Source organism: Methylobacter sp., assembly GCF_030680395.1.
Lineage (GTDB): Bacteria > Pseudomonadota > Gammaproteobacteria > Methylococcales > Methylomonadaceae > Methylobacter_A.
Window position 1 is genome coordinate 398,345 of sequence record NZ_JAUXVR010000007.1, and the last position, 54,436, is coordinate 452,780.

Genomic DNA, 54,436 nt, shown 5'->3' on the forward strand with positions numbered 1-54,436 from the left:
CTTGCAAAGCGATGCTCATGATCGGCGTGTTTCAACGTATTCCAAGGGCATGCGCCAGAAAGTCGGTTTGGCTATCGCCTCGGCAAAACAGGCCAAAGTCATGCTGCTGGATGAACCGACCTCCGGGCTTGATCCCAGCGCGGCCAATGATTTTGCCCAGCGGATAAGGGCCGCAGCCGATCTGGGCATGGCGGTGCTGATGGCGACCCATGATCTGTTTAATGCCAAACAGGTTGCCGACCGTATCGGTATCATGAAAGCCGGTCGTCTGGTTGAAGAGTTCGATGCTCACACCGTCGCGCATGATGAGCTGGAACACAAATATCTGGCGCATGCACGGGGCTTGCTTTGATTATTGCGATCATCCACAAGGAACTGTTGGCTGTATTGCGGGACGGAAGATTACTGGTGTTGGCATTTTCGGTTTTTGCCGTATTAAGCGGATTTTTTCTGGCTTCCGTCGCCGAACATCAACAAGTGCAGCAGGAAAAGCAAGCCGTGGGCGCAACCGCCAAGGAACAATGGGATACGCAAGGCGTCAAGAACCCGCATGCGGCGGCGCATTTTGGTATTTATGTATTCAAACCGGATTCGCCGCTGGCCTCGGTAGATCCCGGATTAAGACAATATACCGGCCAGACGCTCTGGCTGGAACCGCACAAACGCAACGGAGTCCGTTTCAGTCCGGCGGCCGATCAGGGTCTGGCCGGTCGCTTCGGGCAGGCCAGTGCCGGTTTTGTGTTGGTTGCGCTGCTTCCGTTGCTGGTCATTGCTCTGGCTTTCAACGCAGTAACCCAGGAACGGGAGCAGGGCACCTTGCGCATGCTGCACAGTCTGGGGGTATCGGCGACCAAGCTGCTGTTGGGCAAGTTTGTCGGCCTGTTGCTGGCTTTTATGGTGGTGTTGTTGCCGGCAACGGCGGTTGCGATCATTATTCTGTATCAAAATTTCGACCTCGCCGGTGACGATATACTCAGGCTGCTCGCATTGAGCGGGACTTTTTTTATGTATTATGCGGTATTCGCGGCCTTGGCAATGTCCACCTCGATCCATTTCAAAAGCAGCCGCCTGGCTTTATTTACCCTGCTGGCATTCTGGTCGGGCAGCGTGTTGATTGCGCCGCGCTTGGGCGCGGCAGCCGCAGAGATGATGGTGCCGATACCCTCGGCTACGGCGTTCTGGGCGGGGATCAAAAAAGACATTCAGCAAGGCTTGGATAACGATGGCGATCATCAGGCGCGAGAGGCCTTATTTAAGGTTCAGGTATTAAAGCAGTACGGCGTGACGAGGGTTGAAGACTTGCCGGTAGGCTATGCTGCACTCAACCGTAATTTTAATGACGGTTATTCCGAACGGGTGCATGCCCTGCATTTCGACAGGTTGAGAGATGCGTTCGAACGCCAGGGCCGGTTTATCCATATCGCTTCGCTGCTCGGTCCGAGCATCGCGATGCGTTCGGTGTCAATGACATTATCAGGCATGGATTTGGCGCATCAGCGACATTTTGAAGATGCGGCCGAAAATTACCGGCATTATTTTATCGGCCTGACCGATGACTGGGACCGTGAACGTAGCCACGGCACGAAGCGCGGCGCTCTGGGCCATGATTCCGACTGGGGCAGCGTCAAGGCATTCACTTATGCGTCGCCTTCGGTGGGCTTTGCGCTGCATCATGCGCTGGCCGATTTGCTGGTTTTGCTGGCTTGGCTGGTTGCCGCGCTGATGTGGCTGCTGTTTTCCGCGAAGAGGCTCAAGCCATGACGGGTTTGTTGCAAGCAGAGTGGCTGCGCTTCATCCGTAATCCGGTCAATCTGTGGGTGATTGCGGCATTCTTTATTCTGTTAGCGGGTAGCGCGCTTTGGTCGGGACTTGCCGCCAGTGAGTTTCGCGCCAACGCATCATGTGGGCCCGAATTTATTCGCGCTGCCGCTAAAGACGCGAATACCCTACAGGACGCAGGTAAGCTCACGCCCACAGAAATGCACGATGCGCCCGCTACCGGCAAAGGCGGCGACATGGCCAAGCCGGCTGATAGCACAACCGTGTGTCTTCCGGCGCTCGGCGGCTTGGCATTGAACGTGCGACAAATGGATCTGCTCGGTTCCGAACTGCGCCTCTCAACCCGCAGTCGCTATACTGATGGTCGCAACAGCGATCAGCTGTTTAATCCATTGCTGCGCGAACTGGGCTTGCTCGATTTTGCAAGCGTGCTCGCGTTACTGTTGCCATTGACCGTGATAGCCCTCACTTACGGCCTAGTGCAGGAAGATCGTGAGCGGGGCGTGTGGCGTTTGGTTTGTGCGCAAATGCCCCAGCCTTGGCTGTTGGTATTTGCTGCGCTCGTTGTGCGATTAGGTATGATATTGGTGTCTGCCCTCGTGGCATCATCGCTTGCATTTATGCTGGACTCCGGCTCCACCCTTTACGCGGCAACGCATTGGCTGGTTTTTGTCGGCGTGTTTGCCGGGGTGTGGATTATGGTTTCCGGTCTGTTTCTGTTGCTGCCTGTTTCATCGGGTGCGGCAGCGGTAGGATTATTAGGCGTGTGGTTGGTCACAACATTTGCGGTACCGGCGGGTTTGAGCTGGGCGGCCAACGATATGCAAACCATGCCCTCACGGCTCACGGCAATTGTCGATATTCGGCGTGTTCAGGCGCAAACGGCCAAACAACAAGCTGAACTGCTGTCAGCATGGTATCAGATGCATCCTGACATCAAGTCCTTGAAAGAGCCGCCCCGTGAGATTGCCGGTTTGCCTGCAAATCTGGAGCTTGATAGCAAGGTGCGACCGCTAATGTATCGCTTCGATGAAGTTCGAAAAGCTCATTTTGAGTTTATGGAACGTTGGTCCGCGCTTTCGCCCGCACTTGCGGCGGTATTGACGGCTGACCGTTTGGCGGGTATCGATGCGCCCCGTTATGCCGAATATATTCAAGCGGCCAATCAATTTGAAGACCGGTGGCGGGCGTTTTTTGTACCGGGAATTATGGGCAAGCAAGGCATGTCGCCGCCGGATTATGAGCAACTGCCTGTAGTGAAAGCTTTGCCGAGGGCTGACATGGTATGGACGGTCATATTGAGGCAGTCGCTGAACGGTATTTTGTTGCTACTGGTATTGATAGCTTTGCGCAAGCAATTCGGAAAGCCGTAAAATACGGTTTAAAACTGATTGATAATAAATAGTCGACTAGGCATGAAGCGTACTTTATGCTTGCTTGTTTTAACGATATAAGGACCTGGTTTATGGAAATTATTTACTTTTTATTGCACTTACTCAAAGATCCTCTGACGACGCTGCAAGATTTTCTGGCGCATTACGAGATGCTGACTTATGTGATTTTGGCGGCGATAATTTTTGTCGAAACCGGCTTGATCGTCATGCCGTTGCTCCCCGGAGACTCGTTGCTGTTTGCGGTCGGTCTATTGGCGTCATCGACCGGCAAACTGGATATTCTCATCATTATTCCGCTGCTGATTAGCGCGGCTTTGCTGGGCGACAATGTCAATCATTTCGTCGGCAAGCATTTTAGTAAGTTCGTTAAGTCACGGGAACAAATTTTGTTTTTTAAGCGGGAATACATTACCCAAACCGAAGCCTTCTACGAAGAACATGGAGGCAAAGCCGTTATTATGGCCCGTTTTGTCCCGATCATCCGCACCATTGCCCCTTTCGTAGCCGGTGCGGGCAGCATGAAATATTCGAAATACATTATTTTTTGCATTATCGGCGCGACCTTATGGGTTACGAGCATAACATTAACCGGATATTTCCTGGGCTCGAATGAATGGGTCAAACACAATTTCGAGAAAATTGTTTTGGGCATTGTTTTTGTGTCGTTCATGCCAATGGTTTGGCAGTTTGCGAGGGTTAAATTGCTGAAACAACCTGAATCTATTTAAAGTTTTCCATTTTCCGCAATTACTGCTGTGACCGTGCAGAGTAAAACACAGCTAAGGACCCTTTGTCCGGAATCTGAACATAACAAATGCACAATCGATGTTTAAAAAGGTAATATCCCCTATGTTTTTATTTAACAGCCATGAAGGCGGCTTGGCCGACCGGAATTTAAAGCCTTCGGGCGACGAGGCGAGTCCGTTAGTGCAAAAAAAACGATCGTTATTTGCAGCCTTGACCGGCGAAGAACACCCGCGTTTCATGGGTGGATTACTGTTGACTTTAGTGCTGCTGTTGCACATATGGGCGGGACTTTGGCTTTTAACGCCAACCGAGAAACCTAAAACGCCGTCGCTGATGGTCATGGAGGTCTCGCTGGTTTCTACGCCGAGTCAAAAAGCTGAAATTACGCCACCGGCGCCGCCAAAACCAGTGCCGCCAAAGCCTGAACCACCGAAAAAACAACCTGTTAAACAGCCGGTCAAGAAAAAAATGCCGGTTATTCCCAAGCATGCGGAGCTACCAAAACCGCAGGCTATTGCTGAAGAAAAATCCGCGCCTTCTAATTCTGCGCCGACACCTTCAGTTTCAGCGCCACAATCCGTCAGTCGCCCCGCTCCTGCTGTAGTCAGCAGTGAACCGAGAATCAGCACCGGCGTCATTCCATTGGAGCGCATTCCCCCCAAGTACCCTGCGCGGGCTGCTAACCGCCATATCGAGGGCTGGGTTAAAATCGAATTTACTATTACCAGGAGCGGTACCGTTGAAAATGCCGTAGTTGTTGAGGCTGAACCTGCCGAGATTTTTGACGAAGCTGCGTTGAAAGCGATTAATCAATGGACCTTCAAAGAAAAAATAGTTAATGGTGTAGCGGTTGAACAGCGCGCTGTTCAGACGCTGCAATTTAAATTGACAAGATAATCGGTTTGCGTTTTACCGACTTACATTGACCATACCAGGACTAATATCCAGCGGTTTTGGTATGAACTTAAAAAAGCGATCAGTTCGATAATTGCACCCAAATTAATTTTATTTGAATAACTAAAAAGGAGATCTTAATGCCCTATCATATTGCGCCAGAAGTTATCATCGACGGTACCTTATACACGTTGCTGGCTTTCTCGGTGGTCACCTGGACGGTGATTCTTTTCAAAATCTGGCAGTTCACCAAGAACAGTTTTTATAACAGGGCTTTTAATAAGGCGTTTTGGGATGCGGCCAATCTGGAGCAGGCAAAAACTTTACCGGCAGAGATAACCAGAGGGCCGCAAGCGCGGATTGCACAGCAAGGTTTTGCATGGATGAACGAAAGTCAGCAGTCTGAGGGTAAGAGCCTTAAATATCGTGGCGTTCCATCTGAATTACTCGAACATTCCCTGCTTGTTCAAATGCAGCAAGAGCAACATGCAATGGAAAGCGGCCTGACAATGCTTGCCAGTATCGGCAGCACCTCCCCGTTCGTCGGTTTATTCGGAACAGTGTTGGGCATCATGCACGCGATGCACGAGATCACTGCAAGCGGCTCGACCAGTCTTGATGTGGTGGCCGGTCCCATCGGCGACGCCTTGGTCGCCACTGCAATCGGTATCGCGGTCGCCGTACCGGCGGTACTGGCCTATAACTTTTTCTTGCGCCGGGTCAAACAGCAACGTGCCGGTTTGGAAAATTTTGTCGTCAGTTTTATGCATATCGCCTCAAGTGCGAACGTCAACGGTAAGGAATAGGCATGGCTTTTAAACCGCAATCGGAAGACGAAGGAGCAATGAGCGACATTAATGTCACTCCGCTAGTCGATGTAATGTTGGTGCTGGTGATTATTTTATTGGTGACCGCGCCGTTACTCACGCAATCCGTGCATGTTACTTTACCTAAAACCGCCGAGACTACAGCGGATATTAAAGAACAACCGTTACAGCTCGGTATCGATGCGCAGGGAGGCATAACACTGAATAAGCTGCCACTCGCAGATCTTGCAGCATTGGAAACGGCGTTGAAGGCTGAGCTTCTAAAAAACCCAGAAATCGGCTTGCATTTATACGCCGATCAAGATGTCGTTTATGCAAAAGTCGCCGAAGTCATGGCAACCGTGCAACACTCCGGGATCGCTAAAATAGCGTTCGTAACTGAAAAACAGTAATACACTTCCAACATAAACCACGAAGAAACATATGGAAGCATTCGTATGTTTCTTCGTGGTTTGTTAACAATTTATATACACTCTGTATACAGTTCACTCATTGATTAACGAAGGCTTTCAGTCTAATTTTAATCGATGTGCATGGGAACGGTAGTGTCGATTCCATAGACTAGGTGTATATTTAGATATTTACTTCTAAACTTTTGTTCCAAACTCCCATGCCTACTCCATCCTTCTTTTTTTGCCAGTTGAACTTATCGCCATGATGGCAGGCTTCTGCGGTAGCTTGACTGTGGTTGGATCATCGGCGGGGGCATGATGCCCATAGACAAAAGCTATATTTTCTCTACTCACTTACGTTTTTTGTCAGTAGCGCTGACGAACTTCCGTGGTTCTTTTGGTTTCTGATATCCCCGCAATCCGAAGTATTACACTGGGTATGATAGCCGGTTGATTCTTTACTTAATTCAATATTTACTATGTCGTCAAATTCACAGAGTCATTCCAAACAACAAGTAGCCGTTTTGGCGCTAAGCGCAATTGGCGTGGTATTCGGTGATATTGGCACCAGTCCCTTATATGCTGTCAAAGAGGTTTTCGGTAGTCATTTACCGATTGATAAATCCCATGTGCTAGGCGTTCTATCGCTGATTTTTTGGGCATTGGCTCTGGTTGTAACAACCAAATACACAATCTTTATTATGCGTGCTAATAATAAAGGCGAAGGCGGCATTATGGCGCTAATGGCTTTAGCCTTGCAAAGCGCTAAAAGCAACCCGCAAAAAACACGCTTTATTGTTACCATCGGTTTGCTCGGCGCCGCTTTGTTTTACGGTGACAGCATTATTACCCCGGCAATATCGGTATTAAGTGCAATCGAAGGCTTGCAAGTAATTACGCCGTCTTTAAGCCATTATGTTTTACCGGTTGCTATTACGGTACTTGCCGCTCTTTTTATTGTGCAGGCTAAAGGTACGGGAGCGGTCGGGAAAATGTTTTCGCCTATCATGTGTCTTTGGTTTATTACTTTGGGCATTCTTGGCTTAAATAATATTATCAACGCTCCTGCCGTATTGGCTGCAGTTAACCCTTATTACGCGATTCATTTATTGCTTGAATTAGGCTGGCAGGGTTTTTTAATTATGGGCGCAGTGGTTTTGGTCATAACCGGTGCTGAGGCGCTTTATGCCGACATGGGGCATTTCGGTTTGAAGCCCATCCGTTATGCCTGGTTCAGCTTTGTTTTTCCTGCCTTATTGCTCAACTATTTCGGACAGGGCGCGTTACTGCTTGAGCATCCTGAGGCGGTGAAAAATCCATTTTATTTAATGGCGCCGACATGGGCGATGTATCCGCTGTTAATTTTGGCGACATTGGCATCGGTTATTGCCTCTCAAGCGGTAATATCCGGTGCATTCTCGGTTACAAGACAAGCCATACAGCTTGGCTACTGCCCACGCATGAACATTTCACATACGTCGGGTCAAGAAGTAGGGCAAGTGTATATTCCTGCGATCAATTGGTTATTGATGGTCTCGGTATTTGTCGTGGTGTTGAGTTTCGAGTCTTCCTCGGCACTTGCTTCCGCTTACGGCATTGCCGTTACCGGGACTATGATTGTCGATACTCTTTTGGCGTTTATCGTCATCCAAGGAATTTGGCAATGGAAAAAATCGGCTAGTGTTGCTTTTTTGACAACTTTTCTAACGGTAGATTTTTTGTTTCTTTCTTCCAACAGTTTAAAAATACCGACCGGGGGCTGGTTGCCTCTGATCATCGGAGCTGTGCTGTTCTTAATGATGACCACCTGGATTAAAGGTCGTGCCTTGTTGGCGGAATATATCGACCAGAGGCGTGTGCTGTTTGAGGATTTAGAAGATAAGATATTAAGTCATCAGGCAGTCACCGTTAAAGGTTCAGCCATTTATCTGGCTAAAAGCCTGCATGGTGTACCGCAGGTGTTTTTACACAATTTTGAGCATAACCATGTATTGCACGAACAGATCATGGTGTTGACTGTTGTCACTAAAGATGAGCCCTACGTTGATGTGGCGCACCGGATCAAGATTCGCGCATTCGGCAAGGATAACAATTTTTATCGGGTTAAACTGTATTACGGTTTTAAGCAAAACCCTGACGTGAGACAAGCTTTAGAGTTGTGCGCTCAGGAAGGCTTAAACATCGATTTCAAGCAGACCTCGTTTTTTATCGGTAGTGAAAGGGTCTCTTTTCGGAAAAAAAGTCCTATGCCTACGTGGCGCAGACCCTTATTCAGGTTTTTATTCCACAATGCCACAAGCGCGATAGAATTTTTCAAAATTCCCGTTGAGCGCGTCATTGAGCTGGGTATCCGTGTCGAACTTTAGCGGGATGATTGAGGATGCTCTATCATTAACTCAATCGTTTATTGGGGTCTGTCTGGGATTTTGTTTTCACAAAAGTCTGTTGCAGACCTCTAACACGAACTCTTCGTTTACATTGCTACTGCGTTCAAATTCTCGTCTTCATACAAGCGTGTCTTCTTCCAGCCGGCAAATTTGCTGTCATAAAATTCAAGATCGTTATCAATTGAAAATTCATAACAACTTCTGAACAGCTTGGCGGTACGGAACGCATGCAATTCGTCATCTGCCGTTACTTTGTCGACATTACCAACCTGAAAGGTTTTATTCCTGGATTTGCAATTACTGACCCAAAAAACGGTATAGCAAAGATAGCTTTTATCTTTACGATGGTCGTACTTGATAGTTCTCGACACACCGGTGACACCGGTGGTGGTTTTATTCTTGGGCGGTTTAAGAAATCGTGTCTTGCTGCCTTTTAAAACGGTTAGCATCTGGTCACGCCAGGTAATTGCGGCTTTCAAGGATTTACCTTTGTTGCCCCACAATTTATGCGAAAAATAACGGCTGCTTTCTTTGCCGCGCCTTACGATGCGTACCTGAAAACCAAACACATCGGGTTCGGTAATATGTTTATTTTTTGCCATGATAGAATTCCATCAAACGAATGAACTAAATGAATTTAACAGCCAAGTTAGGGCGACAGGCTTTAAAAAGGCCTGAAGAGAGTAAATCCCTGACTTCATTGTAAGCTATTGATGACAAATTATGTATAAAATTAAAATTAAAGCAAGCTAAAAATAGCAACAATTTCGCAAATCCCTACTAATCTAGTGTACAATTTCAATAATCCACTGCTTCAGTGGCTAACACTAAAGTTAACAGTCTTTTGTTTTTTTACTATTTATTTGGAGATAATCAATGAGCGTATTAGTCGGTAAACAAGCACCTGATTTTACAGTTCCTGCCGTTCTTGGCGATGGTCAAATAGTTGATTCATTTAGTTTTTCTGAGGCCGCTGGCGGAAAATATGCAGTAGTATTTTTCTACCCGTTAGATTTCACATTTGTTTGTCCAAGTGAGTTGATCGCTTTAGATCACCGTATGGATGAATTCAAAAGCCGTAATGTTGAAGTGATTGCTGTGTCTATCGACTCGCATTTCACTCATAACGCATGGCGTAATACACCTGTTAATAAAGGCGGTATCGGTCCTGTTCGTTACACAATGGCTGCAGATATATCGCACTCTATTTGTAAAGATTATGATGTTGAAGCGAGTGCTGGCGTGGCTTACCGCGGTACTTTCCTGATTGACCGCGACGGCAAGGTTCGTCATCAGGTTGTTAACGATCTGCCTTTAGGTCGCGACATGGATGAATTGTTGCGCATGATTGATGCCTTACAATTCCACGAAGAGCATGGCGAAGTATGCCCAGCAGGCTGGCATAAAGGCGATTCAGGCATGAACGCAAATCCTGCCGGTGTTGCAGAATATCTGGATAAAAATGCCGACAAGCTGTAAGTAACAGCCGGTTATTGGGCCGGTCCAACAGGCCGACCCAATATAAAATAAAAAAGGCTTAGACAATCAATGTCTAAGCCTTTTTTATTGCGGCCGGAGAGGATAAGCAGGCGGATTAATTCTCGGTCAAAGCGATGTTGATATTCCTTGGCAGCATGAGGAGAGGGGTTAGGCTTGCTCGCTATTCCGGTTTGTTTTGTGCGACAGCCGGCGCTTCATCGAGAAATTTTCGATAATTAATTGAAACCTTAAGCCCTGCAAAGCGCCCAGCCATTCTAACCAACTCCTGGGTCCTTTTATCAAAGCTGATTTTAACCTCGTTTAAAGCGCGATCCTCATAACCTTCTTCTATATGATGAGTTTCCAGCAGAAAACGGTAAATATAGACTTCCTGTTCTCCTTCATCCTTGATTTCAAAAGGTTCTCCCAGTTGTGCCAGAACGGCCGGTTTTTTGGGCAAATCATCGGAAATTTTTTCCAGCAATGCCGAGTTGGCTTTGAGCTGTTGTTTTTCTTTGTCGATTTCGGCTCCGCCTATAGAGCGTAAAGAAACTTCTAAAAACTTGGGCGGGGCAATCGCCAAAAAAAGTGAAGAAAACGACCAGGCAATCAAACGGTTTTCTTTATTAAAATTTAAATCCGAATAAAATTTTACTTCCGGCTTGATCAGGTTATTGTTACCGTCAACCTTGCGAAACCAGTATCGCCAGCGTCTGCCTTCCGGTGTTGGATCATCCTGGCTGGCATAAAGCTTGGATAAAGAAACAAAATCCTTGCTGTAAAGAATGGGGTCCTTGAAGCGCAGGGTAAATTCATCATTGGCGACGACGGAAAAGTGGCTGTCGAACTCATCCATCTGCAGGTAGACTTGATAAGCCCTAACCCAGTACATGCAACCGGATAATGACGCTGTCAGTGCCAGTAAAAAAATAATGCGAAGACTTCGTTTGATTATTCCGGTTTTCATGGGATTGGTGATTAATGTCGTGTTTCGGAATTCGGAACGGTACTTTTCTGAGACAGGATATTCTCCACGTCAACTTTATCAAAGCGGTAGTGTTCGCTACAGAATTCACAGTTTACTTCAATAATATCGCGCTCTTTTAGAATATCTTCCAGTTCGGTTCGGCCCATAGCGAATAATGTTTTTTCGATGTTTGACCGTGAACAGGCGCAGCTGAATTCAACCGGTTCTGCGTCAAACAGTCTGACTTTTTCCTGATTGAACAATCGATATAACAGTTGTTCACAATCCAGCTCGAATAATTCCTGCTCGGTTACGGTGTTTGCCAGTATTTCGATATGCTCCCAATCAACCTCGTAATTATCCTGCGCAGGTAGCTCCTGTAATAATAATCCTACAGCATGAGTGGCATTGGCAAACAGCCACAAGCGGGTCTTAAGTTGTTCGGATTGCTGGAAATAAGTTTGCAGTACATCGGCCAAGTTACTGCCCTGGAGCGGAACAATACCCTGATAAGGCGCGCCGTTTTCCGTTTCGATGGTTAACACCAGTCGCCCTTGGCCGAACATGCCTTCCAATGAAGCGGCGGCTACATTTTCCTTGCCCCTTACCAAGCCTCGTATTTTTCGCTGATCCGTTGCCTGAGCAACCAGTGTTTTAATGTCGCCATCGCCTTGGGCTTGAAGAATCATGGAGCCTTTAAACTTGACGGTAGCCGACAACATGACTACGGCCGCCAGTGCTTGTCCCAACTGCTGTTGCACGCTTTCAGAGCCGCGCTGATGAAGTTTTGCCGCTTGCCAGCTGTTGGTTAATTTGACCCATTCTCCACGGACGCCCAGCTCTTCAAATAAAAAACGGCGTAATAAATCTTGCTCTATCATGTTTCTCCAGTTAAAAAATCGTGCATTTTTTGACATCAGGATCATAATAATCTTTGACCTAACAGCTTTATAAAAATACCACAGGCTATGATTTTTTCATCAAAAAAACTTACCCTACCTGATCCTAAGGACGCTTTACCTGGCCGAAACACGCCAATGTCTGTTACAAACCGGCATTTTGTAACAGGTAATCCGATAGTTCCGCCGTTTCCCGAAACCATGGAACAAGCTCTGTTCGGAATGGGCTGCTTCTGGGGGGCTGAACGAAAATTCTGGCAATGTCCGGGCGTGTTTAGTACGGCAGTGGGTTATACCGGCGGCTACACACCTAATCCGACTTATGAAGAGCTATGCACAGGTTTAACAGGGCATACTGAGGCTGTTAAAGTTATTTATGATCCGGCTGTCGTTTCATACCGTGAGTTACTTCAGATTTTTTGGGAATCCCATAATTCCACGCAAGGTATGAGGCAAGGCAATGACATCGGTACGCAATACAGATCCGGAATTTATACTTATACCCAACAACAGTTGGATGAAGCGCTTAAATCAAAACAACACTACCAGCATCAGCTCACTCAGGCAGGTTTTAAACAAATAACTACCGAGATTATGCCGGCAAACGAATTTTATTATGCCGAGGATATTCATCAGCAATATCTGGCCAAGAATCCTATGGGTTACTGCGGCTTAGGGGGTGTCGGCGTGGTTTTTGATTAGTCTCTGATTATAAAAGACAAAAAAAAGGCGGTTTAAAAAAACCGCCTTGGAATATTTAGGAAGAATATGACGCAACTTTTCAGCTATGGTGCTCTACAAGAGCCTTAAAAGTTAGATTAATAATATCAATAAATAATGCAACATAAAATGTGACATATTGTCGCAGTTTAATTTTTAATTTAAATCCCGATAATATACTTAAATAATCCTAATCTTTTATTTAGGTTATATCTAACAACACACTGTTTTATAAAATGCTTTCATACGCTGCACCTAAGTCAGAATTTTCTGCTCGACAAAACCTGAGGTGGTTGTTTATCCTCAGAAACTTGATGATGCTCAGCGAGGTTATACTCGTTGTTTTATCCATATACGGTCTTAATATCCGTTTGCCGGAGCAGCAGCTCTGGCTGGTGATAATGTCTATAGGCGTCGTTAATGTCTATACCTCAATGCGTCTAGAGACAGACGACCCCGTTACGGAATTGGAGATTTTTTCTCAGCTAGTCATTGATGTTTTTAGTATTACAGCACTGCTGTACTTAACTGGAGGCGCATCAAACCCTATTACTTGGGTATTCCTGTTGCCTCTTATTATTACAGCCATCATGCTTCACCAATCCTATGCTTGGTATATGGTGATTTTAACTACGTCTATGTATACGGCATTAATGGCTTACAATATTCCTTTGCCGTCGATAGAGCCGCATATGCCTAGCTCGGAAATGCTGTATTCCGATGTAAAAAATTATGAGCTGTTACAGCAGGTTCACGCCATGAGTGACAGTCATTATTTTAATCTGCATATTTTTGGCATGTGGTTCGGTTTTGTATTCAGCGCCGGCTTAGTCGCATTCTTTGTGGTTGAACTGGCTAAAACACTCAAGGCACAGGAGCGAAATCTGGCTGAAGCACGGGAAAATGCGTTAAGGGATGAACGTGTTGTCGCATTGGGTACTTTGGCGGCCAGTGCCGCTCACGATATGGGAACACCATTAGGTACCATTGCTATTGTGGCTCATGAGCTTGAACAAGAGTATCCGATTCATCGTTTTCCTGATTTACATGAGAAATTACTGATTATGCAGCAACAGATTGACCGGTGCAAAATAGCGCTATCGGTAATGTCGGCCTCTGCGGGTGAAATGCGTGCCGAATCCGGTAGTGCCATGCTGCTGACTGATTATATTGATGAAGTAATCAATCAATGGCGCACTCACAAACCATCGGCAAAGTTATGCTTCTTTATCAATCCTGAAGTCGCAATACAGGCAAAAATCATTGCCGAACTCACGCTGACCCACTCGATTATTAATATTTTAAATAATGCCGCTGAAGCGTCTCCGCCGGAAAAAGGTATCGAGTTTCACGCATCATGGGATTTAGACTACGCCGTTATTAAAATTAGGGATTTCGGCCCCGGCCTGCCGCCGGAATTAATCGATTTTGCCGGTAAGCAACCTGTTATCAGCAAAAAACGCGGCTTAGGCGTGGGGTTATTCTTAGCTTATTCCACTATTAGTCGTCTGGGCGGTAAAATTAATCTTTACAACAGCGAATCGGGCGGAGCCTGTGTGGAAATTACCCTTCCTCTTTTAAATATAGAGAATAATCATGACAACCCAGGAAATGGATAAACCACGGCTGTTGCTGGTGGATGATGACGAGACTTTTTGCAAGGTGCTAAAGAGTGCGTTAGAAAAAAGAAATTATGAGGTATTGGTCGCTAACGATGTCAAAACCGGAATAGCATTTGCCGAACGCTATTTACCCGAATATGCGGTGATTGATTTGCGTATCGGGCATGAATCAGGGCTGGAGCTGGTGAAAAAGCTGATCTCTTTGGATGATAATACTACCTGCGTCATGTTAACCGGCTTTGCTAGTATCGCTACAGCGGTCGAAGCAATAAAATTGGGCGCCACGCATTATTTAACCAAGCCGGCCAATGCCGATGAAATTGTCAATGCCCTGCATAAAAATGAAGGCGACTCGTCGGTTTTGATTAGTGAGAATCCCTTATCCGTAAAACGCCTGGAGTGGGAGCATCTGCAAAAAGTTCTGATGCAGCACGACGGCAATATTTCGGCTGCCGCCAGGGCGCTAAATATGCACAGACGCACATTGCAAAGGAAGCTGGATAAAAAACCGGTGAGGGAGTAGTAGGTCTAAAGAAAGTTTTTACTCTCATTAATGAAAGAGAAAGTGGAGCTGTCAGGTGAAATGAGGCTAAAAAGCATGCCTGTTGATGTTTTAGTTAAACCTGACTCCAAAACACTACGCTTACAGCTATTGGTAGGTTGGTAGTACTATCTTACTGCATCCAGAGACCACGCCGGCTATAAGAAGAATACCGCTCTAAGCAGTAATTTTGTATTATCAATTCAGGCTTCGCTTAGCGTATTCAGCTATATTTCGACTCGGAAATTTTAATCGAAATGCTCTCTAATTGCGGCAACTTGATTTCAATTTACTATGCCATAATCAGCAACATTTATTGTCAAGAATATCTTTTTATCGGCCTGTGCCTCATGGTGCTTATAAAAATATTTACATTAACTTTCACTTGGTTACTGCATGGGGCCCCTTGCTGTTTTACGATTGCCGGCAATTTTTGTTGTCCCATTAATCGTAACGCGATTGGTATTTTTTATTTATAGTTTTGACACGACGCCGTATCTCATGATAAAAAGTACCCTGTCGTTTATTACTTAATTCGACAAGCAGCTCAATAGAACAATTTGTTGAGCGGCTCCCTTTGAGGAAAGGGAATAAAATAAAATAATATAAACTATTCGAGGATTTTAAAATGGCTGAAGAACAAGAAAAAGATAACACATGGTTGATCGCTGGTGTTGCTATTGCTGCTGTTATTGTTTTAGTTGTGATGTTGAAACAGGACGAAACCAAGCATTTACAAAGTGGTGCTGTTGCAGCGAGTAATGCTGAAGTGTTCTCGAAAATTGATGCGAAAAAAACCAGCAACAACACTGGTAACGTAGGTAATTAAAATAATTCCCCCCGCTATGAAAATAGCGGGGGGTGTTGTTACTGCTTGGTATCTTTGTATCCTGAATCTGCAACGCCCTCTTACACCAGCAACATAAAGTCTCGAACCTAATCGACACGCCCCTCCCAAGAAAGCCCTAACATTTCAATGCATGAATTGAAATTTATAATGTTCTGTTGCCGTAAAATCTACGGAATTTTTGAAGTATTGGCTATATATCCTTTTCCAACAGCAGGATTTTTTCTTCCAACATTTTTACTCTTTTCAATAGCTCAGGCAGTTTGCTGATGGCGATTTGCTCTTTATAAGCCGTCTTTTTATCTTTTGCCGGACTGCCGAAAACCTGTGTGCCCGCCTTGACATCACCGGCTACGCCGGAGCGCGCCATGACTACAGCGCCTTGGCCAATCGTAACATGATCGGCAATACCCGAGCTTCCCGCCAGAATCGCATAATCTTCAATATTGCAGGAACCGGACACTCCCGTTAAGCCGCACATGATTACGTTTTTGCCGACCTTATTATTGTGTCCAATCTGCACCAGATTATCGATTTTACTGCCTGCTCCTATTGAGGTGCTTCCCAATGCGCCCCTGTCTATGCAGGTATTGGCGCCAATCTCGACATTGTCCTCAATAACCACATTGCCGACCTGAGGAACTTTTACATGTTCGTTATTTCTGAACTTATAGCCAAAGCCATCGGCGCCAATGATGGCCCCTGAATGAATAATGACATTATTCCCTATGACGACATCATCATAAATAACAGCATAAGGATAAATGCGACAGTTTTTGCCTACTTTGACATTTTTACCAAGATAAACGCCTGCATGTATTTGGCTGCCATCGCCTATGCTTGAGTTTTCGCCAATGACGGCATATGGTCCGATATACAGTTCAGTGCCTAACGCCACATTGGCTTCAAGCACTGCCTGCGGCGCAATTTGTTGCGTATAAGTCCTGGCAGGATGCAGTAATTCGACTGCTTTAATAAAACTGAGCTCAGGATCGGCACAGATCAGCAGCGCCATGTTTTCAGGTGCATCCTCAACACCGAAACCTTCCGCAATAAAGCAGGCCGAAGCCGTTGAATCCTTAATGTACCGAGTATAGCGACTGTTAGTTAACTGCGTGACTTGGCCCTGGTGTGCAGACGTAATCTCTGCCGCAGAATGGATGGTTGCTGAGAGATCGCCACCTTCAATCCGCGCACCGCAAAAATCGGCAAGTTCTTTTAATATAATCGGCATAGTTGTCTCTGCTGTTATTCTGAATAGCGCCAAAGCAGTCGGCACGTTGTTGAAAAATATAAGTCTAGTTTAATAAATCTAATAAACAACCGCATTACCCGGTTGTTCGCCAGGATAATAGGGGCAGTCGTTTGAATTTTATTTCGATTTTTAGCGCTCAAATGTCACAACTGAATTATCCGGTAGCGTTCTGCCAGTGTCCTGACTTGCCGCCATCTTTCTCCAGTAATCGGACTGACTGAATAATCATTCCCCTATCTACGGCTTTGCACATATCATAAATAGTGAGTAATGTGATTTGCGTGGCATTTAGCGCTTCCATTTCTACGCCGGTTTGTCCATTGGTTTTTACGGTGGTTTGGCAACGTATCCGGTTGCTGTCGATCTCAGCGCTCAGTTTAATTTCTACATGAGTTAGAGGTAGCGGATGACAGAGCGGGATCAGGTCCGCAGTTTTTTTGCTGGCCATGATGCCGGCTATTCTTGCTATAGCCAGCACATCGCCTTTTTGGTGTCCGCCATCTATGATCAGCTTGAGTGTTTCCGGCTGCATTTCAATATAGCCTTCGGTGACGGCTGTACGCTGAGTGATCGCCTTGTCGCCGACGTCAACCATGTGAGCTTCGCCGGATTGATTAAAGTGGGTTAATGCAGTCATTTTTCTGTAAAATTATCAGTGAAAGGGCAGGCACGTTTTTATTATATCAACTGCCGGTTAAGAAAACTAAAAAGGCGATCGACAGATTTCCCATACAATGCACTTCGTGCCAATTCTATTTTTTGTGACTGAGTAACTAATTATGTCAATTAAGGTTCGTTATTTTGCCAGCTTGAAAGAAAGTATCGGCCGTTCGGAAGATAATCTGGAGTTTTCAGGATTGACTACAGTCGTCGATGTATGGCGCAGCGCTAATCCGAATAAAGCCCTACCGGATAATAGTTTGGCGGCGGTGAATATGGACTATGTTGAATTAAATAGTGTTGTTAAGGACGGCGATGAGGTGGCTTTTTTTCCGCCAGTGACTGGGGGTTGACGCCGTGGAAATAAAGATTTACGACGAGCCTTTCGATCCCTGGAAGGAAGTTCAGGGACATCAGTGTTCGGCACAGGGCATGGCCGGAAAGTTTGGCGCAACTAATATTTTTATAGGCACAATGCGCGATTTCAATGAAGGTGAGGATATTAAGGGTATGACCCTGGAACATTATCCCGGCATGACCGAAAAGCAGCTGGAAAGAATCGTCGCCGAAGCTGTGCGGCAATGGCCGATTATTGATGCTTTGGTAGTGCATCGGGTGGGTGATATTTTACCTAATGATCCGATTGTGTTGGTGGCAGTGTGGACATCGCACCGTGGTGACGCTTTTGATGCAAGTCGGTTTATCATGGAAGCATTAAAGACGAGAGCACCTTTCTGGAAAAAGGAGCTGTTAAAATCCCAAGCCGAGCGTTGGCTGGTAAAAAATACTGACGGTTATATTTAACCGGTCCGTGGTAATTTGTTTTATAGGAAATGCCTGAATGCAGGGACAATTAAGAAAAATGCACACCCGACTGGAGCCGGATAGCTCAAAGCCGGTTCAGTACGAGTTGCCGTTAGGCGATCAGCTGGTCGCTTTAAATCCGCTGATCGGCAAGTCAATTAAGCTGGTATATACCGGTAAGATCTTGTGTGTACATTGCAACAGGTCAATTAAAAAGAGCTTTAATCAGGGCTATTGCTACCCCTGCTTTATTTCGCTGGCGCAATGCGACATGTGCATCATGAAACCGGAAACTTGCCATTATGAGGCCGGCACCTGCCGGGAGCCCTCATGGGGCGAGGAATTCTGTTTTCAGCCGCATGTGGTTTATCTGGCCAATTCCAGCGGCATTAAGGTCGGCATTACCCGGCAGACGCAAATCCCGACACGCTGGATAGACCAAGGCGCCGTACTGGCGCTGCCGATTTTTAAAGTGCAGTCGCGCTATATTTCAGGGCTGGTTGAAATCGCCATTGCCAAGCATGTCAGCGACAAAACCAGCTGGCAAAAAATGCTTAAAAGTAAGGCAGAGCCTATCGATCTGATTGCAAAACGGGATGAATTAATTGCTGTCTGTGAGGCGGAGTTGGCCGAAATTACCCAGCGTTTTGGGCAGCAGGCAATTGAGTTTTTAGCCGATGAGCCGGTCGTGGATATTCATTTTCCGGTGGACAGTTACCCGGTTAAGGTCAAATCCTTTAATCTTGATAAGAACGCCGAAGTATCCGGGGTCCTGCACGGTATTAAAGGACAATATTTATTGCTGGATACCGGCGTCATTAATATCCGCAAGTTTGCCGGTTATGAGGTTGAATTTCTGGAGCAGTAGCGCCTGCCAAAGCAAATCGCTCTTACTTAAGGTCTCGAATCGAGACCGGCATCAAATCGGCTTTTCTTTAAGTTCACTGATAATACCTTTTTAATGACAATCAATATTTGATTGTTTACAGGCCAATCAGGAATTAAAAAGGATAAGAGATGCATGTACAATTTGCTCAAAAACCTAGTAAAATGCTTATATTATGTCGCCTGAAAAAAGCGACTACCAGCAGCAGTCTATATGACGTTCTTTAAAATACGGCGAGTATTTGAGCCTTGAATTTTTAAACGCACATATAATCGGCTTAATTCGAAAGTCTATTTTTGAGGGTATTAGTGTGGAGCTAAACGGCGCACAAATTGTAATTCAGAGTCTTAAGGACGAAGGTGTAGAATATATTTTCGGCTATCCTGGTGGGGCGGTATTGCATTTATACGATGCCATTTTCCAGCAGGATGATGTCAAACACATTCTAGTTCGACACGAACAAGGCGCTACTCACGCCGCCGATGGCTATGCCCGTGCAACCGGCAAACCAGGCGTAGTCTTGGTTACTTCCGGGCCTGGCGCCACCAATGCCGTAACTGGCATTGCCACCGCTTACATGGATTCAATCCCGATGGTGATTATTTCCGGTCAAGTGCCGTCGCCGGTTATCGGCAGCGATGCGTTTCAGGAAGTCGATATGGTCGGCATTACCCGCCCCTGCGTGAAGCATAACTTTCTGGTTAAAGATGTCACCAAGCTGGCTGAAACCATGAAGAAGGCATTTTATGTAGCGACCACCGGCCGTCCGGGTCCTGTTGTTGTTGACGTGCCCAAAGACATAACTGATCCCAGCATAAAAGTACCTTATAAATACCCTAAAAAAGTGACTATCCGTTCTTATAATCCGGCGGTTACCGGCCACAAGGGACAGATTAAAAAAGCAGTGGATTTATTATTGACTGCACAAAAGCCGATCATTTATTCCGGCGGCGGTGTGGTTTTGGGTGAGGCCAGCAAGGAATTAATCGAATTCACGCACACACTGGGTTTTCCGATCACTAACACCTTGATGGGCCTAGGCGCTTATCCTGCGACCGACAAACAATTTGTCGGAATGCTGGGGATGCACGGTACTTATGAGGCCAATATGGCAATGCATGAGAGCGATGTGATTATTGCCATCGGCGCGCGTTTCGATGACCGCGTTACCGGAAAGCTGGATCAATTTTGTCCGCATGCCCAAATTATCCATATCGATGTTGATCCAGCGTCTATTTCCAAGACCGTTAAGGTCGCAATTCCTATCGTAGGTGAAGTTAAGCCGGTATTGGAGCAGATGCTTGAAATGATCAGGGAAAGTAAAAAGAAGCCGTCTAAAAAAGCGTTAGAAAACTGGTGGAATCAAATTGAACAATGGCGGTCTGTCAAGTGCTTGGAATATGATCGCGAAAGCCGCCTGATTAAGCCGCAATATGTGATTGAGCAATTGTACGAAGTCACCAAAGGCGATGCATATATCACCTCGGATGTAGGTCAGCATCAAATGTGGGCTGCCCAGTATTATCCGTTCGACAAACCCCGCCGGTGGATTAATTCGGGCGGCTTGGGTACGATGGGCTTTGGTTTGCCTGCGGCTATCGGCGTTAAATTGGCATTTCCCGATTCCGAAGTTGCCTGCGTAACCGGCGATGCCAGCATCCAAATGTGTATTCAGGAGTTATCGACCGCTCTGCAATACAAAACGCCGATAAAAATTATCAACCTGAATAACAGCTATATGGGTATGGTTCGGCAATGGCAGGAATTTTCCTACGAAAGCCGCTACTCGCATTCGTATATGGATACCATTCCTGAGTTTGTCAAACTGGCAGAGGCTTATGGTCATGTCGGCATGCGTATCGATAAACCTGAGGAAGTCAGACCTGCTCTGGAAGAAGCCTTTGCGATGAAAGACCGCACGGTATTTTTGGACATCCTGACTGACCGAACCGAAAATGTTTACCCGATGATTGAATCAGGCAAAGGGCATCATGATATGACCTTAAGAGTTGCATCAGGGACATCGACCGACAGGGAATTGGCATAATGAGACATATTATTTCTATCCTGATTGAAAATGAATCCGGCGCGTTATCGCGGGTAGCGGGCTTATTTTCTGCGCGAGGCTACAATATCGAGTCTTTGACCGTAGCGCCTACGGAAGATCCCAGTCTATCGAGAATGACTCTGGTCACTCGCGGCAGCGACGATATTATCGAGCAAATTACCAAGCAGCTGAATAAACTGATTGATGTGGTTAAACTGATAGACTTGGCAGACTCCGTTCATATCGAACGGGAACTAATGATGGTCAAGGTTAAAACCAATGAGCAGACGCGCGAAGAAATCAGAGGCATGGCGGATATATTTCGCGGCAAGATTATCGATGTAACGCCAACCACTTATGTCGTAGAAATGACTGGCCCATCCAGTAAGCTTGATGCCTTTATCGCCGCTATCGATGGCGATAGTATAATTGAGGTCGTCCGTTCCGGGCCGACAGGCATTTCAAGAGGCGAAAAAGGGCTACATTTGTAAACTTAAGGTTAAAGGCTAAAGGCTAAAGGCGAAAAAGCAATGCTCATTCGCCCTTCGCCCTTCGCCCTTTGCCCAATTAATTCTAAACACCCAAAAAACAGGAAAAACCATGCAAGTTTATTACGACAAAGATGCCGATCTTTCAATCATCAAAGGTAAAAAAGTAGCCATTATCGGTTACGGATCACAAGGTCATGCTCACGCCCTTAATTTAAAAGAATCCGGCGTTTCAGTTGTCGTGGGCTTACGCGCAGGATCGCCTTCAGTGGCTAAGGCTGAAGCACATGGATTAACCGTACAAGCCGTTGCACAAGCGGTTGCAGGTGCGGACATAGTCATGATTTTGACGCCTGATGAATTCCAATCAAAATTGTATAAAGACGAAATTGAACCGAACATCAAACAAGGTGCTGTATTAGCATTTGCGCACGGCTTTGCTATTTTGTACAACCAAGTTGCGCCACGCGCCGACTTAGATGTCATTATGATTGCGCCTAAAGCACCAGGACACACTGTTCGGTCCGAGTTTGTACGCGGCGGCGGCGTTCCCGACTTAATCGCTATTCATCAAGATGCTTCAGGCACAGCGAAAGCGATTTGTTTATCGTATGCCTCTGCTATTGGCGGCGGTCGCTCAGGCATTATTGAAACCACGTTCCGCGACGAATGTGAAACCGATTTATTCGGCGAACAAGCGGTATTATGCGGCGGTGCAGTTGAGCTCGTAAAAATGGGTTTTGAAACCTTGGTTGAAGCGGGTTATGAGCCTGAAATGGCCTACTTTGAATGCTTACACGAATTAAAGTTGATTGTTGATTTAATGTTTGAAGGCGGTATCGCCAACATGAACTACTCAATCTCCAACAATGCAGAGTACGGCGAATACGTCACCGGTCCAAAAGTCATCAACGAGGAAAGCCGCTGGGCGATGCGTGAAGCGTTGAAAAACATCAGAAACGGTGAGTACGCGAAGCAATTCATTATGGAAGGTATGACCAACTATCCTGAAATGACCGCCAAGCGTCGTTTGAATGCAGAGCATCCGATTGAAGTTGTCGGGGCAAAACTGCGCAGCATGATGCCTTGGATCAAAGCCAACCAGATTGTTGATAAAACCAAAAACTGATCTTATAGTCCGTTTAAGCGTTTAAAAAAAGCCCGTCTTTATGATGGGCTTTTTTTTGCTAAGCAGAGTAGGTTCTTCGTGGTGTATTAATCAAGCTACTCAGTTGATGCTTATCGCAATTTAACAGGATAATCACCTTAGTCTTACTATTAAAATGTCAACAATAAACAGAAGATGACTGATGAATAAACTACTGAAAAACACTATCTGGGTACTCATCATCGTCATCGGTGCGGCAGCCGTCGGCGGTATCGCTTTAAATCGCGGCGAAAGCATCAACACGCTGTGGTTTATAACCGCCGCCTTGTGCATCTATGCCATTGCCTATCGCTTTTATGCGGCGTGGATTGCTGCCACAGTGCTGGCGATTGACGAAACGCGGGCGACACCGGCCGAGCGACTGGATAACGGCCGCGACTTTGTGCCGACCAATAAATGGATCGTGTTCGGCCATCATTTTGCGGCGATTGCCGGGCCGGGGCCGTTGGTGGGGCCGACGCTCGCTGCGCAGTTCGGCTATTTGCCGGGGACGCTGTGGATATTGTTCGGCGCGGTATTGGGCGGTTGCGTGCAGGATATGGTGACGCTGTTTTTATCCACCCGGCGCGATGCCAAAAGCCTGGGGCAGATGGCGCGCGACGAATTGGGAGCATTGGGCGGCACGGCGGCGCTGATCGGCACCTTTGCGATCATGATCATCCTGATTGCAGTGCTGGGACTGGTGGTGGTTAACGCGATGAAACATAGCCCGTGGGCGACGGCTACGGTGTCGGCGACGATTCCGATTGCGATGATAGTCGGCCTTTATATGCGCAGTTTCCGTCCCGGCCAAGTGCTGGAAGCTTCTGCGTTGGGTGTGGTTTTGTTATTACTTTCCGTAATGGGCGGCGGCTGGATCGATCACAATCCCACCTTGCGTGTGTGGTTCGACCACGAAGGCTTAACGCTGGCCTGGTGGGTGATGGCTTACGGTTTTGCGGCCGCGATTTTGCCGGTCTGGTTGTTGCTGGCGCCGCGCGATTATCTGTCGACTTACGTAAAGCTGGGTACCATCACCTTGCTGGCGGTGGCGATTGTCATGTTGCAGCCGACAGTGAAAATGCCTGCTTTGACACAGTTTATTGACGGCACCGGGCCTATTTTTGGAGGCAAACTATTTCCGTTCGTATTTATCACCATTGCTTGCGGCGCAATTTCTGGCTTCCATGCGTTGATCGCCTCCGGCACTACGCCGAAACTGCTCAGCAATGAACGCGATATACGCATGATCGGCTACGGCGGCATGTTGCTGGAATCCTTTGTCGCGATCATGGCGATGATGGCCGCGACCGTGCTCGATCCCGGTGTGTTCTTTGCGATCAATAGTCCGGCTGGCGTAGTCGGCAAGGAAGCTGTCGATGCCGTTGCCAAAATCTCTTCCTGGGGCTTTCCGGTCACGGTAGATCAGATGCAGCTGTTAGCCAATCAAATGGGCGAGGCAACGCTGTTCGCCCGCACTGGCGGCGCGCCATCTTTAGCTGTGGGCATGGCGAGCATTTTCGGCAGCGCGTTCGGCGAGAGCATGCTGGCCTTGTGGTACCACTTTGCGATCATGTTCGAGGCTATCTTTATATTGACTACACTGGATGCCGGAACCCGAGTGGGGCGCTTCATGTTGCAGGATATGCTCGGCAATATCTGGCCGAAAATGGCGGAAACTTCGTGGACGCCATCGGTCGTTTTGACCAGCGCGCTGGTAGTGGCCGGTTGGGGCTATTTTCTCTATATCGGCGTGATCGATCCGAATGGCGGGGTCAATATTTTGTGGCCGCTGTTCGGCATCGCCAACCAAATGCTGGCCGCGATTGCGCTGTGCGTGGCGACCTGTATTTTGATCAAATCCGGCAAGCTCAAATACGCCTGGGTGAGCGGCTTGCCGCTGACCTGGCTGGTGACGATCACCAGTACGGCCGCCTGGGAGAAAATCGCCAGCGACAATATCCGCATCGGTTTCTTTTCTGCGGCCAATGACTTGGCCGATAAGCTGGCGGCAGGCGTATTGCCGCCGGAAAAAGCGGCCGTTGCGCCGCAGTTGATCTTCAATCTGCATCTGGACGGTTGGCTGACCATGTTTTTTGTGGCCCTGTTGTGGCTGATCGTGTTCGACATGCTGCGCGTTTGCAGCCGTTATCTGGCCGGAAAGCCGGTACTGCCGCTGGCTGAGTCTCCGCATATTCCAAGCCGCTTGGTTGAAGATTGGGTGAGGGATTGATGTTAAGTAAACTGAAATCGTTTTGGCGGGTGTTGCGCCGCCTTTCCGGCGATGATGCTTATGAACGCTATTTACAGCACCATGCAGAACATCATCAAGCCGATACGCCGTTGAGCAAAGAGATTTTTTTCAGGCAGTGGCAGGATGAAAAGTGGAATGGGGTGAAGCGGTGTTGTTAGCTATTGGTAGCAGCTATTCAACAAATAATAGGGTGTCATAGAGGGCAATCATGATTATGTCGGTCAATTTTTAATTTCGGTGTCAAGGAAGCTTAATTCAGTAAGATAAGGACGTTGCAAGTAGTATAAGACTTTGTTTCAATTATTACTTTAGGTGGAGAGCGGTTGCTCTCTGGTCGTAAATGTAATAAACATTGTATGCAAGGGTTTTTTGACAGATAATAATTTTTATATCACAGGCACTCTAAGTAATTAGCCGCGTAAAATTTAATTACTTGTTTTATGCCATTTTTCATCTTAATAGCCGTATTCTTCAAATGAAAGAATCATCTAATCAAATAGGCGATGTTCCCTCCGATTTCGCTATAGATGAGGCAGAGGTGGAGCTACGAAAATCCTTCTTTTGTTTTGGCGAACAAGACGCAAATTATCTTAAATCCCTCCACGATCCTTTCACACGTAATCTGCAACAACGCTTCACTAATGCTTTTTATGCGCATTTACAGCATTTTGATGAACCTCGCGAACTCTTAGCCGATGAAGACACGGTAGCGCGGCTAAAACTCAGCCAGTCCGCTTATTTCCACAGTCTTACCGCAGGAGATTACGGGGTTGAGTATGTACACGGTCGCTTAAAGGTCGGCGTCTCTCATGAACGTCTAGGGCTTTCTCCTCATTGGTATATTGGCGCTTATTGTCAATATCTTACGGTTCTTTTGCCGGAAGTCTGGGCTCTTTTCAGCGACCAGCCGGAACGCTTTATCGCTACTTGGCAGGCTTTGCAAAAACTGGTGCTTTTCGATATTAGTCTTGCCATGGAAACATACGTCGAAGCGGCATGTCAACGTTTGACGGCTGAACATGACCGAGTGGAACTTGTGCGCCATGAAGCACAATCCCATGCAGAAAGGCTTGAGCAACAGGCAATAGAGATTCAACGTCTGTCATCTATTATTGGACTGCCTTCCACAGCGATAACTGCGCGATTTTATGGCTGTAAGACTTTGCACGAAGACAATCCAGATATCTTCGAAACTTTTTCCACTCGTTACGGACAATTGTTGGACTTGGCTGTGAACGCAGCGAAAGAAAAAACTGATTTAAAGTTAGACAAGGAATTACGCGCTTTAGTCGATCGCTTGGGTTTATTGAAAGCCGGACCGCGCGATGTGGTAGAGATTCATAGCGTGGTTATGAAGAAAAAGCTTGCTGAGCCCACGCAGCATTCGCAACTCTATTTGGATGAGGGGCGAGTTATGGCATTCGAAATGCTAGGCTATCTGACGTCCTTTTATCGAAAATTTTATTTGCGTCCACACGATGACAGCAGCGTGGCTTATTTGACCGGGAATAACACAACATCACAATGAAAACTTACTTGATGACTCTTTTTGTAACTGGGGATAGTCCACGCTCGGAACGTGCTTTACATAATCTGATTGAGCTTTGTGATAAAGCTATGCCGGGTAATTATTCGCTTAATATTATCGATGTCCTGGAGCAACCGAACCTGGCGGAAGAAGAAAAAATATTCGCCACCCCTACTCTGATTAAACGAACCCCTAGTCCGACCCGTCGTATTATCGGAGACCTGTCTGATTATAATAAAGTCTTGCTTGGGCTTGGAGTGACAAATTATGAATGAGGGATTACAGATAGAAAAATTGCCAATAGGTCTGGCCGGTTTTGATCTGGTTTCCAATGGCGGTTTGCCGAAGGGCCGCACCACGTTGATAGCCGGTACTTCGGGCAGCGCCAAAACAGTGTTTGCTGCGCAATTTCTTGTTGAAGGCATTGTTAAAGCCGGCGAGTGCGGAGTATTCGTAACTTTTGAAGAAGCCGCCGAGGATATCCGCCGCAATATGATGTCTCTGGGCTGGGATATTAGTGAATTCGAAAGTAACGGCCAATGGTTATTTGTGGACGCTTCGCCCCATCCTGAAATAATGACGGAAGTCATCGGTGACTTTGATTTTGGCGCCTTATTGGCGCGTATTGAATATGCTGTAAAAAAGGTGAACGCGAAACGCATCTCTTTGGATTCATTGGGAGCTGTCTTTTCTCATTTCACCAACGCATCGGTTGTGCGCCACGAGCTGTTCCGCATCGCCACAGCCATTAAGCATCTTGGCGTCACAGCGTTGATGACGGCAGAACGTACCAGCGAATACGGGGACATTGCCCGTTATAACGTGGAAGAGTTCGTCGCCGATAACGTGATCATCTTACGTAATGTATTAGATGATGCCAAGCGCCGACGCACTTTGGAAATACTCAAATTTCGCGGTACATCGCATCAGAAGGGTGAATTTCCTTTTTGCGTCATTCCCGGCGAAGGCGTGGTTGTTATACCGTTGTCCTCTATTCAGCTTAAGCAACGTTCTTCCGGTATACGTATTACTTCCGGCAACACCGAGTTAGACAATATGTGTGGCAGCGGTTACTTTCGAGACTCCATCGTTCTGGTGTCCGGGGCGACCGGTACCGGCAAAACGATGATGACGGCTCAATTCATGGCCGGCGGTGCGCGTAATGATGAGCGTTGCCTCATTTTCGCGTTTGAAGAGTCTCGTGAGCAGTTGATCCGCAATGCGACTGGCTGGGGCGTGGACTTTGAACAAATGGAGCAGGATGGCAAATTCAAAATAGTCTGTGAATATCCCGAAGTCGGTAGTCTGGAAGACCATTTTATTTCGATGAAGGCCGAAATCGATGCTTTCAAGCCCAACCGGCTTGCTGTGGACAGCCTCTCCGCCCTGGAGCGGGTATCAACCGTTAAAAGCTTCCGCGAATTCCTTATCGGGTTAACATCCTATATCAAGCACCAGGAAATCGCCGGTATGTTTACCGCGACTACGCCAACGCTTACTGGTGGCACATCAGTTACCGAAGAGCACATTTCCACTCTGACTGACAGCATTGTTCTGTTGCGCTATGTGGAAATGCGCGGCGAAATGCGACGCGGGATTACTGTGCTCAAAATGCGCGGTTCCAATCATGATAAAGACATTCGCGAATATCAAATTGTTGATGGCAAAGGAATGGTTATAGGCAAACCCTTCCGTCATATTGGCGGCATTCTGGTGGGCAACCCTACTTATGTTGCTCCTGATGAGATCGATCGTATAACCGGTCTGTTCAAGGACGAATAATGTCTCGTATTGATCAATCTCCGGTGCATCTTGCTGATGATGCGGAGTATCTGAGCCAGCTTGCCTATCACAGCGCTGACGGTTCTTTGGTTGTCGATCACGAGGGCGACGTGTTGTTCGCCAATCCCGCTGCGGAAAAGCTTTTTGGGCGCTACGGGGATGAATTGGTTAACAATCCTTTCGGTTTTCCGGTGGTGGATGGGGATCGCACTGAAGTTGATATTCTTCGAGCGGACGGCACCACCACCGTAGCCGAGATGCGTGTTACCGAGGTAACACGGGATGGGCAGGCTTTGTTTGTCGTGACTCTGCGTGACACTACAGAACGCAAACACAGGGAAGAGCTGTTACGTATATTCAAGCGCGCCGTCAATTGCAGTAACAACGGCATACTTATTACCGATGCTTCGCAACAGGATCACCCACTGGTCTACGTCAATCCGGCCTTTGAGCGTATAACCGGTTATGAGTCGGCTGAAGCATTGGGTCGCGAGGTGTTTTTTATGCCTCATAACGACCAGGACGAGCCCGAAGTAGAGCGCTTGCGCAAAGCATTGCTCGAACAGCGTGAAGAAAAGGCACTATTGCGCAATTACCGCAAAAACGGAGTGCTATTCTGGAACGGATTGCACATAGCTCCGGTGTTGGACGATGAAGACAAAATCACTCACTACGTTTGCATCCAAAATGACCTGACCGAACTCAAAGAGGCTGAGCAGCGCGGACGTTTGGCTGCGCGCGTTTTTGAGCACACGTCCGAGGGTATTATTATTACTGACCTTGAGTCTCATATTGTGGACATAAACCCGGCCTTTACGTTGGTTACCGGCTACGAGCGAGATGAAGTCATCGGTAAAAATCCGAATATTCTCAGCTCACACTGGCAGGAACCTACGTTCTACAAAGAAATGTGGGAGACGATCCAAAAAGCCGGGCAATGGCAGGGCGAAATTTGGAACAGACGCAAAAACGGCGAGACCTATGCTGAATGGCTGAGTATTTGCGCCATCAAGGATGAGCACGGTCAGACGGTTAATTATGTCGGTCAATTTTCCGATATTACCGTACGTAAGCAAATGGAAGAAGGCTTGCATCGCATGGCTTATTACGACGATCTCACCCGCCTGCCTAACCGAAGCATGCTATGGGAAAATTTGCGCTTAGCTATTGCCAGGTCAGAGCGTCAGAACAGCAAAGTGGCGCTGATGTTTGTTGACCTAGACCGCTTTAAAATCGTTAATGATACGTTAGGCCATCATGTCGGAGACATGCTGATCGCCGCTGTTGCACGGCGTTTAAAAGAATCTATGCGCGATGGCGATTTTGTCGCTCGGTTGGGCGGCGATGAATTCACAGTCGTGTTGGAAGATTGTGCGGATAATTCGGCTGTCGCCACCACCGCACAAAAGATTGTTGATGCGTTGCATCTGCCGTTTCAACTGGAGGGGCATGAGGTCTTTATCAGCAGCAGTATCGGTATCAGTTTATTTCCCGACGATGCGAGCGACTTAAACGCGCTACTTATTTCAGCGGACAGCACCATGTATCGCGCTAAGGAGATGGGTGGCGATAATTACCAGTTTTATTCCGAGAAAGTACGCATTCCGGCCAAGGACCGCCTGAGCCTGGAAAACGAACTGCGGCATGCTTTGGCCCGCGATGAATTACGCGTTTATTACCAGCCTATAGTCGATGTACGAAGCGGATTGATCATCAGTGCGGAGGCGCTATTGCGCTGGCAGCACCCCGAACGAGGGCTGGTCTCGCCTGATAATTTCATTCCGTTAGCGGAAGAAACCGGATTGATTGTGCCTATCGGAGAATGGGTGTTGCACACCGTCAGCGCCCAGTCCAAGGTATGGCGCGAGAACTTGGGTATTAACATACCGATTGCTGTCAATTTGTCGGGGCGGCAACTGTTAAATCAGAGTTCTTCCTTCGACTCACTGGTACAAATCGTTAAGGAAGCCAGCTTATCTTCAATTCGACTTTATTTTGAAATAACCGAAAGCGTTCTGATTGATTATGGCAAATCGGCGCATACGCTGTTGGAATCATTAAAGGATCATGGAATAGGACTTATGCTTGACGATTTTGGCACCGGCTATTCGTCGCTGACCCATCTTAGGCGCTTTCCTATAGATGGCGTGAAGATCGACCGCTCTTTTGTCAGCAACCTGGAAAACGACCCTAACGATGCCGCCATCGTCAAAGCCATTCTCGTCATGGCTCAAAGCCTTGGTTTGAGGGTGGTGGCGGAAGGTGTGGAAACGGAGCAACAGCGATTGTTTTTGGCGGAGTACGAAGGTATCGAAGGACAGGGGTTCTATTTCAGCCGACCGGTTTGCGTCACGGAAATGACTGAGCTGTTGACGCGCGGCTCTCTTGCTGAGCCGCTCTCTCTTCGAAAGAATAACGAAGTCTGAAAAAAACCTCCCCCGCGCCTCTCGTCCACTTGGCAAGTGGGGGTAGAGTTCGGCCGTTTTTATTCCAAATTCGTACGTAACATTAAGGCTGTTAAACAGTGTCTGATATTTTCCAGCTTCATTTTTTAGCGGGCTACGAGCGTAAATAACATGGGCGGGCGGCTCACTTTTCTGCCCAATATATTGGGTTAGTTAGCGTCGTCCGTCATACGGCTGACAGCACCTTCAGCCGCAAGCTCGGTTGTTAGCTGTTTTGAACAATGACTCGATTCTGCATTCAACTAAGGTACTTTGTTTATGACGACTCACACCCAGCGGCCCAATCGCCAAACAGTCTATGTCGCAGTGGCTCTGGTGCTCGGTATCATCGTTGGCGAACTGCTTAGCCTAACGCTTGGTGGCGTTGAACCTCATTCCGCTTTAAAGCCGATTATCGGGATTTTCTCCGCACTGACCGATATTTTCCTGCGTCTGGTCAAGATGATTATCGCGCCGCTGGTTTTTTCCACGCTGGTGGTGGGCATGGCCAAAATGGGCGATATTCACACTGTCGGGCGGGTCGGCCTCAAGGCGATGTTGTGGTTTTTCTCTGCTTCTGTTTTCAGTCTGTTGTTGGGGATGTTGCTGGTGAACTGGTTCGAACCGGGTAGCTCGCTGCACATGGCGCTGCCTGATATTGGGGCGGAAACGGGGTTGCCCCAGGCTACGCCGACACTGAGCAATTTTGTCTCGCACATGTTTCCAAAAAGCATCATCGAAGCCATGGCGGCCAATGAGATTTTGCAGATCGTGGTGTTCTCCATGTTCTTTGGCGTGGCCTGCGCCTCGCTGGGCGAATTGGCTCATCCGACTGTCAAGCTACTTGATTCACTGACGCACATCATGTTGAAAGTCACCGGCTACGTGATGCATGTCGCACCGGTTGCAGTGTTTTCGGCGGTGGCCTCGGTTATCGCGCAAAACGGCATCGGCGTATTGGCGTCTTACGGACGCTTTATCGGGGAGTTTTATTTAGGATTGTTGTTGCTGTGCGCTACGCTGGGTTTCGTCGGCTTTTTGATTCTGGGGCACAAAATTCTGTCCCTGATTCGGCATATCCGCGAACCGATGCTGCTGGCTTTCGGCACAGCCAGCAGCGAGAGCGCTTACCCGAAACTGTTACAACAACTGGAGCGCTTCGGTTGCGATGAGAAAGTCTGCGGGCTGGTGCTGCCGCTGGGTTATTCGTTCAACCTTGACGGCAGCATGATGTACATGACCTTTGCCGTACTGTTTATCGCCCAGGCCTACGGCATCGATATGGCGCTGGGCGATCAGCTCATTATGCTGTTGGTGTTGTTGTTCACCAGCAAGGGCGTGGCCGGTGTGCCCAGGGCCTCGTTAATCGTTATTGCGGCCACGCTGTCGATGTTTCATATCCCTGAGGCCGGTTTGCTGTTGCTGCTGGCTGTTGATCAGGTTCTGGATATGGGGCGTAGCGCGACCAATGTATTCGGTAATAGTATCGCTGCAGCACTCGTCAGTCGCTGGGAAAAAACCTTGCGATAGGATTTTTGATGTTTGGCAAAAGTAAAGTAAGGCAAGAGCAACGGAATATTTTGGCTAAATAAAAAAAAGTAGTTAACATCACTCTAAATATCAACTCTGTAATATAGAAAATATGCCGCATAGAAGCTTTAAAACCAGTAAACCAAAATCCACAATTACCATGCTCCCTGATTTGGGCATGAGTGAACAGCACCTTGTGGAAGATTTCAAGCGTTATTACAGCCATCGTCTGGGCAGGGATGAACACAATACTTCGCCGCATTATGCCTATGAGGCATTGTCGATGGCTATTTGCGACCGACTTATTGAGCGGTGGAAAAGAACCTTCAATACTTACAAAGAAACCGATTGTAAGAGAGCCTATTATTTGTCGATGGAATTTTTAATGGGCCGCACCTTAAGTAATGCCATGCTGAATTTGGGCCTTAATGAGACGGTTGAGCAAGCCATGTACGATTTGGGGCTTGAGATTGAAGAGCTGATTGAAAGCGAGCCGGATGCGGGTTTGGGCAATGGTGGCTTAGGGCGTTTAGCGGCCTGTTTTATCGATAGTTGTGCGACCTTGCAGCTGCCGGTGACCGGATACGGTTTACGTTATGAATATGGCATGTTTTCGCAGGATATTGTTAATGGCGAGCAGGTGGAAAAACCGGATCATTGGTTGCGTAACGGCAATGTGTGGGAAATTGAACGTCCCGAATACACTGTCAGGATTAAATTTGGCGGACATACCGAGTCGCATATTGATGAGATCGGCAATAAAAGGACGAGCTGGGTAGAGACGCAAGATATACTCGCGGTTCCTTACGATACGCCGATTCCGGGATACCGGAACGGTACGGTGAACACCTTGCGTTTATGGAAAGCCCAAGCCACAGAAGAGTTTAATTTACAGGAGTTTAATGCCGGTGATTACGCAGAATCGGTAGCGGCAAAAAATACCGCTGAAAATATTACCATGGTGCTGTATCCGAATGACGCCAATGAAAACGGCAAGGCACTGCGTCTGCGTCAGCAATATTTGCTTGCTTCCGCCAGCTTGCAGGATGTGATCGGTACTTGGGTTGGCCGCCATGGTAATGACTTTTCCGAGTTTGCGGCGAAAAATACCTTTCAGCTAAACGATACGCATCCCAGCATAGCAGTAGCGGAATTAATGCGTCTGTTGTTGGATGTTCACGGTTTGGTCTGGGATGACGCCTGGGCTATTACCCGTAAGACGATGGCCTATACCAACCATACCTTGTTGCCGGAAGCGCTGGAACGGTGGTCGGTTAATCTGTTCAGGCAGTTATTGCCAAGACTGATGGAGATCATCTTCGATATTAATGCCCATTTTATGGCTGAAGTTTCTGCACACTGGCCGGGCGATACCGGCCGGTTAACCCGCATGTCTATTATCGAAGAAGGCGGCGAGCAATACGTCAGAATGGCCTATCTGGCAATAGTCGGCAGCTATTCGGTTAACGGCGTTGCCGCGTTGCATTCGAAATTATTGCAGCAAGGCTTGTTTCGTGATTTTTATGAGTTCTGGCCGAGCAAATTCAACAATAAAACCAATGGAGTTACCCCGCGTCGTTGGCTCGCGGCATGTAATCCGGAGTTAGCCGAACTGATCACAGCAACCATAGGCGATGGCTGGTTAACGGACTTGTCGTTGCTAAAGAAGCTTGAACCCTTTGCCGAAGACAAGAAGTTTCGCAAGCGCTGGCGTGAAATCAAGCAAGACGCCAAGCAAAAGCTGATTGATTTTAAGAAGCTTGAACATGATGTCGATTTTAACGTGGACGCGATTTTTGATGTACAAGTCAAGCGTGTTCATGAATATAAACGTCAACTGTTGAATGTGCTGCATGTGATCCATCTGTATGACCGCATTAAGCGCGGCGATACGGCGAATTGGACGGATCGCTGCGTATTGATCGGCGGAAAAGCTGCACCGGGCTATTACATGGCGAAAAAAATCATCAAGCTGATGAATAATGTCTCCAGCGTCGTTAATTCAGATCCTGATGTGGGTAGGAAATTAAAGTTGGTTTTCCTGCCTAATTATCGGGTTTCCGCGATGGAAAAAATCTGTCCGGGCGCGGATCTTTCCGAACAAATTTCGACCGCCGGAAAGGAAGCGTCAGGCACCGGCAATATGAAGTTTATGATGAACGGCGCGTTGACTATCGGCACGCTGGACGGGGCTAATATTGAAATTCGTGAAGAAGTCGGAGATGAGAATTTTTTCCTGTTTGGTTTGACCGAAGAGCAGGTTCAAGAAATGAGCCATCACTATGACCCTAATGCAATTATCAATCAGGATGAGGATTTACTAAGGGTCATTAGGCTGCTTGAGTGCGGGCATTTTAACCAATTTGAGCCGGGACTTTTTGACGACATTTTGGCGTCAATAAAAAGTCCTCATGATCCATGGATGACGGCAGCCGATTTCCGTAGCTTTATCGATGCACAAAAGCGAGTGGAAGCGGCTTACAAGGATCAGGATCATTGGATCAAAATGAGTATTTTAAACTGCGCCGCTAGCGGCAAGTTTTCTACCGATCGAACTATCACTGATTACAACAACGAAATCTGGAAACTGATGCCGGTCAGTATCAAGTTCTGAGCGTGTTCCATATTGTTTTATATGAACCTGAAATTCCCGCTAATACCGGGAATATTATCCGTTTATGTGCAAATTCCGGCATGCAGTTGCATTTGATCAAGCCGCTGGGTTTTGAATTGGATGACAAGAAATTGCGCAGGGCAGGGCTGGATTATCATGAATGGGTAGCAGTAAAAGAGCACGATTCATTGGCTGATTTTGTGCTTAGCATTAAGCCGGGGCGGATGTTTGCGCTGACCACCAAAGGCGCGAAAATATACAGCGAGGTGAGTTTTCAGCCTGAGGATGCTTTTTTGTTCGGTCCCGAGACACGCGGCTTGCCTGCAACTGTGTTAGATGAACTGGGCTCCGAGCGGTGCTTGTATTTGCCGATGCGGGCAGAAAGCCGGAGTCTGAATTTGTCCAATACCGTTTCTATTGTTCTGTATGAGGCTTGGCGGCAGATGGATTTTGCAGGTGCGATAATCAAACAGGTATAAAGATTATCACCATGAAGGGCATGAAGTTTTATTTCTTCGTGTCTCGGCAACTGCTAAGTTACATGGATGTAATGAATGCAGGAGCATTTTTCTGCCCTGCGTTGCTCTCGGTTGCTGTTCCAGACGCAATTCTACTTCCCCGCCCTTGGAATCGTACCTCCTGCATAACCCACAGGGATGTGAGGAATGCAGAGAAATGACGGGATCATTTCCTGTCCATGCAGTCGTTCGTGGTGAATAAAAAGCTTTTAATTGCTCAGTCTAATGAAAGAATTTCTAAGACTCGGCTTTTTGTTCGCGAGCCAGCAGGTTTTGTACGGCTGCCAGAGGAGCCAAACCTTCATATAAAACTTTGTAGGTTTGTTCGGTAATCGGCATGTCGACGCCGTATTTTTTAGCGAGTAAAAAGGTTTCTTTTGCCGCTGAAATGCCTTCAATTTCCTGGCCGATTTCCTTTATGGCGGCAATTGTGTCTTTGCCCTGTCCCAAGGCTAACCCAAAACGCCGATTTCTGGATTGGTTGTCGGTGCAGGTTAAAATAAGGTCGCCTAAGCCTGCCAGTCCCATAAAGGTTTCCTGTTTGCCTCCAAGTTTGACGCCGAGACGAATGATTTCATTTAATCCCCGTGTAATCAGCGCTGCTCGGGTGTTGGCGCCAAAGCCCAAGCCATCGGCAATACCGGCGGCTATTGCCATGACGTTCTTTACTGCTCCGCCGACTTCTACGCCAATCAGATCCGAGTTAGTATAAGTTCGAAAACGTTCACTATGCAGGATGTCGGCCAGAAGGCCTGCAAAATCCGGTTGGGATGAAGCAATAGTAATGGCTGTCGGTAGACCGGCCGCCACTTCACCTGCAAAACTGGGGCCTGAAAGCAAGGCCGCCGGCGTTTGCGCAGAAAATATATCGGCTACAACTTCATGAAGCAAGGAGCCGTTATCAGGATTAAATCCTTTGGTTGCCCACGCTATTTGTACGTTACTGGATAGATACGTTTTGAGCTTAAGCAGGGTATCTTTGAATGCGTGGCTGGGTACCGAAACCAGCATCAGGCTACTGAAGTCTGCGACTTCGGCCAAGTTGGAAGTCAGGGTGAGGTTTTCAGGAAAAACCAGTCCGGGTAAATAGCGTTTGTTTTCACGATCTTGTGTAAGCGATGCCATGTGTTCCGGATTATGACCCCATAATAACGTCTGGCAGCCATTTCTGGCGGCCAGAATTGCCAGAGCCGTTCCCCATGAGCCTGCACCCAGGATGGCTATTTTCTTATTCATCGAGCGGATTAATTGATGGTGTCAGAACCGGGCGCTTGTTGTGCTTGCTGTAAATGTTGTGAGTATAAGGCGTCAAAATTTACCGGGGCTAAAAGCATTTGCGGAAAGCCGCCTTTGGTGACGAGGTCGGAAATAGCCTCTCTTGCGTAAGGAAACAGAATGTTGGGGCAGAAACTGCCAACCATCGGTCCCATTTCTGCATCCGTAAAACCGCTTAAAGAGAAAATTCCTGCCTGATTGACTTCAACAAGATAGGCTGTTGCGTCGCCGTTTTTTACGGTGATGGTTACCGCGAGGGCTACTTCATACATTGAATTTTCTAAAGGCGCAACATGGGTGCCCAGATTAAAGTCGACAGTGGGTTCCCATTTTTCGGTAAATACTTTAGGCGAGTTAGGTGTCTCAAAAGACATGTCTTTAGTATAAATTTTTTGGATGGAAAATTGTTTTTCTACTGCGTTGGTTTCTTCAGTCATGATGGATTTCTATGAGTAGGGTTTAATATGATTGCTGCTTCCAAAGCACAGCTTAGTTTTTGTGCTTGCCGGCCGACTTTATAGGTAGTTTGTAATCGTTTTCCCAAGCTTGCATGCCGCCGGTAATAACGAAAACCTGCTCAAATCCTGCTTTAGTTAATATTTTTCCGGCCGATGCTGAGCGTGTTCCTGTTTGGCAGGCTATAAGGACAGGTTTGTTTCTGTGTGTTTCAAGTTTTGACAGGTGAGCGGGCAAATTGCCCAATGGGGTGTTGATTGCGTTTTCAATATGGCCTTTAAGAAACTCGTCCGGTTCGCGTACATCGATAACAATTGTATCGCTATCGTTCATTTTTGCGACAGCCAGCAAGGGAGAAACGGCACCAAATTTTTTGAATGCAGTATCGAATAATTCCTGGATTAATAAATAAGTAACTACTGCCAGAGCGAGAGATAATATGTAGTGATTTAAAATGAATTCTAGATAACGGTCCATGGATAAATTTGTAAAGTTAAGTGAATGAAGAAAAGATGAATTAGTGATTAGAGCAGAAGACATCCCGCATCATTTTAATGAGCAACAGCATACGGGCGTCGTCAATAAAATAATAAACGCGGTTGGCTTGTTTTTTAGAGCCAAGAATTTTTTTTTCCCTGAGAATTGCCAGATGCTGGGAAATATTGCTCTGACTGGTGCCAACCTGATCGACAATTTGTTGTACGCAGATTGAATCATTGCCCAGAACGCATAATATTTTTAAACGCAATGGGTGTGACATTGCTTTTAAGCAGAGGGCTGCTTGGGCTATATCCGTATCGTTGTACAAATTGTGCGGATTTTTAATTTTCATAGGTCTGCTTAATATTTCTGGTTTATTGAATCTGATTAAAAAGAACCCGTGAAGAATTATTTATACACAACTGTTGTCAACGTGTATTAATATAATGACTACTTGATTATGTGATTGGCATGTTGCCAAAATACGAAAAACCAGTAAATCTGGCAAAATAATACATCACTACGACCATTTTGGGTAATGAAGAATCAAATGGAGTACAAAGTGATTTATTTTGTATGGGGGGTAGTGATGCGGATTTTTTTTAGTATCGGGAGATAAATTTAAAGATGGTAAATCGACCAAAGCCGGTGGTATTGCTGATCCTTGACGGATTCGGTTACACGTTGGACAAAGAATACAATGCCATTGCAATGGCTAACACACCTTGTTGGGATAAATTGCAGAAAGACTGTCCCATGACGCTGCTCAGTTGCTCCGGCGCTGTCGTAGGATTGCCGGGCGGACAGATGGGCAACTCAGAGGTTGGGCATGTTCATATAGGCACCGGCCGTTATGTTCCTCAGGATTTTTCTAAGGTTAATGATGCAATAATTGACGGCAGTTTCTATTTAAATCCGGTTCTTTGTCGATCCGTTGATCTTGCCAAAGAAAAAAATAAAGCCTTGCATATCATGGGATTGCTCTCGCCTGGTGGCGTACATAGTCATGAAGAGCAGATTGCTGCGATGGTCGAGTTAGCGGCCAAACGGGGCCTGGATAAAATTTATCTGCATGCTTTTTTAGATGGACGAGATGTTCCGCCCAAGAGTGCAATGGCTTCCCTTGAGTTGCTGAATGCAAAATTTGCGGCGCTAGGCGTCGGTCGTATTGCCTCAATTGTGGGCCGTTTCTATGCGATGGACAGAGATAATCGCTGGGATCGTGTAAAACAGGCCTATGACCTGATTGCAAAAGGTGAGGCTGCTTTTAGTGCGGACTCTGCGCTACAAGGGTTGGAAGCGGCTTATGAACGAGGTGAAACGGATGAGTTCGTTTTACCGACAGCTATTTTGGATTCAGAGCATCGGGCGGTCGCTCTTGATCCTGAAGACTCGGTGGTGTTTATGAATTTTCGGGCGGATCGTGCCCGCGAAATTTCTGTAGCACTAACGGCAACAACATTCGATGCATTTGATAGGAACCGTGCACCTCACGCTGGCTATTACTGTACTTTAACGGAATATCAGCAGGATTTTGATTATGATGTGGCCTATCCTCCGACTGATATAAAAAACGGTCTTGGCGAGTATTTATCGAAGTTGGGCATGACCCAGTTGCGGTTGGCGGAAACTGAAAAATACGCCCATGTCACGTTTTTCCTTAATGGTGGCATAGATGCCGCTTTTCCTGGAGAAGACAGAATATTAGTGCCTTCTCCGAAGGTCAGAACCTATGATTTACAGCCCGAAATGAATGCAGCAGAGGTTACTGATCATTTGGTTGCAGCCATTACCGGCGGTAAATATGATGTCATTATATGTAATTATGCTAATTGCGATATGGTGGGACATACCGGCATAATGGATGCGGCAATTTTGGCCGTGGAAGCGGTCGACTCTTCATTACAGCGCGTAGTTGACGCCTTAAAGTCGGTGGGCGGGCAGATGTTGATAACCGCCGATCACGGCAATATTGAGCAAATGGTCGATAAAGAAACCGGACAGCCCCACACAGCGCACACTACAAATCCCGTGCCTTTGGTTTATGTTGGAGGGGACAAGCCATTAGACGCAGGCGGTAGTTTGTCGGACTTGGCTCCAACAGTACTGGCAATGTTAGGGGTTGAGCAACCTGTTGAAATGACTGGTCGATCGCTTATCAAATTTGTTTAATCCGTGGATGAGAAAGAAGCTGTTTTTTTGTTTTTTGCTGAGTGCGTTCGTTCATGAGGGTAGCGCGGAAATCTCGGAAAAAAACGAAGAGCTAACTGAAGTTCAATCGGGTATTAAAGCGGCCGACCAAAATATGCAGCGTATTCAGCTGCAAAAAAATACTTTAAATACGCAGTTGGGTGAAGTTGAGAAACTCTACGGAAGGACGGCCGCTTTATTAAAGACATTGCAAGGTCAGGTTGAGCAAAAACGACAGAATTTGAGTAAAATCCGACAGGAAAAACAGAATCTTCAGGATGAAGTCGCTAAACAGAACAAAGAATTAGCGGGCCAAATAAAGGCTGCCTACGCAATGGGGCAAAAGGAACAATTAAAACTGCTGCTTAATCAACAAGATCCTGCATTATCCAGTCGAATGCTGGTGTATTACGATTATCTTAATAAGGCCCGCCTGACAAAACTGGCCGGCATTTCGGAGTCTGTGCAGCATTTGGATCGGCTTGGTAAGCAGCAGCAGCAGGAAACCGAGCTTTTAGAGAAAAATCTTGAGCAAAAGAAATCGGAACAGATAGCTGTAGACGGTGTTAGAAAACGAAGAGCTAAATTGTTGACGCAACTAAAAAGTGACTTTTCTTCCAACGAACAACAAATAATTCATTTGAAAGAAAGTGAAAATAAGCTGAAAAATCTGGTATCTTCATTGCAAAGATCGACCAATGATCTTACTTTTGAAGTTGAGCAAACAAAAAAATTGCACAAAACCGCTGAGTCTCCGTCAGACGAACCTGCCAAAGACTTACCGGATTCCAGGGATGATTTTCCTAAGCTTAAGGGTGACTTTTATTCACTGAAGGGTCAACTACCTTGGCCTGTCAAGGGGCGGTTGACTAATAAGTTCGGTAGTGTGCGAGCCGAGAGTACTGAAAGTATTTGGGACGGTGTGTTAATTAACGCCAGCGAGGGAACAGAGATACGTGCGATTACCAGCGGGAAAGTAGTTTTTTCTGATTGGCTACGCGGATATGGATTGTTGGTTATTATTGATCACGGTAATGGGTATATGACCCTTTACGCCTTTAATCAGAGTTTATATCGGCAGGTTGGTGAGTGGGTAGATGTTGGCGAAGTCATTGCTTCCGTTGGGCAAAGCGGTGGTCGTAGTCATTCCGGGTTGTATTTTGGGATACGCAGCAAAGGTAAGCCGGTTGATCCGCTTGAGTGGTGCCGAAAGTAATCGGAATCAAGTTAGTAGCTGTTTAATGGCCATGTTTTAGGAAATCGAGTATTTGGAGTTTTAAGGTACATGTTAAAAAAGAAAAATATTTTCATTTTGTCCTTAGGGATTATGTTGGGTGTTTTTATGGGCATCTGCGGCAGCGTCTTTGCCGAGCGTGATAATGCTGAACCTGTAGCGGATACAGCGGAAGCTCTGCCCTATGAGGACTTACGCACATTCACGGAAATTTTTGGCCGAATTAAAAGGGATTATGTTGAGCCCGTTTCTGACAAAAAGTTATTGGAAGATGCCATTCGAGGCATGCTGAGCGGGCTTGATCCTCATTCCGCTTATTTGATTGCTGAGGAATATCAGGAATTAAAAGAAGGCACAACCGGCCAGTTCGGTGGCTTGGGCATTGAAGTTACAATGGAAAACGGCTTTGTTAAAGTGGTTTCCCCTATTGACGATACCCCAGCCCAAAGAGCAGGTATTAAAACCGGAGACCTGATTGTCAGGCTTGATGATCAACCGGTAAAAGGCATGACCTTGGCTGATGCCGTCAAACTTATGCGTGGCGAACCGGGTAGCAAGATTTTGCTCACGGTTATTCGTGAAGGGGTGGAGGCTCCTTTAAAAATAAGTATAACCAGGGATGTTATAAAAGTTAAAAGTGTGAAAAACCGGATGCTGGAAAAAGGTTACGGTTATGTACGCATCAGTAGTTTTCAATCCGGAACAGGAGAAAGCCTTAAAGAGGCTCTAGCCTCGTTGAAAAAGGAAAACACAGGCAGTCTAAAGGGCTTGGTACTTGATTTAAGAAATAATCCAGGCGGGGTGTTGAATGCGGCAGTTGAGGTGAGTGACGCCTTTATAAAGAGCGGTCTCATTGTTTACACTGAAGGGCGTATTGAAAACTCGGAAATGCGCTTTAATGCCGCTCCTGATGATCTTATTGACGGTGCGCCGATGGTGGTATTGATTAATGCTGGTTCCGCGTCGGCCTCTGAAATTGTTGCCGGAGCCTTGCAGGATCAAAAACGCGCGGTCATTATGGGCGAGAAATCGTTCGGTAAAGGTTCGGTGCAGACTATATTGCCAACCAGCAATGGTTCTGCAGTCAAGTTGACCACAGCCAGATACTACACGCCTTCAGGCCGCTCTATCCAGGCTGAGGGTATTGAGCCGGACATCACCTTGGCTCGCGTCAAGCTGGAGTCATTGGAAAAAACGGAGTTCAAGCCGGTCAAGGAAGCCGATTTGTCGCATCATTTGCAAAACGGCAAAGCTAAAGAGGGTAAGGAAGAGGCCCTGGAGAAAGAGAAAGAAGCTTTGGAAAAAGATTATCCTTTGTATCAGGCGCTGACCTTGTTGAAAGGCATTAGTTTTATGAAAAAATAAGCTTTAACTTGTTGCGGTAATCAAAAGCCCGGGTTTTGGCAGACAATATTGTTTGCTGGGATCCGGGTTTTTTATGCATTGAATTTGCTGGGGCGAGATTGCGATTTGGGTATGGGTATGGTTGAAAAATTGCTATTTAAAGGGTGGTTATAGCATCATGGCTAACGGATTTTCGGGGTAGCTTTTCGCCTTGGATTGAAAATTAATTTGCACCTAAAAAGGTGTTCTCTTTATGTTAGCAACCACAAATAAGGACTATCCCAGCATGAAGGTATTTCTAAGCTGGTCTGGCGAACTAAGCCATAAGACTGCGGTTATTTTTCGGGACTGGTTACCCTCTGTAATTCAATCAATCGTTCCCTATGTGTCGTCAGAAGACATTGACGAAGGTGCAAGGTGGAGCACTGATATTGCGAAATAGTTGGACAACGCCACGTTTGGAATTCTGTGCGTAACGAAGGAGAACGTACATGCTCCTTGGCTTACGTTTGAAGCAGGGGCGCTTTCAAAGACAATGGAAAAGGCGGCTGTTAGCCCATTTTTATTCGACATCAAGCGATCAGAGGTTAGCGGCCCAATACTACAATTTCAGTCCACGATATTTGAAAAGGAAGACTTAAAGAAACTTATTTCTTCGCTTAATAGAGCTTGCGGCACAGAGATGCTTTCTGACGAGCGCCTCGAAAAAGCGTTTTCAGTTTGGTATCCTACTCTTGAGGAGCAGCTAAATAGCCTACTTCAAAATAGACCATTAGTACCCGAGGTCGACAAAGAAGATGAGTCCATTGACTCGTCGAGCGAAATTTTGGAAGAAATTCTCGATCTAACGCGAAACAATCAGAAGTTACTCAGGAATCCAGATGGTGAATTCATCAAAGAGGTTGAATCCATCAAAGTCATGCTTGAAAAATTTGGCAAGCGATTGGTGGATTCCGATGGGGAGACCCGACGCCCTAGGCGCGACAGAAAGATGCATCCAATGATGCGAGAGATGTACATGCCTGACAAGGAAATGTGGATGATTGGTAGGGAAGTCCATCGCACATTAAAACGCTCACTTGAACGCTATCTATGAGCCGGTTCTGTAGGATGGGTAGAGCGTAGCGAAACCCATCACCTATGTGATGGGTTATGATATTCGTGGATTAACGAATCGATTTTTGATAATTGACGCTAAAGTCATTCAGGTTAGATAGCGCCATTGGTAGGTCTTCGGTCTTCTCAAGGCTGAACGCATTAACGCCGACACGAGATAAATAAAACACCTGATCCCGCATGAAGTGACCTGTTGCCCGGATTTCGCCTTGATAGTTATAACGGCCTCTGAGCAGCCAGGCATGGGAAAATATGCGGCCATCGGCAAAGGCCGGAAAATCCAGCTCGATTAATTGAATGTCATTTAAATCGGCTACGATGTCTTCAGCCGAATCGGTGGGGCCGATTCTAATGCCTATTTTCCTATCAGACTTAAGCAACAATTGCTTGTCTTTTTTCCAGCGGGCTAATGAAACGCTGATGTCGCCGTCTTTCAGTTCAGCATCATCGGCAATATAGCTCCAGCTGTCATCAATAATCTGATTGTCTTTAATTATTTGCATAGACTTGCTCTTTGAATGGGGTGATGCCAACGCGTTTTACCATGTCCAGAAAGGACTCATCATCCAGACGCTGCTTGATATAAACATCCAGTATGGTGGTAATGGCTTTAGTGACTTGGTCTTTGGCAATGGCAGGACCGAGCCGTTCGCCAATAGCCGCTTCGTTTTCCGAGGAACCGCCTAAAGTTAACTGATACCATTCCACGCCTTTTTTATCGACGCCCAGTATGCCGATGTGGCCGACGCTTTGGTGCGCGCAACCGTTCATGCAGCCGGACATGTTAATTTTTACATCGCCGATGTCGTGGAGGTAGTCCAGATCATCAAGCGCTTCATTGATTTCTTTAGTAACGCTAATAGTTCCGGCATTAGCGAGTGAGCAAAAATCGAGACCAGGGCAGCAAATGATATCGGTTGCGGTGCCGTTATTCGGTGTAGCCAGTTTCAGTGTATCGAGCTTTTGCCACAACGAGAATAGGTCCGCCTGTTTTACGTCGGCAAGAATAAGATTTTGTCTGTGCGTGCTTCTGACCTCGCCAAAGCTATATTGGTCGGCCAGATCGGCAACTGCATCAAGTTGCGTATCGGTGATGTCGCCCGGGGGGGAGTCCGGCGCTTTTAGCGATAGAAATACAGCGCGATAGCCGGGTATTTTGTGAACGGCGGTGTTGTATTTAACCCAGGTGGCAAAGGCTTTGTTTTCGAGATGATATTGCGCAAAGCTGGTATCTGGCGCGGCATTTGTTTCGTAGGCAGGCGGTGCAAATTGAGATTTGATGGCTTCAATGCGAGCGGCGTCAAGTTCCAGGTTATCCCGGATCAACAGCCATTCTTTTTCGACCAATTCGGAGAACTGCTCCATGCCGGATTCTTTAACCAGAATCTTAATACGTGCTTTGTATTTATTATCACGCCGCCCGAACAGGTTGTAAATACGAAGTATGGCTTCCAGATAAGACAGCAGGTGTTTCTTTTCCAGGTAGGGTTTGATGACTTGCCCAATGATAGGCGTGCGTCCTAAACCGCCGCCGACCAGTACTTTAAAGCCGATTTCACCTGTGTCATTTTTGACCAGATGCAGGCCTATGTCATGAAGTTGAGTCGCCGCACGATCATACTGTGCGCCGCTAACAGCAATCTTGAATTTGCGTGGCAAGTAGGCAAATTCTGGGTGCAGCGTTGTCCATTGCCGGATAATCTCGCAATAAGGACGAGGGTCTTCAATTTCATCAATACAAACACCGGCCAAGTGATCCGATGAGGTATTTCTCAGGCAATTGCCGCTGGTTTGGATGGCGTGCATTTGGACGCTGGCCAATTCTTCAAGAATGTCAGGAACTTGTTCCAGTTGAGGCCAATTAAACTGGACGTTTTGCCGGGTCGTAAAATGACAGTAGTTTTTGTCGTAAGTACGGGCAATGTGAGCCAGTTTCCTGATTTGTTTGGAGTTAAACAGGCCATAAGGGCCGGCTATCCGTAACATCGGGGCGTGAGTTTGCACATAGAGGCCATTCATTAAGCGCAATGCGCGAAATTGGTCGTCTGAAATTTGGCCTTTCAAAAAGCTTTCCGTCTGCCTTCTAAATTGGGCTACCCGTTGTTCAATGAGTGTTTGGTCGTCGTTATTATATTGGTACATAAATGAGCGCTGAGCGCTTGTATAGGCAATTAATTACAGCCAATAATCATATACTGTGGGTCATAAAATGACAAAGGTTATTGTATGATGCTAAGATTGTCCGCTAAATTTTGGGTGTTTTTGATTAATTTTTGAGATAAAAAGTTAGGGGGTTATTTTGTTGCGGTCATTGTTTATGTTGTTGTCTCTATTGCTATTGCCTGGAATGGCGATGGCGGGTGGTTTTGAAAGTCTCGGTTTGACGGGTACGGAACGGGGTATTTATACGGTTCTGATCTTTATCATTGCCTATGGCTTTGTTATGACCGAAGAATTTACCCATTTGCGCAAGTCCAAACCGGTTATTTTAGCGGCTGGTATTATTTGGGCAAATGCCGCTGTTTTAGCGTCTCAAGCTGGTGTTTCTGTCGAGGATATGCATGAAGCTTTCGAATACAATTTGAAAGAATATGCGGAGCTAATGTTGTTTTTGCTGGTAGCTATGACTTATATTAATTCAATGGCTGAGCGTAATGTGTTTGAGGCCTTGCGTTCCTGGCTAGTAAGAAGACAGTTTGGCTATCGCAAACTGTTTTTGATTACCGGTATTATTACATTCTTCTTGTCGGCTGTAGCTGATAACTTGACGGCGGCTTTATTGGTGGGCGCGGTGGTTATGGCGGTAGGTGCGGATAACCCCAAGTTTGTCAGTATCGGCTTCGTTAATTTAGTGGTTGCAGCTAATGCGGGGGGGGCGTTTTGCCCTTTCGGCGATATTACAACCTTGATGGTTTGGCAGGCTGAGTACGCTGAGTTTTTTGATTTCTTTAAGTTGTTTATTCCATCGGCGGTGAATTACGCAGTGCCGGCGGCGGTGATGTATTTTGCAGTACCCGATGAACAGCCTAAAGTCTCATCTGAAGCGGCAGTGCAATTAAAGCCGGGTGCGATTGTAATTTGTGTAATGTTTTTGCTAACTATCGTTACGGCGGTAAGTTTTAAGCAGGCCCTGCATTTGCCACCGTTTATGGGTATGATGGTTGGTCTTTCTGCGCTGATGTTTTATGGTTATCGTTTGAAAACGTATTATTCCATTGAAGGCGAAGAGAGCTTTGATATTTTCAACAAAGTGCGTCATGCCGAATGGGATACCTTGTTGTTTTTCTTTGGCGTCGTATTTGCCGTGGGCGGTTTAGGCTATATCGGTTATCTTGAGCTGTTGTCCGGCGCTATGTACGATGGCTTAGGCGCAACAACAGCAAATATTTTAGTGGGTGTGATTTCGGCGATTGTTGATAATATCCCTGTTATGTTTGCGGTGCTAAATATGAATCTGGACATGGATTTATATCAATGGCTATTGGTGACGCTGACTGCCGGTGTTGGTGGTTCGTTATTATCAGTTGGCTCTGCTGCTGGCGTGGCTTTGATGGGACAGTCGGACCATAAGTATACATTTTTTAGTCATTTAAAGTGGACGCCTGCAATTGCTGGCGGTTACGTAGCAAGTATTGTTGCCCATTATCTAATTAATGGTTGATAGCTCAAGTGAGCACTGCACTTCTTGTGCAGTGCTCGGCAACTGCACAAGGCGAGACTCTACCTTCTGCATAATCTCCATGGATATGGTGAATGCAGATAGTTCCAGAGCATCGATATATCCGTTTGGGCAGCCGCGTTTGTTGGGTAAAGCCAATGGGTGACAATAAAAGTTGGCGGACGGCCTTTTCAATTTATGTTCAGCCGCGAGTACGGGGCATGATATTTCTCGGCTTTTCCGCTGGACTTCCTTTCTTATTGGTTTTTTCGACATTATCGGCCTGGTTGCGAGACGAAGGGGTGGAAAGATCGGTTATAGGTTTTTTTAGCTGGATCGGGGTTACTTATTCAATAAAGGTTTTTTGGGCTCCCGTCATTGACAGATTGCCTTTGCCATTATTGACTAAATTTTTGGGTAAAAGGCGCAGCTGGATGTTGCTTGCACAACTGGGGATTGTTGTCGGTCTATTTGGTATGGGAAGTTCGGACTCGCATAACCAATTACAGCAGATTGCCCTGTTTGCAGTGTGGGTGGCATTTTGTTCGGCTACGCAAGATGTTGTTATTGATGCTTATCGTATTGAATCAGTGAATCCTGAATATCAAGGTGCTATGGCGGCGACCTATGTGTTGGGGTATCGGATTGCCTTGTTGATGGCGGGCGCGGGTGCTTTTTATATCGCGGATTATGCCAGCTGGAAAATCGCTTATTTTGTAATGGCAGCTGCCATGTCTGTAGGCCTGATAACGACCCTTTGTATTAAAGAGCCGGAGCATAAACATTTTGACGGGAGGTTGCGTGAGAATGTCGCTGTAAAGCCGCAGAATATCTGGCGGCGGTTGTTGACAAGTTTCGTGGATGCCGTATTGAACCCCTTCGTCGAGTTTTTTGCGCGTAACGGCAGAGTCGGTTTATTGATTTTGATGCTTATCGCAGTTTACAAAATGAGCGACATCACTATGGGGGTTATGGCGAACCCGTTTTATCTTGATTTGGGCTTTAGTAAAAAAGATATCGCGGATATTAGTAAAGTTTTTGGTTTTTTTATGACTATTGCCGGTGCTGCAATGGGCGGGGTGCTGGTTGTTAGGTATGGGATTATGCGTCCCTTGCTGCTAGGTGCGGTTATGGTCGCTGCTACTAATCTGCTGTTCGCCGTTTTGGCGGTTAGCGAGCCCAGTTTGTTACTGTTGTCAGGCGTTATAAGTGCGGATAATTTAAGTGGTGGAATAGCGACATCGGTGTTCATCGCTTACCTTTCCAGTTTAACCAGTACTGCGTACACCGCCACGCAATACGCGCTGTTCAGTTCGCTGATGACTTTGCCTGCTCAACTATTAGGGGGGTTTTCCGGAATAGTTGTAGATAGTTATGGTTACACTGTTTTTTTTATTTATGCGTCAACAGTAGGTTTGCCGGCAATCGTGTTGGTGCTTTTATTGATGCGCTATCAAAACCGGTCTAAAGCTTATAACTATACTCCATGATCAGTGGGACGTGATCAGAAAATCGTTTATCTTGATAAATGGATGCTATGCTTGTTTGTCTTTATTAAAGTGTAGGGCTGATTATTTGGTTCAATACGCCAGCTGACGTTTTTTATCCAAGATTGGCCTCTGTTTGGCTATCAGTGTATTGTTCGGATTCCTGACTAAGAAGTTTGAATGCGTCTATCCGGTGCTCATCAGCAAATAATCAATCCAGTCAGGCTTTTCTTCGGATAAAAATCCTGAGTTCTTTTGATTGTCTCTCGAATTTTTTAAATCAATTTCTTTGTGTGTTATGGCTCAGTCGTCGGAGATTATGTAGTTATGGCTATTTTGGAAGCATTTTTGTAAATAAGGCGAGAATTTTCCTTGGATTTAAACTTGAAAGCTTGGCGGTCTCCCTGGTCCTTGGTCAGTCGGAAAGTAAATAAAGCGGGATAATACTTAAATTACCAAACTGAACCATCAATAGATAGATATTCTTCATCATGGTAAAAATAGTTGCAGTTCGCAGGGCAACGTAGGTCGATGCTAAGTTGATTCAGCTGCGTTTTTGTTTCTTGCGTGCAAATAACGCCAGCATTTTGTTGCTGCGCCCATGTGAACAAACCTTTGTGTTCTGGAGAGCGGAGACCATTCGCGTTTAAAGTAATAATGCGCATAAATATAAATTGAGTTGCGAACTTTTAATGAAATACGTATTATATGGGGTTCTTTAATAAAGTATGTAGCCCGTTTGTGGGTAATGTGAAAGTGATATGAAACCAGAAATTCATCCAGAATATAAACAAATTACTGTAACTTGCGGTTGCGGTAATAAATTTGAGACCGGTTCTGTATTGGGTAAGGATTTGCAGGTTGAGGTTTGTTCTTCATGCCATCCTTTTTATACAGGAAAGCAGCGTGTTGTTGATACGGCGGGGCGCGTTGATAAATTCCGTAAAAAATACGGTAAATAAGTTTTGTGGGTTTTTGCTAGGGTAATTAATTGCTCTCGGCATTGCTGCAAAAATGCTTGTTATGCTGGAAAAATCAGCAAATAAAAAGATTGGTATTTTTTGATGTGTATATAGGCAAAGAGCATATTAACCGTTTTTATTTTGCATAACAGCCATAAAGCAGAAAGCCAGTACAACATTGTTGTACTGGCTTTCTGCTTTATGGCTGTTAGCGTTTGTTGTATTTAGAATTCCATGGCTCTTCAATATTTTAATGAGTGACTTAGGTAAGTGCTAAAAAGTAGTTCAGGAAATAAATTTGGTTTGTTAAAGCGAGCGGAACAATGATTGCTTATTAGTGATGGTGTGGGTAATGTCTTAAATAGAGTCTAAGCCCGACAATCCTTCAATAGACCAGTTGGAGAAATCAAGAGAACCTTCATCGTTATCGCCGTTTTTATAATTAATCCGGCAGATGTATTTTTTGGTGATTGTGCCTGCGGTGGAGTTTGTGATGTCAATTTCGGCGTTAATCACATATTGGTAATTCCCTAGGCTCCAAGCATTAAGAGGATTTTCAGGGAAGCTAATAGATACATCAGGTCCAAGCTTGGATTTAATGTAGTTATTACAGTGTATAAAGGCGAGTTTAGTTAATGGTGTAGAGATAGGGGATTGTCCGCCTTGGTCTTTGCTATCAACAAGAAACAAATCTGATTGAACTATTTTATAAACGAAAGGCATTATGACCTTGCTTTGAATTAAAAGTAGAGTTGTTAGGGCTACGATAAAAATTATGATGGAGTATTTCTTCATGGATTCTGAGCTTTTAAATTGAAATTAAAATTAATTCTAACAGGAATCAATATTTTAAGTGTAGAGGAATTTAACAGGTAACGCTTGGATTCAAGGAAATGTATTGGGTGTTTGTTTTTGACTTGACAAGGCTATTTGAACTGGTAGACTGACAGCTCACTAAATTGACTTGGTGGCACTTGGTTCTTAATATTTTTAGGCGCTAGTGAGAAAATGGAGTTGTAACTATAGCCCCTGGCCATCACAAGTCGGGGATTTGATAATTTTTGGAGGTAGAAATGGCAGCTACAACTGAATCAGTGAGAGCTGATGCTGCGGAAGCACCGCTGTTAAATAAGAAAAATATGATCCTTGGAGCATTGCTATATGTAGTGTTCTATGGTTGGGTTCGTTGGTATGAGGGTGTCTATGGCTGGTCAGCTGGTCTAGATTCGTTCGCTCCTGAATTCGAAACATATTGGATGAACTTTCTTTATATCGAGTTTGTTTTAGAAGTGGCAACTGCAGGTATCTTGTGGGGTTACATCTGGAAATCTCGTGATCGTAAAGTAATGTCAATCACCCCAAGAGAAGAGTTAAGAAGACACTTTACTCATTGGACTTGGTTGGTAATGTATGGCTTCGCCATCTATTACGGCGCTAGCTACTTTACAGAGCAAGATGGTACATGGCACCAAACTATTGTTCGTGATACTGACTTTACACCAAGTCACATCATTGAATTCTATTTGAGCTATCCTATCTACATCATCACTGGTGGTGCTTGTTTCTTGTATGCAAAAACAAGACTTCCTACTTATCAGCAAGGTCTGCACCTTCAATATATGGTTGCAGTAGTTGGTCCTTTCATGATTCTGCCAAATGTTGGCTTGAATGAATGGGGTCATACTTTCTGGTTTATGGAAGAGTTGTTTGTTGCACCTTTACATTACGGCTTCGTATTCTTCGGATGGGCAGCTTTAGGTGTAATGGGTGTTGTTAATACAGAAGTTATAGCTATCGCTAAGCTTCTGAAAAAAGACCTAGCTTAACAATAGGTCTTTGGTTGTAATTACTATCTCCTTCTGGCTGTTTCGCTTTTTTTCAGGGCGAAACAGCTAATGATGAAGATGGTCATTAATAAAAATAATTTAAATCCTTTAGGAGGTAAGCTAATGAGCGCATCTCAATCAGCTGTACGTTCACGCGCTGAGGCAGTTAAAGTTTCACGCACGTTCGACTGGCTAATTCTGTTCGTATTGTTCTTCGTTGTACTTGGCGGTTATCACATTCACTACATGTTAACTGGTGGTGACTGGGATTTCTGGACTGACTGGAAAGATAGACGTCTATGGGTAACTGTAGCTCCAATCGTTTCAATCACTTTCCCAGCAGCTGTTCAAGCTGTGTTGTGGTGGCGTTACCGTTTGCCTTTTGGCGCGGTAGTTTGTATCTTAGGTCTGCTTTTAGGTGAGTGGATTAACAGATATTTAAATTTCTGGGGTTGGACTTATTTCCCAGTAAACTTCTGCTTCCCTTCAAACCTGATGCCAGGTGCTATTGTTCTTGACGCTATATTAATGCTGTCAGGCAGCATGACATTGACCGCAGTTCTTGGTGGTTTGGCATGGGGTCTGTTGTTCTACCCAGGCAACTGGCCAATTATAGCGCCGTTACACGTTCCTGTTGAATACAATGGCATGATGATGACACTTGCTGATTTACAAGGTTACCACTACGTAAGAACTGGTACACCTGAATATATCAGAATGGTTGAAAAAGGTACATTAAGAACTTTCGGTAAAGACGTTGCTCCAGTATCAGCGTTCTTCTCTGGTTTCGTGAGTATTTTGATTTACTTCTTGTGGCATTTCTTCGGTAAATGGTTCGGTGGTACTTCATTCACCCAAAGCGCGTAAGCACTTGGTTGTAAGAAACACACAAAAAGACTGATGTTAGCAAAGCAAATTTATGCTGTTGACATTAGATACTCTGAAAACTATAGATTCTCTATTATAGAGGAGGATATATGAAATTAATAAAAGACAAGGTTGCTAAATTATCCTTTGTCGCACTGCTGGTAACTGTTACAGCAGCGATGTTTTACGCACCAACTGCATCTGCTCATGGTGAAAAGTCGCAAGCCGCATTTATGCGTATGCGTACAATTCACTGGTTTGACCTGAATTGGTCAAAAGATACAGTGCCTGTTAATGATACTATGACAATTTCTGGTAAATTCCACGTTTTTGCTGGATGGCCTGAAACTGTTGATAAGCCAGAAATTTCATTTTTGAACATCGGTATTCCTGGACCTGTATTTATTCGTCAAGGTTCATGGATCGGTGGTCAATTAGTTCCTCGTTCAGTTACTCTGGAACTGGGTGAAACTTATGAGTTTAAAGTATTGTTAAAAGCACGTCGTCCAGGTGACTGGCACGTACACACTATGATGAACGTTAAGGGCGGTGGTCCAATCATCGGTCCAGGTAAATGGGTAACTGTTACTGGCTCTATGGGATCATTTGTTAACCCAGTTACTACGTTATTAGGTGATACTATCAACCTGGAAACGTATAATCTGAGCAACACTTACTTCTGGCACGCTTTCTGGTATGCCCTAGGTTTGGCTTGGTTGGGATATTGGGCTCGTAAACCAATATTCGTACCGCGTTACCTTGCTGTTGAAGCAGGAAAAGCAGATTCTTTGATTACTGCTCTTGACAAGAAAGTTGCTATGGGTTTTGCAGCAGGTACAATTGCGATTGTTGCTTTCGGTATGAGCAGCACAAACGCAGCGTACCCTGTAACAACTCCTTTGCAAGCTGGTTTGTTACGTGGCATGAAGCCAATTGAAATGCCTGCAAAAACTGTTAACGTTAAAGTTGAAGATGCAACTTACCGTGTGCCAGGTCGTGCTATGCAAATGACACTGACTATCACTAACAATGGTGATTCTGCGGTGCGTTTGGGTGAGTTCAACACTGCTGGTGTTCGATTCTTAGATCCTAAAGTTCACGTTGATGAAACTGGCTATCCAGATGACTTGTTGGCTGAAGAAGGTTTGACTGTTAGTGATAACAGCCCAATCGCTCCAGGTACATCAAGAACTGTGCAAGTTACTGCTTCTGACGCTGCTTGGGAAGTTTACCGTTTAGCTGACTTGATCTATGATCCAGACAGTCGTTTTGCTGGTTTGTTATTCTTCTTTGATGAAGCTGGCAACCGTCAAATGGTTATGGTAGATGCTCCATTAATTCCATCTTTCATCTAAATGAATAATTAACTGACAACTTTGGTTGTCAGTTAAGGAATTTGAGACCCTCGTTCCCAATAGGTAACGAGGGTTTTTTTTTGAAAAAGAAAATGGCGGATTCAACTCCGAAGTGCAATCCCAGTAATCATGCGGCTTCTTTCTCTTTCTCAGCAAAAAAGACCTCATGAGGTGTTTTAAAATTGAGCGTTTTTCGAGGGCGATGATTGAGCTTATGCATGACAGCCTCAACCGCGTCATCGGTTATGTTCTCAAAGCTACTCCCTTTGGTAAAGTATTGCCGGATCAAACCATTGGTATTTTCGTTTAAGTCACGCTCCCAGGAGCTATAAGGATGAGCGAAATACACATCAGCGTTCAGCTGCTCCTTCATTTTTTCGTGTCCTGCAAACTCTTTGCCGTTATCGGCGGTAATTCGTTAAAGTTTTATCCAGATAGGGCTGTAGCAATAAAATAGTGGCCTCAGTCACCCCTTCGGCATGTTTGCTCGCTACCTTTTTTATCAGGGTGAACTTGGAAAATCGATCCACTATCGTCACTAAGGCGCCTTGATGGTTCTTACCGATCACGGTATCAATTTCCCAATCGCCGATGCGGGTCTTTTGCGCAACGATCTCAGGGCGTTCGTCGATACTGATACGGTTCCTGATCTGGCCGCGCTTATCCTTTGATCCGTATCGCTTTTTGCGTTTCTTGTTGCTGTGCCGAAGATGCTGATACAAAGTGCCGCCGCA

At 46.0% G+C, this 54,436-nt stretch carries 52 protein-coding genes (1 of these 52 only partly in view); 38 read left to right on the plus strand and 14 right to left on the minus strand.

Annotated elements, in window-relative coordinates; genetic code table 11:
- The 8 genes from Q8L79_RS04450 to Q8L79_RS04485 form a co-directional block, all read left to right on the plus strand.
- On the plus strand, positions 1-352 hold the 3' portion of the coding sequence (locus Q8L79_RS04450; RefSeq protein ID WP_305268322.1) for an ABC transporter ATP-binding protein. The gene continues 374 nt to the left of window position 1, outside the view; the window shows 352 of its 726 coding nt (coding positions 375-726); the start codon falls outside the window, past its left edge; the stop codon is at positions 350-352.
- Complete coding sequence (locus Q8L79_RS04455) at positions 349-1,761, plus strand: DUF3526 domain-containing protein (protein ID WP_305268323.1); 1,413 nt, start codon at positions 349-351, stop codon at positions 1,759-1,761. The genes Q8L79_RS04450 and Q8L79_RS04455 overlap by 4 nt, the downstream gene beginning before the upstream one ends.
- Positions 1,725-3,152, plus strand: a complete 1,428-nt coding sequence (locus tag Q8L79_RS04460) for a DUF3526 domain-containing protein (protein ID WP_305268324.1) — start codon at positions 1,725-1,727, stop codon at positions 3,150-3,152. The genes Q8L79_RS04455 and Q8L79_RS04460 overlap by 37 nt, the downstream gene beginning before the upstream one ends.
- A gap of 92 nt (positions 3,153-3,244) precedes the next feature.
- Positions 3,245-3,901 (plus strand): VTT domain-containing protein, encoded by a 657-nt coding sequence (locus Q8L79_RS04465; RefSeq protein ID WP_305268325.1) that lies wholly within the window; start codon positions 3,245-3,247, stop codon positions 3,899-3,901.
- Between the two features lie 121 nt (positions 3,902-4,022).
- Positions 4,023-4,817, plus strand: a complete 795-nt coding sequence (locus Q8L79_RS04470) for an energy transducer TonB (protein WP_305268327.1) — start codon at positions 4,023-4,025, stop codon at positions 4,815-4,817.
- 137 nt (positions 4,818-4,954) lie between these two features.
- On the plus strand, positions 4,955-5,620 hold the full coding sequence (locus tag Q8L79_RS04475; RefSeq protein WP_305268329.1) for a MotA/TolQ/ExbB proton channel family protein: 666 nt from the start codon (positions 4,955-4,957) through the stop codon (positions 5,618-5,620).
- A 2-nt stretch (positions 5,621-5,622) separates the two neighbouring features.
- Positions 5,623-6,033, plus strand: a complete 411-nt coding sequence (locus Q8L79_RS04480; RefSeq protein WP_305268330.1) for a biopolymer transporter ExbD — start codon at positions 5,623-5,625, stop codon at positions 6,031-6,033.
- Between the two features lie 479 nt (positions 6,034-6,512).
- On the plus strand, positions 6,513-8,399 hold the full coding sequence (locus Q8L79_RS04485) for a potassium transporter Kup (protein WP_305268332.1): 1,887 nt from the start codon (positions 6,513-6,515) through the stop codon (positions 8,397-8,399).
- Positions 8,400-8,506: 107 nt separating this feature from the next.
- On the opposite strand, the gene Q8L79_RS04490 is transcribed toward Q8L79_RS04485, so the two are convergent.
- Entirely contained in the window at positions 8,507-9,022 is a 516-nt protein-coding gene (locus tag Q8L79_RS04490) for a hypothetical protein (protein WP_305268334.1), read from the minus strand.
- A gap of 274 nt (positions 9,023-9,296) precedes the next feature.
- Here Q8L79_RS04490 and Q8L79_RS04495 point away from each other — a divergent pair, with 274 nt between their 5' ends.
- Positions 9,297-9,899, plus strand: coding sequence for a peroxiredoxin (locus tag Q8L79_RS04495; RefSeq protein WP_305268335.1), 603 nt, complete (start codon positions 9,297-9,299; stop codon positions 9,897-9,899).
- Positions 9,900-10,080: 181 nt separating this feature from the next.
- On the opposite strand, the gene Q8L79_RS04500 is transcribed toward Q8L79_RS04495, so the two are convergent.
- Both Q8L79_RS04500 and hslO read right to left on the minus strand, forming a co-directional pair.
- Positions 10,081-10,866 (minus strand): hypothetical protein, encoded by a 786-nt coding sequence (locus Q8L79_RS04500; protein WP_305268337.1) that lies wholly within the window; start codon positions 10,864-10,866, stop codon positions 10,081-10,083.
- 11 nt (positions 10,867-10,877) lie between these two features.
- The gene (gene hslO / locus Q8L79_RS04505) at positions 10,878-11,747 is read right to left on the minus strand and encodes an Hsp33 family molecular chaperone HslO (RefSeq protein WP_305268339.1); all 870 of its coding nucleotides are present in this window, start codon (positions 11,745-11,747) and stop codon (positions 10,878-10,880) included.
- Between the two features lie 87 nt (positions 11,748-11,834).
- On the opposite strand from hslO, the gene msrA reads away from it, so the two are divergent.
- The 4 genes from msrA to Q8L79_RS04525 all read left to right on the plus strand — a co-directional run bounded on the left by msrA (position 11,835) and on the right by Q8L79_RS04525 (position 15,477).
- Positions 11,835-12,467, plus strand: a complete 633-nt coding sequence (gene msrA / locus Q8L79_RS04510; protein WP_305268340.1) for a peptide-methionine (S)-S-oxide reductase MsrA — start codon at positions 11,835-11,837, stop codon at positions 12,465-12,467.
- A 254-nt stretch (positions 12,468-12,721) separates the two neighbouring features.
- Entirely contained in the window at positions 12,722-14,104 is a 1,383-nt protein-coding gene (locus Q8L79_RS04515; RefSeq protein WP_305268341.1) for an ATP-binding protein, read from the plus strand.
- Positions 14,082-14,630: a response regulator transcription factor gene (locus tag Q8L79_RS04520; RefSeq protein WP_305268342.1), complete on the plus strand. Its 549-nt coding sequence runs from the start codon at positions 14,082-14,084 to the stop codon at positions 14,628-14,630. The genes Q8L79_RS04515 and Q8L79_RS04520 overlap by 23 nt, the downstream gene beginning before the upstream one ends.
- A gap of 646 nt (positions 14,631-15,276) precedes the next feature.
- Positions 15,277-15,477, plus strand: coding sequence for a hypothetical protein (locus tag Q8L79_RS04525; protein WP_006891763.1), 201 nt, complete (start codon positions 15,277-15,279; stop codon positions 15,475-15,477).
- A 211-nt stretch (positions 15,478-15,688) separates the two neighbouring features.
- Here Q8L79_RS04525 and lpxD read toward each other — a convergent pair whose 3' ends face one another.
- Positions 15,689-16,729, minus strand: a complete 1,041-nt coding sequence (lpxD, locus tag Q8L79_RS04530) for a UDP-3-O-(3-hydroxymyristoyl)glucosamine N-acyltransferase (RefSeq protein ID WP_305268344.1) — start codon at positions 16,727-16,729, stop codon at positions 15,689-15,691.
- Between the two features lie 175 nt (positions 16,730-16,904).
- Complete coding sequence (gene moaC / locus Q8L79_RS04535; protein WP_305268345.1) at positions 16,905-17,387, minus strand: cyclic pyranopterin monophosphate synthase MoaC; 483 nt, start codon at positions 17,385-17,387, stop codon at positions 16,905-16,907.
- A gap of 142 nt (positions 17,388-17,529) precedes the next feature.
- Between moaC and Q8L79_RS04540 the strand changes: the two genes are divergently transcribed.
- From Q8L79_RS04540 to trmL, 15 genes are all read left to right on the plus strand, one after another.
- A complete protein-coding gene (locus Q8L79_RS04540) occupies positions 17,530-17,763 on the plus strand; it encodes a MoaD/ThiS family protein (protein WP_305268346.1) in 234 nt (77 codons plus the stop codon).
- Positions 17,764-17,767: 4 nt separating this feature from the next.
- Positions 17,768-18,214: a molybdenum cofactor biosynthesis protein MoaE gene (locus tag Q8L79_RS04545; RefSeq protein ID WP_305268348.1), complete on the plus strand. Its 447-nt coding sequence runs from the start codon at positions 17,768-17,770 to the stop codon at positions 18,212-18,214.
- 37 nt (positions 18,215-18,251) lie between these two features.
- Positions 18,252-19,082 carry a DUF2797 domain-containing protein gene (locus tag Q8L79_RS04550; protein ID WP_305268350.1) on the plus strand — a complete coding sequence of 277 codons (831 nt, stop codon included), beginning with the start codon at positions 18,252-18,254 and terminating at the stop codon, positions 19,080-19,082.
- A gap of 328 nt (positions 19,083-19,410) precedes the next feature.
- Positions 19,411-21,147 (plus strand): acetolactate synthase 3 large subunit, encoded by a 1,737-nt coding sequence (locus Q8L79_RS04555; RefSeq protein WP_305268428.1) that lies wholly within the window; start codon positions 19,411-19,413, stop codon positions 21,145-21,147.
- Positions 21,147-21,638, plus strand: coding sequence for an acetolactate synthase small subunit (gene ilvN / locus Q8L79_RS04560; protein WP_305268352.1), 492 nt, complete (start codon positions 21,147-21,149; stop codon positions 21,636-21,638). The genes Q8L79_RS04555 and ilvN overlap by 1 nt, the downstream gene beginning before the upstream one ends.
- A 109-nt stretch (positions 21,639-21,747) precedes the next feature.
- Positions 21,748-22,764 carry a ketol-acid reductoisomerase gene (ilvC, locus tag Q8L79_RS04565; protein WP_305268353.1) on the plus strand — a complete coding sequence of 339 codons (1,017 nt, stop codon included), beginning with the start codon at positions 21,748-21,750 and terminating at the stop codon, positions 22,762-22,764.
- 181 nt (positions 22,765-22,945) lie between these two features.
- Positions 22,946-25,015 (plus strand): carbon starvation CstA family protein, encoded by a 2,070-nt coding sequence (locus Q8L79_RS04570; RefSeq protein ID WP_305268355.1) that lies wholly within the window; start codon positions 22,946-22,948, stop codon positions 25,013-25,015.
- On the plus strand, positions 25,015-25,194 hold the full coding sequence (locus Q8L79_RS04575) for a YbdD/YjiX family protein (RefSeq protein WP_305268358.1): 180 nt from the start codon (positions 25,015-25,017) through the stop codon (positions 25,192-25,194). The genes Q8L79_RS04570 and Q8L79_RS04575 overlap by 1 nt, the downstream gene beginning before the upstream one ends.
- Positions 25,195-25,511: 317 nt before the next feature.
- Complete coding sequence (locus tag Q8L79_RS04580) at positions 25,512-26,564, plus strand: protoglobin domain-containing protein (protein ID WP_305268359.1); 1,053 nt, start codon at positions 25,512-25,514, stop codon at positions 26,562-26,564.
- Complete coding sequence (locus Q8L79_RS04585; protein WP_305268360.1) at positions 26,561-26,839, plus strand: circadian clock KaiB family protein; 279 nt, start codon at positions 26,561-26,563, stop codon at positions 26,837-26,839. The genes Q8L79_RS04580 and Q8L79_RS04585 overlap by 4 nt, the downstream gene beginning before the upstream one ends.
- Positions 26,832-28,346, plus strand: a complete 1,515-nt coding sequence (kaiC, locus tag Q8L79_RS04590; protein WP_305268362.1) for a circadian clock protein KaiC — start codon at positions 26,832-26,834, stop codon at positions 28,344-28,346. Before Q8L79_RS04585 ends, kaiC begins: the two co-directional genes overlap by 8 nt.
- Positions 28,346-30,772: an EAL domain-containing protein gene (locus Q8L79_RS04595; RefSeq protein WP_305268363.1), complete on the plus strand. Its 2,427-nt coding sequence runs from the start codon at positions 28,346-28,348 to the stop codon at positions 30,770-30,772. Before kaiC ends, Q8L79_RS04595 begins: the two co-directional genes overlap by 1 nt.
- A 297-nt stretch (positions 30,773-31,069) precedes the next feature.
- Positions 31,070-32,320, plus strand: a complete 1,251-nt coding sequence (locus tag Q8L79_RS04600; RefSeq protein WP_305268364.1) for a dicarboxylate/amino acid:cation symporter — start codon at positions 31,070-31,072, stop codon at positions 32,318-32,320.
- A 112-nt stretch (positions 32,321-32,432) separates the two neighbouring features.
- Positions 32,433-34,934: a glycogen/starch/alpha-glucan phosphorylase gene (locus tag Q8L79_RS04605; RefSeq protein WP_305268368.1), complete on the plus strand. Its 2,502-nt coding sequence runs from the start codon at positions 32,433-32,435 to the stop codon at positions 34,932-34,934.
- A gap of 2 nt (positions 34,935-34,936) precedes the next feature.
- Complete coding sequence (trmL, locus tag Q8L79_RS04610) at positions 34,937-35,413, plus strand: tRNA (uridine(34)/cytosine(34)/5-carboxymethylaminomethyluridine(34)-2'-O)-methyltransferase TrmL (RefSeq protein ID WP_305268371.1); 477 nt, start codon at positions 34,937-34,939, stop codon at positions 35,411-35,413.
- 276 nt (positions 35,414-35,689) lie between these two features.
- Here the strand turns inward: trmL and Q8L79_RS04615 are convergent, their stop codons facing one another.
- From Q8L79_RS04615 to Q8L79_RS04630, 4 genes are read right to left on the minus strand one after another with little or no spacing between them, the layout of a single operon-like run.
- Positions 35,690-36,688, minus strand: a complete 999-nt coding sequence (locus tag Q8L79_RS04615; RefSeq protein ID WP_305268373.1) for an NAD(P)H-dependent glycerol-3-phosphate dehydrogenase — start codon at positions 36,686-36,688, stop codon at positions 35,690-35,692.
- Positions 36,689-36,696: 8 nt separating this feature from the next.
- The gene (gene secB, locus Q8L79_RS04620; protein WP_305268375.1) at positions 36,697-37,164 is read right to left on the minus strand and encodes a protein-export chaperone SecB; all 468 of its coding nucleotides are present in this window, start codon (positions 37,162-37,164) and stop codon (positions 36,697-36,699) included.
- Positions 37,165-37,216: 52 nt separating this feature from the next.
- A complete protein-coding gene (locus Q8L79_RS04625; RefSeq protein ID WP_305268430.1) occupies positions 37,217-37,660 on the minus strand; it encodes a rhodanese-like domain-containing protein in 444 nt (147 codons plus the stop codon).
- Positions 37,661-37,700: 40 nt separating this feature from the next.
- A complete protein-coding gene (locus Q8L79_RS04630; RefSeq protein ID WP_305268377.1) occupies positions 37,701-38,015 on the minus strand; it encodes a helix-turn-helix transcriptional regulator in 315 nt (104 codons plus the stop codon).
- A 275-nt stretch (positions 38,016-38,290) separates the two neighbouring features.
- On the opposite strand from Q8L79_RS04630, the gene gpmI reads away from it, so the two are divergent.
- The 4 genes from gpmI to Q8L79_RS04650 all read left to right on the plus strand — a co-directional run bounded on the left by gpmI (position 38,291) and on the right by Q8L79_RS04650 (position 43,527).
- Positions 38,291-39,835, plus strand: coding sequence for a 2,3-bisphosphoglycerate-independent phosphoglycerate mutase (gpmI, locus tag Q8L79_RS04635; protein ID WP_305268379.1), 1,545 nt, complete (start codon positions 38,291-38,293; stop codon positions 39,833-39,835).
- On the plus strand, positions 39,828-41,069 hold the full coding sequence (locus Q8L79_RS04640) for a murein hydrolase activator EnvC (RefSeq protein WP_305268381.1): 1,242 nt from the start codon (positions 39,828-39,830) through the stop codon (positions 41,067-41,069). Before gpmI ends, Q8L79_RS04640 begins: the two co-directional genes overlap by 8 nt.
- A gap of 69 nt (positions 41,070-41,138) precedes the next feature.
- A complete protein-coding gene (locus tag Q8L79_RS04645; protein WP_305268383.1) occupies positions 41,139-42,452 on the plus strand; it encodes a S41 family peptidase in 1,314 nt (437 codons plus the stop codon).
- Between the two features lie 421 nt (positions 42,453-42,873).
- Positions 42,874-43,527: a hypothetical protein gene (locus Q8L79_RS04650; protein ID WP_305268384.1), complete on the plus strand. Its 654-nt coding sequence runs from the start codon at positions 42,874-42,876 to the stop codon at positions 43,525-43,527.
- Positions 43,528-43,597: 70 nt separating this feature from the next.
- On the opposite strand, the gene Q8L79_RS04655 is transcribed toward Q8L79_RS04650, so the two are convergent.
- The gene (locus tag Q8L79_RS04655) at positions 43,598-44,050 is read right to left on the minus strand and encodes a DUF934 domain-containing protein (RefSeq protein ID WP_305268386.1); all 453 of its coding nucleotides are present in this window, start codon (positions 44,048-44,050) and stop codon (positions 43,598-43,600) included.
- Positions 44,037-45,689, minus strand: coding sequence for a nitrite/sulfite reductase (locus tag Q8L79_RS04660; protein WP_305268387.1), 1,653 nt, complete (start codon positions 45,687-45,689; stop codon positions 44,037-44,039). Before Q8L79_RS04660 ends, Q8L79_RS04655 begins: the two co-directional genes overlap by 14 nt.
- Before the next feature lie 175 nt (positions 45,690-45,864).
- Here Q8L79_RS04660 and nhaD point away from each other — a divergent pair, with 175 nt between their 5' ends.
- The 3 genes from nhaD (at position 45,865) to rpmE (ending at position 49,654) form a co-directional block, all read left to right on the plus strand.
- A complete protein-coding gene (nhaD, locus tag Q8L79_RS04665; protein ID WP_305268389.1) occupies positions 45,865-47,208 on the plus strand; it encodes a sodium:proton antiporter NhaD in 1,344 nt (447 codons plus the stop codon).
- Between the two features lie 155 nt (positions 47,209-47,363).
- Positions 47,364-48,695, plus strand: coding sequence for an AmpG family muropeptide MFS transporter (locus Q8L79_RS04670; RefSeq protein WP_305268391.1), 1,332 nt, complete (start codon positions 47,364-47,366; stop codon positions 48,693-48,695).
- A gap of 758 nt (positions 48,696-49,453) precedes the next feature.
- Positions 49,454-49,654 carry a 50S ribosomal protein L31 gene (gene rpmE / locus Q8L79_RS04675; RefSeq protein WP_006891794.1) on the plus strand — a complete coding sequence of 67 codons (201 nt, stop codon included), beginning with the start codon at positions 49,454-49,456 and terminating at the stop codon, positions 49,652-49,654.
- A 357-nt stretch (positions 49,655-50,011) separates the two neighbouring features.
- Here the strand turns inward: rpmE and Q8L79_RS04680 are convergent, their stop codons facing one another.
- The gene (locus Q8L79_RS04680) at positions 50,012-50,449 is read right to left on the minus strand and encodes a hypothetical protein (RefSeq protein WP_305268395.1); all 438 of its coding nucleotides are present in this window, start codon (positions 50,447-50,449) and stop codon (positions 50,012-50,014) included.
- 278 nt (positions 50,450-50,727) lie between these two features.
- On the opposite strand from Q8L79_RS04680, the gene amoC reads away from it, so the two are divergent.
- The 3 genes from amoC to amoB all read left to right on the plus strand — a co-directional run bounded on the left by amoC (position 50,728) and on the right by amoB (position 53,702).
- Complete coding sequence (gene amoC / locus Q8L79_RS04685; RefSeq protein WP_305268397.1) at positions 50,728-51,480, plus strand: bacterial ammonia monooxygenase, subunit AmoC; 753 nt, start codon at positions 50,728-50,730, stop codon at positions 51,478-51,480.
- A gap of 123 nt (positions 51,481-51,603) precedes the next feature.
- The gene (gene amoA, locus Q8L79_RS04690; protein WP_305268431.1) at positions 51,604-52,347 is read left to right on the plus strand and encodes a bacterial ammonia monooxygenase, subunit AmoA; all 744 of its coding nucleotides are present in this window, start codon (positions 51,604-51,606) and stop codon (positions 52,345-52,347) included.
- A gap of 110 nt (positions 52,348-52,457) precedes the next feature.
- Positions 52,458-53,702, plus strand: a complete 1,245-nt coding sequence (amoB, locus tag Q8L79_RS04695; RefSeq protein ID WP_305268399.1) for a bacterial ammonia monooxygenase, subunit AmoB — start codon at positions 52,458-52,460, stop codon at positions 53,700-53,702.
- A gap of 127 nt (positions 53,703-53,829) precedes the next feature.
- Here amoB and Q8L79_RS04700 read toward each other — a convergent pair whose 3' ends face one another.
- Together Q8L79_RS04700 and Q8L79_RS04705 are read right to left on the minus strand one after the other, a co-directional pair.
- On the minus strand, positions 53,830-54,075 hold the full coding sequence (locus tag Q8L79_RS04700; RefSeq protein ID WP_305268401.1) for an IS30 family transposase: 246 nt from the start codon (positions 54,073-54,075) through the stop codon (positions 53,830-53,832).
- Between the two features lie 28 nt (positions 54,076-54,103).
- Positions 54,104-54,436: IS30 family transposase (locus Q8L79_RS04705; RefSeq protein ID WP_305268403.1), on the minus strand; the 333-nt coding region annotated here is incomplete at its 5' end.

Excerpts from the sequence above, each read along its gene's own strand:
- Q8L79_RS04485 (WP_305268332.1), top strand. The coding sequence starts at position 6,513 with ATGTCGTCAAATTCACAGAGTCATTCCAAACAACAAGTAGCCGTTTTG.
- ilvC (WP_305268353.1), top strand. The coding sequence starts at position 21,748 with ATGCAAGTTTATTACGACAAAGATGCCGATCTTTCAATCATCAAAGGT.
- Q8L79_RS04615 (WP_305268373.1), bottom strand. The coding sequence starts at position 36,688 with ATGAATAAGAAAATAGCCATCCTGGGTGCAGGCTCATGGGGAACGGCT.
- Q8L79_RS04605 (WP_305268368.1), top strand. The coding sequence starts at position 32,433 with ATGCCGCATAGAAGCTTTAAAACCAGTAAACCAAAATCCACAATTACC.
- Q8L79_RS04520 (WP_305268342.1), top strand. The coding sequence starts at position 14,082 with ATGACAACCCAGGAAATGGATAAACCACGGCTGTTGCTGGTGGATGAT.
- Q8L79_RS04670 (WP_305268391.1), top strand. The coding sequence starts at position 47,364 with ATGGGTGACAATAAAAGTTGGCGGACGGCCTTTTCAATTTATGTTCAG.
- Q8L79_RS04700 (WP_305268401.1), bottom strand. The coding sequence starts at position 54,075 with ATGAAGGAGCAGCTGAACGCTGATGTGTATTTCGCTCATCCTTATAGC.
- Q8L79_RS04570 (WP_305268355.1), top strand. The coding sequence starts at position 22,946 with ATGAATAAACTACTGAAAAACACTATCTGGGTACTCATCATCGTCATC.
- amoA (WP_305268431.1), top strand. The coding sequence starts at position 51,604 with ATGAGCGCATCTCAATCAGCTGTACGTTCACGCGCTGAGGCAGTTAAA.
- Q8L79_RS04480 (WP_305268330.1), top strand. The coding sequence starts at position 5,623 with ATGGCTTTTAAACCGCAATCGGAAGACGAAGGAGCAATGAGCGACATT.
- nhaD (WP_305268389.1), top strand. The coding sequence starts at position 45,865 with ATGTTGTTGTCTCTATTGCTATTGCCTGGAATGGCGATGGCGGGTGGT.
- Q8L79_RS04585 (WP_305268360.1), top strand. The coding sequence starts at position 26,561 with ATGAAAACTTACTTGATGACTCTTTTTGTAACTGGGGATAGTCCACGC.
- Q8L79_RS04600 (WP_305268364.1), top strand. The coding sequence starts at position 31,070 with ATGACGACTCACACCCAGCGGCCCAATCGCCAAACAGTCTATGTCGCA.
- Q8L79_RS04660 (WP_305268387.1), bottom strand. The coding sequence starts at position 45,689 with ATGTACCAATATAATAACGACGACCAAACACTCATTGAACAACGGGTA.
- Q8L79_RS04580 (WP_305268359.1), top strand. The coding sequence starts at position 25,512 with ATGAAAGAATCATCTAATCAAATAGGCGATGTTCCCTCCGATTTCGCT.
- hslO (WP_305268339.1), bottom strand. The coding sequence starts at position 11,747 with ATGATAGAGCAAGATTTATTACGCCGTTTTTTATTTGAAGAGCTGGGC.
- Q8L79_RS04525 (WP_006891763.1), top strand. The coding sequence starts at position 15,277 with ATGGCTGAAGAACAAGAAAAAGATAACACATGGTTGATCGCTGGTGTT.
- lpxD (WP_305268344.1), bottom strand. The coding sequence starts at position 16,729 with ATGCCGATTATATTAAAAGAACTTGCCGATTTTTGCGGTGCGCGGATT.
- amoB (WP_305268399.1), top strand. The coding sequence starts at position 52,458 with ATGAAATTAATAAAAGACAAGGTTGCTAAATTATCCTTTGTCGCACTG.
- secB (WP_305268375.1), bottom strand. The coding sequence starts at position 37,164 with ATGACTGAAGAAACCAACGCAGTAGAAAAACAATTTTCCATCCAAAAA.
- Q8L79_RS04490 (WP_305268334.1), bottom strand. The coding sequence starts at position 9,022 with ATGGCAAAAAATAAACATATTACCGAACCCGATGTGTTTGGTTTTCAG.
- Q8L79_RS04465 (WP_305268325.1), top strand. The coding sequence starts at position 3,245 with ATGGAAATTATTTACTTTTTATTGCACTTACTCAAAGATCCTCTGACG.
- ilvN (WP_305268352.1), top strand. The coding sequence starts at position 21,147 with ATGAGACATATTATTTCTATCCTGATTGAAAATGAATCCGGCGCGTTA.
- Q8L79_RS04575 (WP_305268358.1), top strand. The coding sequence starts at position 25,015 with ATGTTAAGTAAACTGAAATCGTTTTGGCGGGTGTTGCGCCGCCTTTCC.
- Q8L79_RS04645 (WP_305268383.1), top strand. The coding sequence starts at position 41,139 with ATGTTAAAAAAGAAAAATATTTTCATTTTGTCCTTAGGGATTATGTTG.
- Q8L79_RS04680 (WP_305268395.1), bottom strand. The coding sequence starts at position 50,449 with ATGAAGAAATACTCCATCATAATTTTTATCGTAGCCCTAACAACTCTA.
- gpmI (WP_305268379.1), top strand. The coding sequence starts at position 38,291 with ATGGTAAATCGACCAAAGCCGGTGGTATTGCTGATCCTTGACGGATTC.
- amoC (WP_305268397.1), top strand. The coding sequence starts at position 50,728 with ATGGCAGCTACAACTGAATCAGTGAGAGCTGATGCTGCGGAAGCACCG.
- Q8L79_RS04475 (WP_305268329.1), top strand. The coding sequence starts at position 4,955 with ATGCCCTATCATATTGCGCCAGAAGTTATCATCGACGGTACCTTATAC.
- moaC (WP_305268345.1), bottom strand. The coding sequence starts at position 17,387 with ATGACTGCATTAACCCACTTTAATCAATCCGGCGAAGCTCACATGGTT.
- Q8L79_RS04550 (WP_305268350.1), top strand. The coding sequence starts at position 18,252 with ATGCAGGGACAATTAAGAAAAATGCACACCCGACTGGAGCCGGATAGC.
- Q8L79_RS04595 (WP_305268363.1), top strand. The coding sequence starts at position 28,346 with ATGTCTCGTATTGATCAATCTCCGGTGCATCTTGCTGATGATGCGGAG.
- Q8L79_RS04625 (WP_305268430.1), bottom strand. The coding sequence starts at position 37,660 with ATGGACCGTTATCTAGAATTCATTTTAAATCACTACATATTATCTCTC.
- Q8L79_RS04540 (WP_305268346.1), top strand. The coding sequence starts at position 17,530 with ATGTCAATTAAGGTTCGTTATTTTGCCAGCTTGAAAGAAAGTATCGGC.
- Q8L79_RS04655 (WP_305268386.1), bottom strand. The coding sequence starts at position 44,050 with ATGCAAATAATTAAAGACAATCAGATTATTGATGACAGCTGGAGCTAT.
- kaiC (WP_305268362.1), top strand. The coding sequence starts at position 26,832 with ATGAATGAGGGATTACAGATAGAAAAATTGCCAATAGGTCTGGCCGGT.
- msrA (WP_305268340.1), top strand. The coding sequence starts at position 11,835 with ATGATTTTTTCATCAAAAAAACTTACCCTACCTGATCCTAAGGACGCT.
- Q8L79_RS04630 (WP_305268377.1), bottom strand. The coding sequence starts at position 38,015 with ATGAAAATTAAAAATCCGCACAATTTGTACAACGATACGGATATAGCC.
- Q8L79_RS04470 (WP_305268327.1), top strand. The coding sequence starts at position 4,023 with ATGTTTTTATTTAACAGCCATGAAGGCGGCTTGGCCGACCGGAATTTA.
- Q8L79_RS04515 (WP_305268341.1), top strand. The coding sequence starts at position 12,722 with ATGCTTTCATACGCTGCACCTAAGTCAGAATTTTCTGCTCGACAAAAC.
- Q8L79_RS04495 (WP_305268335.1), top strand. The coding sequence starts at position 9,297 with ATGAGCGTATTAGTCGGTAAACAAGCACCTGATTTTACAGTTCCTGCC.
- Q8L79_RS04500 (WP_305268337.1), bottom strand. The coding sequence starts at position 10,866 with ATGAAAACCGGAATAATCAAACGAAGTCTTCGCATTATTTTTTTACTG.
- rpmE (WP_006891794.1), top strand. The coding sequence starts at position 49,454 with ATGAAACCAGAAATTCATCCAGAATATAAACAAATTACTGTAACTTGC.